43 protein-coding genes (1 of these 43 only partly in view) are annotated in these 41,888 nt (G+C 61.6%); 30 read left to right on the forward strand and 13 right to left on the reverse strand.

What is annotated here, in order from left to right; translation table 11 throughout:
• From MPC4_RS02115 to MPC4_RS02140, 6 genes are all read right to left on the reverse strand, one after another.
• Positions 1-318: the 5' portion of a 4Fe4S-binding leucine-rich repeat protein gene (locus MPC4_RS02115; RefSeq protein ID WP_174511043.1), read on the reverse strand. The gene continues 549 nt to the left of window position 1, outside the view; only the first 318 of its 867 coding nucleotides appear in the window; its start codon is at positions 316-318; its stop codon lies beyond the left edge, outside the window.
• A complete protein-coding gene (locus tag MPC4_RS02120) occupies positions 308-850 on the reverse strand; it encodes a tetratricopeptide repeat protein (protein ID WP_134489468.1) in 543 nt (180 codons plus the stop codon). Before MPC4_RS02120 ends, MPC4_RS02115 begins: the two co-directional genes overlap by 11 nt.
• A gap of 9 nt (positions 851-859) precedes the next feature.
• Positions 860-1,216, reverse strand: a complete 357-nt coding sequence (locus tag MPC4_RS02125; RefSeq protein WP_134489466.1) for a HesB/IscA family protein — start codon at positions 1,214-1,216, stop codon at positions 860-862.
• Positions 1,213-1,446 carry a 4Fe-4S dicluster domain-containing protein gene (locus tag MPC4_RS02130; RefSeq protein ID WP_134489464.1) on the reverse strand — a complete coding sequence of 78 codons (234 nt, stop codon included), beginning with the start codon at positions 1,444-1,446 and terminating at the stop codon, positions 1,213-1,215. The genes MPC4_RS02125 and MPC4_RS02130 overlap by 4 nt, the downstream gene beginning before the upstream one ends.
• A 41-nt stretch (positions 1,447-1,487) precedes the next feature.
• Positions 1,488-3,044 (reverse strand): nitrogenase cofactor biosynthesis protein NifB, encoded by a 1,557-nt coding sequence (gene nifB / locus MPC4_RS02135; protein WP_174511044.1) that lies wholly within the window; start codon positions 3,042-3,044, stop codon positions 1,488-1,490.
• A gap of 557 nt (positions 3,045-3,601) precedes the next feature.
• The gene (locus MPC4_RS02140; protein ID WP_174511045.1) at positions 3,602-4,447 is read right to left on the reverse strand and encodes a xanthine dehydrogenase; all 846 of its coding nucleotides are present in this window, start codon (positions 4,445-4,447) and stop codon (positions 3,602-3,604) included.
• Between the two features lie 68 nt (positions 4,448-4,515).
• Between MPC4_RS02140 and MPC4_RS02145 the strand changes: the two genes are divergently transcribed.
• Positions 4,516-4,755, forward strand: coding sequence for a hypothetical protein (locus tag MPC4_RS02145; RefSeq protein ID WP_174511046.1), 240 nt, complete (start codon positions 4,516-4,518; stop codon positions 4,753-4,755).
• Positions 4,755-6,503 carry a nif-specific transcriptional activator NifA gene (gene nifA, locus MPC4_RS02150; protein WP_174511047.1) on the forward strand — a complete coding sequence of 583 codons (1,749 nt, stop codon included), beginning with the start codon at positions 4,755-4,757 and terminating at the stop codon, positions 6,501-6,503. The genes MPC4_RS02145 and nifA overlap by 1 nt, the downstream gene beginning before the upstream one ends.
• 388 nt (positions 6,504-6,891) lie before the next feature.
• Here the strand turns inward: nifA and MPC4_RS02155 are convergent, their stop codons facing one another.
• From MPC4_RS02155 to mscL, 4 genes are all read right to left on the reverse strand, one after another.
• A complete protein-coding gene (locus tag MPC4_RS02155; RefSeq protein ID WP_174511097.1) occupies positions 6,892-7,482 on the reverse strand; it encodes a hypothetical protein in 591 nt (196 codons plus the stop codon).
• Positions 7,466-7,891 carry a group II truncated hemoglobin gene (locus MPC4_RS02160; RefSeq protein ID WP_174511048.1) on the reverse strand — a complete coding sequence of 142 codons (426 nt, stop codon included), beginning with the start codon at positions 7,889-7,891 and terminating at the stop codon, positions 7,466-7,468. The genes MPC4_RS02155 and MPC4_RS02160 overlap by 17 nt, the downstream gene beginning before the upstream one ends.
• 275 nt (positions 7,892-8,166) lie before the next feature.
• The gene (gene irr / locus MPC4_RS02165) at positions 8,167-8,649 is read right to left on the reverse strand and encodes a Fur family transcriptional regulator Irr (protein WP_174511049.1); all 483 of its coding nucleotides are present in this window, start codon (positions 8,647-8,649) and stop codon (positions 8,167-8,169) included.
• A 258-nt stretch (positions 8,650-8,907) separates the two neighbouring features.
• Positions 8,908-9,315, reverse strand: coding sequence for a large conductance mechanosensitive channel protein MscL (gene mscL / locus MPC4_RS02170; protein WP_174511050.1), 408 nt, complete (start codon positions 9,313-9,315; stop codon positions 8,908-8,910).
• A gap of 311 nt (positions 9,316-9,626) precedes the next feature.
• On the opposite strand from mscL, the gene MPC4_RS02175 reads away from it, so the two are divergent.
• The 16 genes from MPC4_RS02175 to MPC4_RS02250 all read left to right on the forward strand — a co-directional run bounded on the left by MPC4_RS02175 (position 9,627) and on the right by MPC4_RS02250 (position 25,812).
• Positions 9,627-9,842 (forward strand): hypothetical protein, encoded by a 216-nt coding sequence (locus MPC4_RS02175; protein WP_134489450.1) that lies wholly within the window; start codon positions 9,627-9,629, stop codon positions 9,840-9,842.
• A gap of 235 nt (positions 9,843-10,077) precedes the next feature.
• Positions 10,078-10,551 carry a formate dehydrogenase subunit gamma gene (locus MPC4_RS02180; protein ID WP_244605783.1) on the forward strand — a complete coding sequence of 158 codons (474 nt, stop codon included), beginning with the start codon at positions 10,078-10,080 and terminating at the stop codon, positions 10,549-10,551.
• On the forward strand, positions 10,548-12,098 hold the full coding sequence (locus MPC4_RS02185; RefSeq protein WP_174511051.1) for a formate dehydrogenase beta subunit: 1,551 nt from the start codon (positions 10,548-10,550) through the stop codon (positions 12,096-12,098). Before MPC4_RS02180 ends, MPC4_RS02185 begins: the two co-directional genes overlap by 4 nt.
• An 11-nt stretch (positions 12,099-12,109) precedes the next feature.
• Positions 12,110-14,956, forward strand: coding sequence for a formate dehydrogenase subunit alpha (gene fdhF / locus MPC4_RS02190; RefSeq protein WP_174511052.1), 2,847 nt, complete (start codon positions 12,110-12,112; stop codon positions 14,954-14,956).
• On the forward strand, positions 14,953-15,810 hold the full coding sequence (gene fdhD / locus MPC4_RS02195; protein ID WP_174511053.1) for a formate dehydrogenase accessory sulfurtransferase FdhD: 858 nt from the start codon (positions 14,953-14,955) through the stop codon (positions 15,808-15,810). Before fdhF ends, fdhD begins: the two co-directional genes overlap by 4 nt.
• On the forward strand, positions 15,800-16,042 hold the full coding sequence (locus tag MPC4_RS02200; RefSeq protein WP_134489441.1) for a formate dehydrogenase subunit delta: 243 nt from the start codon (positions 15,800-15,802) through the stop codon (positions 16,040-16,042). Before fdhD ends, MPC4_RS02200 begins: the two co-directional genes overlap by 11 nt.
• Before the next feature lie 359 nt (positions 16,043-16,401).
• Positions 16,402-18,069 (forward strand): cytochrome-c oxidase, cbb3-type subunit I, encoded by a 1,668-nt coding sequence (gene ccoN, locus MPC4_RS02205; RefSeq protein WP_134489439.1) that lies wholly within the window; start codon positions 16,402-16,404, stop codon positions 18,067-18,069.
• 12 nt (positions 18,070-18,081) lie between these two features.
• On the forward strand, positions 18,082-18,849 hold the full coding sequence (gene ccoO / locus MPC4_RS02210) for a cytochrome-c oxidase, cbb3-type subunit II (RefSeq protein ID WP_134489437.1): 768 nt from the start codon (positions 18,082-18,084) through the stop codon (positions 18,847-18,849).
• Positions 18,850-18,858: 9 nt separating this feature from the next.
• Positions 18,859-19,011, forward strand: a complete 153-nt coding sequence (locus tag MPC4_RS02215; RefSeq protein WP_174511054.1) for a cbb3-type cytochrome c oxidase subunit 3 — start codon at positions 18,859-18,861, stop codon at positions 19,009-19,011.
• Positions 19,012-19,015: 4 nt separating this feature from the next.
• Positions 19,016-19,900, forward strand: a complete 885-nt coding sequence (ccoP, locus tag MPC4_RS02220; RefSeq protein WP_134489433.1) for a cytochrome-c oxidase, cbb3-type subunit III — start codon at positions 19,016-19,018, stop codon at positions 19,898-19,900.
• 35 nt (positions 19,901-19,935) lie between these two features.
• Positions 19,936-21,384, forward strand: a complete 1,449-nt coding sequence (ccoG, locus tag MPC4_RS02225; protein WP_174511055.1) for a cytochrome c oxidase accessory protein CcoG — start codon at positions 19,936-19,938, stop codon at positions 21,382-21,384.
• 18 nt (positions 21,385-21,402) lie between these two features.
• The gene (locus tag MPC4_RS02230; protein ID WP_174511056.1) at positions 21,403-21,915 is read left to right on the forward strand and encodes a FixH family protein; all 513 of its coding nucleotides are present in this window, start codon (positions 21,403-21,405) and stop codon (positions 21,913-21,915) included.
• A gap of 113 nt (positions 21,916-22,028) precedes the next feature.
• The gene (locus MPC4_RS02235; RefSeq protein WP_174511057.1) at positions 22,029-24,287 is read left to right on the forward strand and encodes a heavy metal translocating P-type ATPase; all 2,259 of its coding nucleotides are present in this window, start codon (positions 22,029-22,031) and stop codon (positions 24,285-24,287) included.
• Positions 24,284-24,433, forward strand: coding sequence for a cbb3-type cytochrome oxidase assembly protein CcoS (gene ccoS / locus MPC4_RS02240; protein ID WP_134489425.1), 150 nt, complete (start codon positions 24,284-24,286; stop codon positions 24,431-24,433). Before MPC4_RS02235 ends, ccoS begins: the two co-directional genes overlap by 4 nt.
• Complete coding sequence (locus tag MPC4_RS02245; protein ID WP_174511058.1) at positions 24,430-25,533, forward strand: MFS transporter; 1,104 nt, start codon at positions 24,430-24,432, stop codon at positions 25,531-25,533. The genes ccoS and MPC4_RS02245 overlap by 4 nt, the downstream gene beginning before the upstream one ends.
• A gap of 90 nt (positions 25,534-25,623) precedes the next feature.
• Positions 25,624-25,812, forward strand: a complete 189-nt coding sequence (locus MPC4_RS02250; protein ID WP_174511059.1) for a hypothetical protein — start codon at positions 25,624-25,626, stop codon at positions 25,810-25,812.
• 107 nt (positions 25,813-25,919) lie between these two features.
• Here MPC4_RS02250 and MPC4_RS02255 read toward each other — a convergent pair whose 3' ends face one another.
• Entirely contained in the window at positions 25,920-26,801 is an 882-nt protein-coding gene (locus MPC4_RS02255) for a glycosyltransferase family 2 protein (RefSeq protein ID WP_174511060.1), read from the reverse strand.
• Between the two features lie 194 nt (positions 26,802-26,995).
• Here MPC4_RS02255 and uvrB point away from each other — a divergent pair, with 194 nt between their 5' ends.
• Complete coding sequence (gene uvrB, locus MPC4_RS02260; protein WP_174511061.1) at positions 26,996-29,620, forward strand: excinuclease ABC subunit UvrB; 2,625 nt, start codon at positions 26,996-26,998, stop codon at positions 29,618-29,620.
• 139 nt (positions 29,621-29,759) lie between these two features.
• On the opposite strand, the gene MPC4_RS02265 is transcribed toward uvrB, so the two are convergent.
• Positions 29,760-29,960, reverse strand: a complete 201-nt coding sequence (locus MPC4_RS02265) for a hypothetical protein (RefSeq protein ID WP_174511062.1) — start codon at positions 29,958-29,960, stop codon at positions 29,760-29,762.
• A 608-nt stretch (positions 29,961-30,568) separates the two neighbouring features.
• Here MPC4_RS02265 and MPC4_RS02270 point away from each other — a divergent pair.
• From MPC4_RS02270 to MPC4_RS02280, 3 genes are all read left to right on the forward strand, one after another.
• Positions 30,569-30,859 (forward strand): GIY-YIG nuclease family protein, encoded by a 291-nt coding sequence (locus MPC4_RS02270; protein WP_174511063.1) that lies wholly within the window; start codon positions 30,569-30,571, stop codon positions 30,857-30,859.
• Positions 30,860-30,908: 49 nt separating this feature from the next.
• Complete coding sequence (locus MPC4_RS02275) at positions 30,909-31,202, forward strand: hypothetical protein (protein ID WP_174511064.1); 294 nt, start codon at positions 30,909-30,911, stop codon at positions 31,200-31,202.
• A 152-nt stretch (positions 31,203-31,354) separates the two neighbouring features.
• Positions 31,355-32,161 carry a lytic murein transglycosylase gene (locus MPC4_RS02280; protein ID WP_174511065.1) on the forward strand — a complete coding sequence of 269 codons (807 nt, stop codon included), beginning with the start codon at positions 31,355-31,357 and terminating at the stop codon, positions 32,159-32,161.
• Between the two features lie 71 nt (positions 32,162-32,232).
• Here the strand turns inward: MPC4_RS02280 and MPC4_RS02285 are convergent, their stop codons facing one another.
• Positions 32,233-33,054: a lytic murein transglycosylase gene (locus MPC4_RS02285; protein WP_174511066.1), complete on the reverse strand. Its 822-nt coding sequence runs from the start codon at positions 33,052-33,054 to the stop codon at positions 32,233-32,235.
• A gap of 407 nt (positions 33,055-33,461) precedes the next feature.
• Between MPC4_RS02285 and MPC4_RS02290 the strand changes: the two genes are divergently transcribed.
• The 8 genes from MPC4_RS02290 to MPC4_RS02320 all read left to right on the forward strand — a co-directional run bounded on the left by MPC4_RS02290 (position 33,462) and on the right by MPC4_RS02320 (position 41,888).
• Complete coding sequence (locus MPC4_RS02290) at positions 33,462-33,938, forward strand: hypothetical protein (protein WP_174511067.1); 477 nt, start codon at positions 33,462-33,464, stop codon at positions 33,936-33,938.
• 376 nt (positions 33,939-34,314) lie between these two features.
• Positions 34,315-34,860 (forward strand): molybdopterin adenylyltransferase, encoded by a 546-nt coding sequence (mog, locus tag MPC4_RS02295; RefSeq protein ID WP_174511098.1) that lies wholly within the window; start codon positions 34,315-34,317, stop codon positions 34,858-34,860.
• A 4-nt stretch (positions 34,861-34,864) separates the two neighbouring features.
• Entirely contained in the window at positions 34,865-37,384 is a 2,520-nt protein-coding gene (locus MPC4_RS02300; protein WP_174511068.1) for a circularly permuted type 2 ATP-grasp protein, read from the forward strand.
• Complete coding sequence (locus MPC4_RS02305; protein WP_174511069.1) at positions 37,381-38,271, forward strand: transglutaminase family protein; 891 nt, start codon at positions 37,381-37,383, stop codon at positions 38,269-38,271. The genes MPC4_RS02300 and MPC4_RS02305 overlap by 4 nt, the downstream gene beginning before the upstream one ends.
• Before the next feature lie 161 nt (positions 38,272-38,432).
• Complete coding sequence (locus MPC4_RS02310; protein WP_174511070.1) at positions 38,433-38,633, forward strand: hypothetical protein; 201 nt, start codon at positions 38,433-38,435, stop codon at positions 38,631-38,633.
• 434 nt (positions 38,634-39,067) lie between these two features.
• A complete protein-coding gene (locus MPC4_RS21065) occupies positions 39,068-39,760 on the forward strand; it encodes a glutathione S-transferase family protein (protein WP_244628789.1) in 693 nt (230 codons plus the stop codon).
• The gene (gene queG / locus MPC4_RS02315) at positions 39,757-40,917 is read left to right on the forward strand and encodes a tRNA epoxyqueuosine(34) reductase QueG (protein ID WP_425312411.1); all 1,161 of its coding nucleotides are present in this window, start codon (positions 39,757-39,759) and stop codon (positions 40,915-40,917) included. Before MPC4_RS21065 ends, queG begins: the two co-directional genes overlap by 4 nt.
• Positions 40,918-41,012: 95 nt before the next feature.
• Positions 41,013-41,888, forward strand: a complete 876-nt coding sequence (locus MPC4_RS02320; protein ID WP_174511072.1) for an SDR family oxidoreductase — start codon at positions 41,013-41,015, stop codon at positions 41,886-41,888.

Consider the following 41,888-nt stretch of genomic DNA (forward strand, 5'->3'; position numbering starts at 1 on the left):
CAGATAGCGCATCGGCAGGCGCCGGGCGGCGCTCCAACGAACCGTTTCCTCCGGATCGTCCAAAAGGGGCGGCAGATGAAAAACGTCAGCGGCCTTGGCGGCGCAGGCGCGCACCTCGAAATAGGGGTGCTTCAGATAGGTTTGCGCGGGACCAGGGTTCCAGTCGAAAAATCGATCAATGCGCCTTGCATACCGGTCGTGGACGCAGGCCTTGAGGGGCTGGCAGCGCGCCTCCGCAAGGAGGTCGCGATGGGCGCAGATCGCGCAATCAACGGCCTCGCCGCGCCAGTCGATAGCCACGTCAATGTCAGTCATCATCTTCGACTCCCGAACGATCGGCGACGCTCAAAAGCAGCCCGGCATTGATCTTGTCGGAAGGATCAAGGTCAAGAAGCTTCATCACCGCGGCGCGTCCTTCGTCCAATGCGCCAATGCGCATCTGCAGGTAGGCGTAGCCCTTCAAGGTGAACATGAAGAAGCGTGGCAGAACCGCTGCGAAGGAGCCAAAATCGGCGTCCTCACGGTTGACGTCGCGCCAGTCGCTCGCGAGACCAAGTTCGTTCGACGCCATGACGAGACATTTGCCCGCGACCTCAAGGGCCTTCAGCATATGGCCCTTGTAAAAATAGAAGCGATAGAGACCGATCAACACGGCCGGATGATCCGGCGCGAGGTCGCAAGCCGCGAGGAGGTGCGTCTCTGCAACGTCGTCAAGGTGGTAAGCCTCGCCGGCTTCGCGCAGACGCCGCTCGGCGGCGGCCGGCAAGCCGGCCCCGAGCACGGACGCGGCAATGGCGTCGATCTCGAGTCCGGCTGATGGCTGCGCGCCGATATCATCAGTCGCGAACATGCTCTGCGCCTATTTCGCAGAGGAGAGCGCTGGTTCTGCAAAAGCGGTCGACTGACTGCTGCTGCAGGCGCAGGCGTCTTTCTTGGGATCGATGAAAGCGAACCCCGTCTTGGCCGGTGAATCGACGAAATCAATTGTGATTCCGTCGAGCAATAGCCGGCTCTCGGCGGGCAGAAAAAGCTTTACGCCATCCTGCGTGAATACCGCCTCGTTGCCTGCTGGGGCAGCCTGGACGCTGAACTCGGCGGAAAGGCCGGAGCATCCGCCGGGAGTGACCAACAACCGAAGGCCGCTTCCGGGCGCGCCGTCGAACATGACGAGGCGGCGGATGAACTTATGAGCGGCCGGCGTCAGGCTGATGTTCATGCCGCGCTCCCGGTGGGCTGGTAGCGCGGATGGGAATTGTCGATCACGCATGTGTCGTCGACCGGGCAGACGGCGACGCATTGCGGCGTGTCGAAATAGCCGATGCATTCCGTGCACTTCTTCGGATTGATGACAAAGGTGCCGCCCTTCTCCGTAATGGCGACGTTCGGGCATTCCGCCTCGCACGCCGAGCACGACGTGCATTGCGAGGCGACGATCTTGTAGGTCATAGCTGTCTCCTTTCTGACGATTGCTGCGGCGTCCGTCCCGGTCAGACCGGGACGAAAGCGCCTTGACGGATATCGGCGTCCCCGCGCTCGACATGCTGGACCTCGCCGCTGTTCACCTTCGCGAGATAGTCCTTGAAGTAGGAGATCGCAGACTGCTCGATGAATTCGAATGCGTATTGGTCGACCGGGTCGATGCCGGCGGCGCGCAGGGAGTCCTTCGGGCAGCCGCCGATCTTTGCGACGAACACGGCGGCGCAGTCGTTGATCGCGCGGATCACCGTCTCGAGCGCGTCCTCCTCGCCATAGCCGCCCTGGCAGTAAAGATCGACGCGGCGATGCCCGACGAACTTCGCGCCCTTGGTGCTGAGCTCATAGACCTGGAACTCCTTGGCGTGGCCGAAGTGCTCGTTGACGCGGCCGCTGCCCTTGGTCGCAACCGCGATCAGGATCTTGATGTCGCTCGCCGCGCCTGCGAGCGTCTCGAGCTCCGCGTTCTTGGCTTCGACCTTTGCGATGCGCTCTTCTTCGACCTTGGTCTGATAAGCCTTACGGGATTCGAGGTCGTAATTGACCTCCATTTCCATGATCTTGTCAGTGGTGAATTCGGCGCTGCGATCTTCGCCAAGAAGGCCGACGGCGTCGGCGCGGCATTGGCGGCAATGCCGCATCATGTTCATTTCGCCTTCGCAGCTATCCTGCAGGGCCTTCAGCTCCTGCGCCGAAGGACCGCGCTGGCCGTTGAGGCCGAACACCGTGCCATGCTCAGGCGCGGAGATCAGCGGCATGATGTTGTGCAGGAAGGCGCCGCGCGACTTCACAGCCCTGTTGACCTCGACGAGATGCTGATCGTTGACGCCCGGGATCATCACCGAGTTGACCTTGCAGAGAATGCCCCGCTCGGTGAGCATTTCGAGGCCTTGCAACTGACGGTCGGTGAGGATCTTGGCCGCCTCGATGCCGGTGACGCGCTTGTTTTTCCAGAAGATCCACGGATAGATTTTGGCGCCGACTTCGGGATCGGTCATATTGATGGTGATCGTCACGTGATCAACGTTGAAGCTCGCGATCGTATCGACGTGGTCGGGCAACGCCAGGCCGTTGGTGGACAAGCAGAGCTTGATGTCGGGCGCCGTTTTCGAGATGAGCTCGAACGTCTTGAATGTCTTCACAGGATTGGCCAGCGGATCGCCGGGACCCGCGATTCCAAGCACCGTCATTTGCGGGATCGTCGACGCGACCGCCAGCACCTTTTTGGCGGCTTGTTCGGGCGTCAGCTTTTCGCTGACGACTCCGGGGCGCGATTCATTGGCGCAGTCATATTTGCGGTTGCAATAGTTGCACTGAATGTTGCAGGCGGGCGCGACGGCGACATGCATGCGCGCGTAGTGATGGTGAGCCTCTTCGCTGTAGCAGGGATGGTTTTTGACCTTCTCCCACACTTCAGGAGCCATATCAGCGGGGCCGGCGGAGGTGCCGCAACTGGCTTTGCCGCTTCCGCCGCTGGTGCCGCATCCCTTATGTTCAGCAATCTTCTGCAACAGATCGCCGAGAACTTCTGTGCTCTCGCCATGTAGATTGGGTTGATAGGCTTCTTCCATATCGATTCCTCGCGGTAGGCTCTGCGCCAGACATCTCGGATCGCGGGCTCGAACTGCGTGACCTCTGTCGCGGGCGAGCAAAGCGTTGTGCGAGAGATAGTTGGCAACAAGCGTGCCATCACTATTCGAGGATGCAACAGCCTGATATTTAGAGAGGTTTTAGATTAGGGAGGGGGATGTCGCTATGCTGACACATGTCTGGAAACGGATAAGCGGCATGTCGGCAAATCGACATTCAAGCGGACGGCCGCACGGGTATGGCCGCACGGGTATGGCCGCACTTGCGATTTGCAGAAAGCGGACAGCCGGAAAGCAACAGTCGCGGGCGGAAAGCATGGATAAAGCGTGGCGATCATGCGTCAATGATCTGCGTCAAATTCGCTCGGGGTTTTGGATCTGGGGCGCCCGGCGGTTTTCTCCGACGCCTCATGTCCGCGTGGCCGCGAATGCGGTGGCGCCGTCGCCGGGCCTACGGGCTTGCTTCGGGCGCGGAGTGAGAAATCAGCGGCGGCGGATGATTATGCCGATGCACAATGGAAAATCTGGGGGGCGATGGCCTATGGCGATCTTTGGGAAATCGCGGAGTTGCTCTTTTCTCTGCGGTCAACGTAATCCTGAATGACGCGCATCACGGCGCTCGCCGTTGATCGTCCGGCTTTGTCCATTCCCGTCCAAATCGCCTGGCGCGTTCTCGGCTCGACCTCGGCCAGAATGTCGCCTTCCACAACTTCGCTTCCGTCGCGCGCGACGCCGACAAGAATGCCGTCGATCAATGCGCTGACGGGCGCGCCATGAACATGGCCGACGACAAATCCGCGGAATGCGCGGGAGCCGAGGTCGACGGCCGTTTGCCAAAGACCGCGGCTATCGGCGTAGACGAAGCGTTCCAATAGTCTGCGCGGCTCCCTCGCGTCCCCGCCGACGGGGATGGCGGCCCTCCGCGAAGGCGCCGACAGAGCGACGTCGCAGTTGACGCCGCTCGCGAAGCCGGGGCCGAGCCCGATCGCGAACCGCGCCAGATTCCTGAGATCAGGCCTCTGTGCGGGCCCTTGCAGTCTGGCGTCGATGATAAGATCAAGGCGGCGAAGGACTAAAAGATCCGAAAGTCCGAGCGGCGTTATAGCGACGACATTGGCGCGCGAGAGCGCTGAGAGCACTTCCAAACTCGTCTCGACGCGCTCGGCGGAAATTTCGTCGATCGCCGCGTGATCGCCGAACAGGGCGCCGTGGAACGACATCCCGCGTTTGAAAACGGGAGGGCTTGGATCATGCGAGAGGACGACCCCGCAGCCGTTACGGTGAAGATAGACGGCGATGGCCGAGGCGATTTCATTGGCCCCGAGAATCACGGCGAAGGGTTTTGGCGACAGGGCGTGCGTTAGAAAATGCGAATGGTCGCTCATGCCCAAGTCCTCCACCAGCCGCTTAGCAAACGATGGGCCAATGCCCTTTTGCGCGGCAGGCGGGCGTTTTGTCGCAGAGGAAGGACATCGATCTGATCGACGGCTATATGCAAATAGATGGAGCGCTTAAGGCGGAAGCCGTTGATTTCAGGCTGTCGCAAAACAGACAAACCTGCCGCCGCAAGTCTGCGCCTGCTTCGATGTGCAGACACGCTTTGGCTGAAATGTCAGCTTGTGTACAAAACGGCATGTATTTTGCTGTGCAACATCATAAGAATGTTTTTCATCCTGATCGAAGGCGAATGTGATGGGCGAACAGCCAATCTTCACGACCAATGTCGCCGCCGTCCGCGCGACCGACCCTGGTGAGACAACCCTTGTCGGCGTCTATGAAATTTCAAAGCTGCTCGCCTCCGTCAACCGATTGGAGGTCAATCTGGCGGGAGTGCTTGGATTGATGTCGAGTTTCCTCGACATGCGCCACGGACTGATCGCTCTGCTCGACAAGACGGGCAAGCCGGAGATCGTCGTTGGGTCCGGCTGGTCGGAAAACAACGCCAAAGTCTATTTCGACCGCTTGCCCGAACGCGCCATCGGGCAGATCGTCACGACAAAAATGCCTCTCGTCGTCGAAAGCGTCCATTCCTCGCCGTTATTTGCGGGCTCGGACCTCTCGGCGTGGGGACCGAAGGATGGTCAGCCGTTTTCTCTCATTGGCGTCCCGATCAAGGACGGCGAAGATGTCGTTGGCACACTGACGGTCGATCGCGTCTTTACCAGCCGCACCAATGTCCGCTTTGATCACGATGTCCGCTTTCTGACAATGATCGCCAATCTTGTCGGACAGACGCTTCGCCTGCAAAAACTCGTCGCGCGCGATCGCGAGCGGCTCATGCAGGAAAATGCGCGCCTCGAAAAAAGCAACCGTCCTCGGTCCTCTGAGGTGAAATTCAGCGGCATAGAGGGAATCGTCGGCGACAGCCCATCGGTGCGCGCCGTCGTCAAAAAAATCAGGATCGTCGCCAAGAGCAGATCGACGGTGCTGTTGCGCGGCGAATCAGGCACAGGCAAGGAAATGTTTGCCGCCGCGATCCACAATCTGTCGCCGCGGCAATCGAAGCCTTTCGTTAAGCTGAATTGCGCGGCGTTGCCGGAGAGCGTGCTGGAATCGGAGCTGTTCGGGCATGAGCGAGGCGCTTTCACGGGCGCCATAACCATGCGCAAGGGGCGCTTCGAGCTCGCCGACGGCGGCACGCTGTTCCTCGATGAAATCGGCGATATTTCAGCGCCCTTTCAGGCCAAGCTCCTCCGCGTGCTGCAGGAAGGCGAGTTCGAACGCGTCGGCGGCATGCGGCCGATCAAGGTCGATGTGCGGCTCGTTTGCGCGACCAACAGGAATCTTGAGGACGCCGTGAAGCGCGGCGAATTTCGCGCGGATCTTTATTATCGCATCAATGTGGTTCCGATTTTCCTGCCGCCACTTCGTGAGCGCGAGGGCGATCTGTTGCCGCTCGCCAATGAATTCCTGAGACGATTCAACACGGAACAAAAATCCGAGATGTCGCTGACGGCGTCGGCGCTCGCGGTGCTGTCACAGTGCAAGTTTCCGGGCAACATCCGTGAGCTGGAGAATTGTGTTCGCCGGACGGCGACCCTGGCGCAGAGCGACTTGATCGAAGACAGCGACTTCGCCTGCCGCAACGATGGCTGTCTGTCCGCCATTTTGTGGAAAGGCGCTGAAACGCCACAGCAGGTGGGCGTTATCCAGGCGCTGCGTCCCATGTCTCTGCCGGAGGAGGCGTCGATCGACTCCCACGTCGTCGAGGCGCCTGTAGCGGCGCCTTTGTCTGCGCCTCCCTCCGCGCCTCTCTCATCGCCCAGCGCGGAAAGCTGGACGGGGGGTGATTCTGATCATCGCTCAGATCGGGAGAAGATCATCGACGCGATGGAACGGGCAGGTTGGGTCAAGGCCAAAGCGGCGCGCATTCTTGGTTTGACGCCAAGGCAGATCGGCTACGCGCTGCGCAAACACAACATCCGGGTCAAAAAATTCTAAAGCTGCGGAGATCCGCTCATCCGAACGAGGACGGCGCAACAAAGTCCTCGCGCCAAAACGATGGCAAATCGCGTTTTGAGGCCGTCTTCGCCGAGGCGTTTTGTGCCGGAACGAATTGACGCCAGCTGAAGCGATTTCTGATTGATCGAATGATTCCATTCGATCGGAAAGCGCTCTGGAGCCGGATGACTGGGACGGAATCCCAACGCGATTCCGTCCGAAGTCTCAAATCCGTTTCTCATCAATACGTCAGTGCATGATGTGGTCTGAAAACCGGCGGGCGCAGTTGCGGCCTCGGCCCTTCGCCCGGAGGGAAACAAGTCAGGCCGAGGACGAAGCGAGGTTTCCGCTTTTTGGCGTCGCGCTCCAGGACGGAAGCGGCTGGGAACTAGACGGGTCTGTGCTCGTAGCGGTTGCGGATCGGTCCCATCCGCTCGACGCCTTGTGCGAAAGTTATCGGGTCAAACTTCGCATCAAACTTTAGCGCCGCCTCCGCCACAGCGTCGGTCTTTCCGCCGACGCTTAGCTTTTTGAGATCCGTCTTATCGAGATTGAGCAGTTCGAGCAGCTCGTTATAGACGGTCGATTCGTCAAGCGGCAGAACGTAGAACGGCACGTCGCCGATTTCGACCCGATATTTGCTCAGGAGGTCGATGTTGTTGCAGAAGGCGAAATATTTCCCCTCGGGCGTCAGCTTGCCATGGAGAACCTCGGCGAGAGCTTGCAAATGTTCAAAAGACAAGAGGTAGGCGGCCAGAAATGGAATGGTCGGCTTGCCGGCGTCGGCGACGGCGATGACCTGTTCGGTGGTCAGTTCCGGCGGGCGCTTTTCATCGGCGAATTGCTGCGCGAACTTCAAAGCGATTTCCCCGCGATAACCGAAGCGGCCGGGCTTGTCGGTCGGTCCCTTGAGGACGGCGTTGAGGAGCCGGCCTTCGGCGTCGAGCGATCCGAATGGCGTTTCAGCGATGCTTGTCATGTTCATTTTCCAAATCGTTGCGAAGCCAATCGGCTAGTTTGTGGAAGGCGCCCTTCAGTCGATCTCGGAGGTTTGCCTCCGTCACCACCTCATCAAGCGCCGCATTCATGCAGGCGAGCCATGCGTCCCGCTCGGCGGGACCGATTGGAATACGCATATGCCGCTGCCGCAGCCGCGGATGACCGCGTTGCTTCGAGTACTCCGCGGGGCCGCCGAGCCATTCGCCGAGGTAGAGTTTGAGGATATTTTTGGTCGGTTCGAGATCTGCCGCGTGCATGGCGCGGATGTCTCGCGCGTCCGCGCGCGAATCCATGTTTCGATAAAAGGCCTCGACGAGGCGATCGATGGCTGGGGCGCCTCCGATCACCTCGAAGTCTGAACTGGGCTTTTGTGCGACTTCGAGTTCCATGGCGAAAAAAGAGCAAAGCCTATGCCAACACTCCTGATACAGAGGAGTGTGACGCCTCGATATGACAGGTGATGCGAGATTTACAGCATGATCGGAGAGCGCGTTCTTTGAAGCAGATCAATTGCCATCGCTATTATTCTTTTCATGCGCGGTGTCACTGAAGTGCGCGCGTCAATTATATGCTTTTGATCCTGGTTCTGCTCGCTCAAGACTTTGGAACAATGTCGGAAATCGAACAAACCGACAATTGCAATTGTCATGACAATGGTCCGGCCTTACTTGGGCTGGTCGATTTTCCGCACGCGGACGATCAGATCGGCGCCGATGATTTCCATCCCGTCAGGTGGCGAGGGCAGGCCGAGGACGCCGATAGCCTCCGGGGGGATATCCACGAGATCGTCTTCATTCTCGACAAGGAAATGATAATGCGGCCCCGTATTGGTGTCATACCAGGTTCGCGACCCTTGCAACGCGATTTCACGCAGCAGCCCCACGGCGGTGAACTGATTCAAAGCGTTGTAGATCGTCGCAAGGGAGATCGGCGGGCGCGCCTGCTTTGCTTCCGCGTGCAGCTTTTCGGCGGTGACGTGGCGGTCTCCACTCGCGAACAAAAGCGCGCCCAGCGCCATGCGCTGACGCGTCGGCCGCAAGCCCGCGCCGCGCAGCTTGCTCCGAAGCTTTGCGTTGAATTCCCGAGCTTTGGGGTCGATGGCGGGGGCCGGTCGGAAAATGGGCCGGGGCGCGACTTGCGAATTCATGAGCGACAGCCTTGAAGTTGGCGATAGCAAGCGCATGGCTCGCGATGCATTGTCGGATTCCTGTCACAATATACGCGGAGCGACAGGCTTTTCGTTTCGTTCAGCACGCTTCATGCCAGGGATTTGCCACATCGGCGTTTCGCCTGGCGCAGCGCATTTTCTTTTTCATATCGCAATCCAGGCGCGCGGTGATCCATCCCGGCTTGTCCGAAAATTGACATTGTGTCTCGACGCCAGCAGTCGCCATTGCGTCGGGGGTCATTGCCTTTTCGCCAGGAGATCGCGGATTTCGCGCAGCAGGATCTCCTGTTTTGGCGGCTCGTCAGAGGCGGGCTTTGGTTTCGGCGTGACCTTGTTGACCGCTTTGACGATGAGAAACAGCACAAACGCCACGATGAGGAAGTTGATGAGAAGCGTAATGAAATTGCCATAGGCGAGGGTCGCTCCTGCCTGCCGCGCCAGAGCGAGGGTCGGCTCCGGCTCGCCCGAGAGCTGGATATAGAGATTGGAAAAATCGACGCCGCCCGTAATCCGGCCGACGATAGGCATAATGATGTCATTGACCAGCGACTGGACCAGTCCGCTGAAGGCCGCGCCGATGATGAAACCGATCGCGAGATCAATCAGATTGCCCCGGAGCGCGAATTCCTTAAACTCTTTCAGCATAGTCCCGTCTCGAATTGCTATGCCGCGCCAGATGACGAAGGGCGCGGCGATCTCTTCAACTAACGAAGGCGGCGCGGGCAAAGTTCATCAAATCGTCCGTGAGGGCGAGGTCAACGGCCGATTCACATGTGATGCGCCCTGGCCGTCCAAGCAAGAGGCGCTCGAACCCAGGCCCAAAGACAAATCATAGGGATGCAACGAAGACGCATTAGGCTATGATGGCTGGCGCCCCAAAGGGCGCCGTAATAAGAAAACCGACGTCTGGAAACGCTCGCGGTTCACTCACGGGCCGCGACTCGAGGAGAATTTCTATGAAGATAATGATTTTCAGCGCTTTTGCGGCCCTGATCGTCGCCGGAGCGATGATCGCCTCGGTTGAGGAAGCGGGAGCCGTTGTCTGCGCGCGCGGCGTTTATCGCGCCGGCTGCGCCGGGGTGCGCGGCGCCGCCGTCGTCAGGCGTCCTGTCGTCGTCGCGCCGCATCGCGCGGTCGTGGTTCGTCCTCGAGGCGCGGTCATTGTGCGGTAAGCGCCCTCTGACATAGAGAAATCTCTCCGCGATCCCGCTTGCTTACGCAAGCGCGATCGCGGCCGGGCCCCGAGGCGAGAATGCTCCGCTCAAGCATTGAGGCGAAGCTGCCTTTGGCGCTGGAAAATCCCCTTCATCTATAGATGGTCTCTATCGAGCGACAAAACTGCGGCATTGATCTTTCGGTCCCGTCACGCCACCTTCTGCTTACAAAGAACAGAAGATGGGTGGATGTATGGCTGAGGCGGCCCTTTGGAACGCAACCCGCGCCGCGGAGATCGTCAGCGAACACGTAGGTCTCGAGGGTCCATTGCTTCCGATTCTTCATGCCTTGCAGGAAGAATTCGGCCATGTCGGCGACGCCGCGGCCCCGCTGATCGCTGAAGCCCTGAACCTGAGCCGCGCCGAAGTGCATGGCGTCATCACCTTTTATCATGATTTTCGTCACGAGCCCGCCGCCAGACACGTTCTGAAGCTTTGCCGTGGCGAATCCTGCCAGAGCATGGGCAGCGAGGCGCTGGCGCGAAACTTTCTCGCTGGGCTCGGCATTGACTGGCATGAGTCGAGCGCTGATGGAAGCCTGACCGTCGAGCCTGTCTATTGCCTCGGTCTTTGCGCCTCTTCGCCGGCGGCGATGCTCGATGGAGAGCCGCTTGCGCGGCTCGATGATGATAGCCTGGCGGAAGCCGTGGATTCGGTGCGCCAATGACAAAAATCTTCATACCGAAAGACGTCGCGGCTCTCGCGGTCGGCGCGGACAGGATTGCCGCCAAGGTCGCGGCCGAGGCGCAGGCGCGCGGGCAGTCGGTCGAGATCGTCCGCACAGGCTCGCGGGGCATGTTCTTTTTGGAGCCGCTGATCGAGGTCGAGACCGAGCGCGGCCGCATCGGCTATGGTCCTGTCAAAGTCTCCGACGTCGCCGCGCTGTTCGACGCGGGGTTGATGTCGGGCGGGGACCATCCTCTGCGCATCGGCCGGACAGAGGATCATCCATTCTTCATCCGGCAGACGCGTCTGACTTTTGCGCGCTGCGGCGTCATCGATCCGGTGTCGCTTGCCGATTACGCCGCCCACGAGGGCTGGCGCGGGCTTGCCCGGGCGATCGAGATCGGACCGGCTTCGACCATCGCCGAGGTCACGAAGTCCGGCCTGCGCGGCCGCGGCGGCGCGGGCTTTCCCACCGGAATCAAATGGAAGACCGTCGCCGATGCGCCGGCGGACCGCCGCTATATCGTCTGTAACGCCGACGAGGGCGACAGCGGAACCTTCGCCGATCGCATGATCATGGAAGGCGATCCTTTCGCCCTGATCGAAGGGATGACGATCGCCGCCATCGCCGTCGGCGCCAGCAAGGGCTATGTCTATTGCCGCTCCGAATATCCGCACGCGGCGAAAACCTTTTCGCAGGCCCTCGATGTCGCGCGCGCTGGCGGGTATCTTGGCGCGGACATTCTCGGCTCCGGGCATGCCTTCGACATTGAGTTGCGCATGGGCGCCGGCGCCTATGTCTGCGGCGAGGAGACGGCGCTGCTCGAAAGCCTCGAGGGCAAGCGCGGCATCGTGCGCGCAAAGCCGCCGCTGCCGGCGCATAAGGGTCTGTTCGGCCGGCCGACGGTGGTCAATAACGTCCTGTCGCTCGTAGCTGTGCCGACAGTTCTGGACAAGGGCGCTGAATTCTACGCGGGGTTTGGCATGGGCCGCTCGCGCGGGACAATGCCGCTGCAGATCGCGGGAAATGTTCGCTACGGAGGCCTGTTCGAGACAGCTTTCGGCCTGACCCTTGGCGAGATCGTCGAGGAAATCGGCGGCGGAACGGCGTCCGGGCGGCCGGTGCGCGCGGTTCAATGCGGCGGCCCGCTTGGCGCTTATTTTCCCGTCTCGCTGTTCGACACGCCCTTCGACTATGAGGCCTTCGCCGCCCGCGACGGGCTCATCGGGCATGGTGGCCTCGTCGTTTTCGACGACACGGTCGATATGGCGCAGATGGCGCGTTTCGCGATGGAGTTCTGCGCGATTGAGAGCTGCGGCAAGTGCACGCCCTGCCGCATCGGCTCGACGCGCGGCGTCGAGGTCATCGACCGAATCGTCGGCGGCGTCAAGGGAGCTGAAAATATCGCTCTCCTTGAAGACCTTTGTCAGACCATGAAGTTCGGGTCGCTTTGCGCGCTCGGAGGCTTTGCGCCCTATCCGGTGCTGAGCGCGCTTCATCATTTCCCTGAAGATTTTGCGCCGCGCCATGCGCTTGCGGCCGAGTGAGGACGATCGCCATGTCCCTTATCAATGAGGTCGATTACGGCACCCCGGCCGCAAAATCGGAGAAAATGGTCACGCTGACGATCGACGGCGTCGAGGTGACGGCGCCCGAAGGCACGTCGATCATGCGCGCGGCGATGGAGATGGGCACCGAGATTCCCAAACTCTGCGCGACCGACATGCTTGAATCCTTCGGCTCCTGCCGCCTCTGCCTTGTCGAGATCAAGGGCCGCAACGGCACGCCGGCCTCGTGCACCACGCCGATCGCGCCGGGCATGGTCGTTCAAACCCAGACGCCGCGTCTCAAAGCTCTGCGCAAAGGCGTCATGGAGCTTTATATCTCGGACCATCCGCTCGATTGCCTGACCTGCGCCGCCAATGGCGACTGCGAATTGCAGACCCAGGCCGGCGCCGTCGGCCTGCGCGATGTCCGCTATGGTTACGAGGGGGCAAACCATCTTGATTCCGTCAAGGATCAGTCGAACCCCTATTTCACCTATGATCCGGCCAAATGCATCGTCTGCAATCGCTGCGTGCGAGCCTGCGAGGAAGTGCAGGGCACTTTCGCGCTGACCATAGACGGCCGTGGGTTCGAGAGCCGCGTCGCCGCGGGGCAGGATGAATCCTTCCTTGCGTCCGAGTGCGTGTCCTGCGGCGCCTGCGTGCAGGCCTGTCCGACGGCGACCTTGATGGAAAAGACGGTGATCGAATCCGGCTTGCCGGAGCATTCGGCCGTCACGACCTGCGCTTATTGCGGCGTGGGCTGCACCTTCAAGGCGGAAATGCGCGGCGAAGAGCTCGTCCGCATGCTTCCTTATAAGGATGGCAAGGCGAACCACGGCCATTCCTGCGTCAAGGGCCGCTTCGCATGGGGCTACGCCACGCATCGCGACCGCATTCTGAATCCGATGATCCGCGCCTCGATCGATGATCCGTGGCGCGAGGTTTCGTGGGAAGAGGCGATTAGCCACGCCGCCTCGGAGTTCAAGCGCATTCAGGCTCAACATGGCAGACGCGCCATTGGCGGGATCACCTCGTCGCGCTGCACCAATGAAGAGACCTATCTCGTTCAGAAGCTCATCCGGGGCGGCTTCGGCAATAATAATGTCGACACCTGCGCGCGGGTCTGTCATTCGCCGACCGGCTACGGGCTGAATACCGCTTTCGGCACGTCGGCTGGGACGCAGGATTTCGACTCAGTCGAATACACCGACGTCATGCTGATCATCGGCGCCAATCCGACCGACGCCCATCCGGTGTTCGGCTCCCGCATGAAGAAAAGGCTGCGCGAAGGGGCAAGGCTTATCGTCATCGATCCGCGGCGCATCGACCTTGTCCGCACGCCGCATGTCGAGGCTGACTACCATCTGGCTTTGAAGCCGGGCTCCAACGTCGCCGTGGTGACCGCGCTCGCTCATGTCATCGTCACCGAAGGACTGGTCAACGAGGCCTTCGTGCGGGAACGCTGCGACTGGTCGGAGTTCCAGGACTGGGCGGCCTTTGTTTCGGAGGCCCGCAACAGTCCGGAAGAAGTCGAGAAAGTGTCGGGCGTACCGGCCGGGCTCATTCGCGGCGCGGCGCGGCTTTACGCGACGGGCGGCAACGCCTCCATCTTTTATGGACTTGGCGTCACCGAGCACAGCCAGGGCTCGACGACGGTGCTCGCCATCGCCAATCTTGCGATGGCGACCGGAAATCTCGGCCGGGAAGGCGTCGGCGTCAATCCATTGCGCGGACAGAACAACGTCCAGGGCGCCTGCGACATGGGCTCCTTCCCGCATGAATTCGCTGGCTACCGGCATGTGTCGGACAATGCGACGCGTCTCGTCTATGAAAGCCTCTGGGGCGTCGAAATCGACCATGAGCCCGGCCTTCGAATCCCCAACATGCTCGACGCCGCCGTCGGGGGCGAATTCCGCGGCATTTATATCCAGGGCGAGGACATTCTTCAGTCGGACCCGGACACGCATCATGTCGCGGCTGGACTAAAGGCGATGGAATGCGTCGTCGTGCAGGATCTGTTTCTGAATGAGACGGCGAATTACGCTCACGTCTTCCTGCCGGGTTCGACATTCCTTGAAAAGGACGGCACCTTCACCAATGCGGAGCGGCGCATCCAGCGCATCCGCAAAGTGATGAGCCCGAAAAACGGCTACGGCGACTGGGAGATCACGATGCTGCTCTCCAACGCAATGGGCTTCGAAATGAATTATGCCCATCCGGGCGAGATCATGGATGAGGTCGCTCGGACAACGCCAAGCTTTGCCGGTGTTTCCTTTGAGAAACTCGATGAATTGGGCTCGATCCAATGGCCTTGCAACGAAGCTGCGCCGGAAGGGACCCCGGTCATGCACATTGGCGGGTTTTCACGCGGCAAGGGCAAGTTCGTCATTACTGAATACATCGCGACGGACGAGCGGACAGGGCCGCGCTTCCCGCTGTTGCTGACGACGGGACGCATCCTCAGTCATTATAATGTGGGGGCGCAGACGCGGCGCACGGAGAATGTCGCCTGGCATCCCGAAGATCTCCTCGAAATTCATCCCCATGACGCCGAATTACGAGGGATCAACGATGGCGAATGGGTGAAGCTGCACAGCCGCGCCGGCGAAACCACGTTGCGCGCTCTGATCACCGAACGCGTCGCGCCCGGAGTGGTCTATACGACTTTCCACCATCCGGTGACGCAGGCGAATGTGGTCACGACCGATTTCTCCGATTGGGCGACGAATTGTCCTGAATTCAAGGTGACGGCGGTTCAGGTCTCGCGCTCCAACGGGCCGAGCGACTGGCAGGAGAGCTATCGCAAGCAGGCCGAGCAGAGCCGTCGCATTCTCCAAACGGTAGACGCGGCCGAATGAGCAATCTCGATTGCGATTCCGTCTTTGAAGCTGAACCGCCGCCGCCGGCGGTCAGCGTCCGGTGCCTTGCACAGAAAGGCGGGCGTCTCGTCCCTTCCGTGCGTTCGGCCCCGGAGGAAACGGCGATCGCCTTCACTTTCAACGGCCTCACCCACGCCGTGATGATGGCGACCCCGTCGGATCTCGAGGATTTTGCGATCGGATTCGCGCTGACGGAGGGGTTGATCGACGATCCAGCGGATATTGCGAGCCTCGAGATCGTTGCTACGCGGCTTGGCGTCGAACTTCGCGCCTGGCTGGCTGACGACCGCGCGAAAACCTATTCAGCGCGTCGGCGCAGCATGGCCGGTCCGACCGGATGCGGGCTCTGTGGCATCGAGAGTCTCGAAGAAGCCGTGCGTTCCGCGCCGCCGGTCGCCGGCGGAGGGCCTTTCCAGTACGGCGACATCAGCACGGCGATGGACGCGCTGCCCCTCGGCCAAAGCCTTTATGCGCAGACCCATGCGGTTCATGCCGCGGCATTTTGGACGCCCGGCGAAGGGCTGCTCGCCCTGCGAGAGGATGTCGGACGCCATAATGCACTGGATAAGCTTGCCGGCGCGCTTCGCCGCGGCAAGCATTCCGCGAAGGACGGCCTCGTTCTTTTGACGAGCCGGGTTTCGATAGAACTGATCCAGAAAGCGGCGCGGATGGGAGCTCCGGCAATCGTCGCGGTCTCCGCGCCGACAGCGGCGGCGATTCGTCTCGCCGAGGCTTGCGGCATGACCTTGATCGCCGTCGCGCGGGCAGGGGAGTTCGAGATTTTCACCCATCCACGACGCATCACCGACCGAGCAATGCCCAATGTCGCCTGACAGACTGATATACATGGCCAATCAGATCGGGAAATATTTCTCGTCTCAAAGACATACGGATCCGGCAGCCGGCATCGCCGACCACCTCGCCAAGTTCTGGGATCCGAGCATGCGGGCGAAGATCATCGAGCACCTGGAGCACGGCGGCGCCGGACTTGACCTCGACGTCAAGAGCGCCGTTCGGCTGCTTGCCGCGCGGGATCCGTCGCGATCCGCCGATTCCGCCGCTTGATAAACAGGCCGCCGCGAACGGCGACATGGAACGACGCCATCCAGGAATCACTGGATGGAAGGCGGGCGCGTCTTCGGCGCTGATGTGTCGAAGGCGCCTCGGCTCTCCAGTGGGACACAGCGCCGCTGGCCCCTAAGACAGATGGCGTAGTACAACCGATCTGGCTATCGTAACGCCTCTGGCGGCAAGCAAATCCCGCCCGCGTTCCCGCATAGGCGACGTTTTGGCGCGGATCGCGTTTGATTTGCATCATTGCCTCTGCGCAAAACTTTCTCCTAAAGTGCGCTCCAGCTTGCCGGAGCGGTCTACGTCCGGCATGCGCCATTTGTTTTGTGCACGCTGCGAACGGGACGCTATCCATGTCACAAACGCTTTCTCCGGCCAAAAGCTTAACGTTCGGCGAGATTGGCCTGACGATCGCACTTGGCGTTTTGACGCTGTTGACGGCTTTTATCGCCCTCAAAGCGTGGACGCCCGCCTACGCCTTCCACATGGTGTTGCTTTGCTTCGCAAGCGTCCTTGGCATCTACGGCATCTTTCAACGCTACAAGCTCCGCGACGCCGCTCCGCCGCCGCAAACGATTGATGATCGTCCGAACTACAATTTCGGCCCTGTCAAATTCTCTACCGTCGCGGCCATTCTTTGGGGTGTTGCCGGCTTCTCCGTCGGGGTCTATATCGCGCTCGAGCTGGCGTTCCCCGGATTGAATATCGCTCAGTGGGTCAACTTCGGCCGGCTGCGGCCGCTGCATACCTCGGCGGTCATCTTCGCTTTTGGCGGCAACGTCCTGCTGGCGACGTCTCTTTATGTGGTGCAGCGCACCTCGCGCGCAAGGCTCGCCGGCGATCTTGCGCCATGGTTCGTCGTTCTCGGCTACAATGTATTCATCGTGATCGCTGGCACGGGCTATCTCCTCGGCATTACCCACTCAAAGGAATATGCCGAGCCCGAATGGTACGCCGACATTCTTCTCGTCGCCGTCTGGTTGACCTATTTCGCGGTTTTTCTCGGCACGATCATGAAGCGGGTCGAGCCGCATATCTATGTCGCCAACTGGTTTTATCTGGCGTTCATCATCACGATCGCCGTCTTGGTTCTCGGAAACAACGCGGCGATTCCGGTGTCGATCTACTCGCCGAAATCCTACATCGTCTGGTCAGGCGTGCAGGATGCGATGATCCAGTGGTGGTACGGGCATAACGCCGTCGGATTCTTCCTCACGGCAGCCTTTCTCGGCATTATGTATTATTTCGTTCCGAAGCGCGCAGAGCGCCCCGTCTATTCCTATCGGCTGTCCATCATTCATTTCTGGGCCCTGATCTTCCTCTATATCTGGGCCGGCCCGCATCATCTGCACTATACGGCCCTGCCGGATTGGGCGCAGACCCTCGGGATGACAATGTCGATCATCCTCTGGATGCCCTCATGGGGCGGCATGATCAACGGCATGTTGACGCTCTCGGGAGCCTGGGACAAGCTTAGAACCGATCCCGTGCTGCGCATGCTCGTCGTCTCCATCGCCTTTTACGGAATGTCGACATTCGAAGGCCCCTTGATGTCGATCAAGGTCGTCAACTCGCTGAGCCACTACACCGACTGGGGTATCGGCCATGTGCATTCGGGTAGTCTCGGCTGGGTCGGCTACGTCTCCTTCGGCGCTCTCTACTGCCTCGTTCCGTGGTTGTGGAATCGCAAGGGTCTCTACTCACTGAAGCTGGTCAACTGGCACTTCTGGATCTCGACAATCGGCATTGTCTTCTACATTTCGGCAATGTGGGTCGCGGGCATCATGCAGGGGTTGATGTGGCGGGCCTATACGTCGCTCGGCTTCCTTGAATATTCCTTCATCGAGACGACCGAAGCCCTGCATCCAATGTATGTGATTCGCGCGCTCGGCGGTTTCCTCTATCTCGTTGGCGCTATCATCATGGCCTACAACCTGTTCAAGACCATTGCTTCGCCGGATGCTCAAGCCGTGCCGGAATCAAGGCCATCGCCGCAACCCAGCCTTGCTCCGGCCGAGTAGGAGATCAACATCGTGTCTTCAACCCAACCAAGCCCCGCGCCAAGGCCCTCGTTATGGGATCGCCATGCGATCTTCGAGAAGAATTCGATCATCCTGGTCATAGGCATATTGATCGTGATTTCAATCGGCGGGCTCGTCGAAGTCGTTCCTCTTTTCTACCTGAAGAGCACCATCGAAAAGGTGGATGGCGTGCGTCCGAAGACGCCGCTTGAACTCGCTGGTTTCGACATCTATGTGCGCGAGGGTTGCTATCTCTGCCACTCGCAGATGATCCGCGCCCTGCGCGATGAGGTGGAGCGCTACGGCCACTATTCGCTCGCGGCCGAGAGCATGTATGATCATCCGTTCCAATGGGGCTCGAAACGCAACGGCCCGGATATAGCACGGATCGGCGGCAAATATTCGGACGATTGGCACCGGGATCATTTGCGCGACCCGCGGTCGGTCGTGCCCGCGTCGATTATGCCGTCCTACGGCTTTCTTGAGGAAACGCCGCTCGACGCTTCGCACATCGCCGAGAATATGAAAACGCTTGCGATGACGGGGGTGCCCTATACGCAAGAGATGATCGACAAGGCGCAAGACGATCTGAAGGCTCAGGGAACCGCTGATGATCCCAACGCCGCCGCCTTGCAGGCGCGCTATCCGAAGGCGGTGGCTCACGATCTCGGCGCCGACAAGCACCCTCTGACGGAGGCCGACGCGGTGATCGCCTATCTGCAGCAGCTTGGAACGCAGGTTGATTTCAAGATCTACGACGACAAAGCCAACATCCGGTGAGGCGCGATCATGTCCACATATGAGATTTTGCGGGAGTTCGCGGCCGGCTGGGGCACCATCTATTTCGCGCTGATTTTCTTCATCGCGCTGGTTTACGCTTTGCTGCCATCGAAGCGCGAAGCTTTCGATGAAGCTTCCCGTATTCCGCTGAGAGAGGATTGAGCCCGTGGCAGATCATGCACATGTCGGCGAAGTCGACGCCACGACCGGAAGGACGACGACTGGCCACGATTGGGATGGCATCAAGGAGCTCAACACGCCGTTGCCTCGGTGGTGGCTCTACACCCTCTACGCCTGTATCGTGTGGGCGATCGGGTATTGGATTTTATACCCTGCGTGGCCGTGGTTCGGCGGCGCGACGCCGGGCCTGCTCGGCTGGAGTTCGCGGGCGAGCGTCGCGGGCGAAGTCGCAGCCCTGCGGGACGCGCGGAGCGCCATGAACGACAAGCTCGCCGCGGCTTCGCTCCAGGACATCGAAAAGACGCCGGAGCTGCTGGCCTTCGCACGGGCGGAGGGCGGCGCGGCCTTTGCGCAGAACTGCTCGCCCTGTCATGGCGCCGGCGGCCAGGGCTCAAGGGGATATCCCAATCTCAACGCCGACCGTTGGCTTTGGGGCGGCACGCTGGAGCAGATCCAGACGACGATCACGCATGGCGCTCGCTGGGCCGCCGATCCTGACACGCACAGCACCATGATGCCGGCCTTTGGTCGCGACGGCCTTCTGAACAAGGCGGAGATGTCCGACGTCGCCGACTACGTCCGCACTCTCTCAGGTCACACGCCGGACCAGGGAGCCGATCTTGCCAAGGGCAAGCAATTGTTCATGGACAATTGCTCGCCGTGTCATGGCGAAGACGGTAAGGGCAATATCGAAATGGGAGCGGCGAATCTGACGACGCAAGTGTGGCTCTACGGCTCGACGAAAGCAGACATCCTGAACCGTATCCAAAACGGAGGGGGCGGCATTATGCCTGCTTGGCAGGGGCGGCTCGATCCGACAACGATCAAGGCGCTCACGGTGTTTGTGCACACACTGGGCGGCGGCAAATAGGCCGCCTCGCTTTTTCAAACAAATGAAGTCGCCAAATGACGCAAATTCATGCGAGCAATGATCTTCCTGAAGACATACCGCTCTATGCATCGGCTCCGAAGGTCTATCCGCAAAGCGTTCATGGCACATATAGGAGGATCAAATGGATTCTCCTCTTCATTACGCTAGGCATATACTACTTCCTGCCCTTCGTTCGCTGGGATCGTGGCCCCGATGCGCCGAATCAGGCAGTGCTGGTCGACTTCGCGCATCGGAAGTTCTATTTCTTCGCCATCGAGATCTGGCCCCAGGAGGTTTACTACGTCACGGGGTTGCTGATCCTCGCGGCGATGGTTCTATTCCTCATGAACGCCCTCGCGGGCCGCGTATGGTGCGGCTATCTCTGTCCGCAGACGGTCTGGACCGACCTGTTCTTCTGGACTGAGCGCCTGTTCGAGGGCGATCGCCGCGAACGCATGCATAATGACGCTGGGCCGTGGACGGCTCGACGGGTGCGGCAAAAGGTCCTCAAACATACGACCTGGCTGCTGATCGCCTGGTGGACCGGCGGCGCCTGGATTCTTTATTTCAATGATGCGCCGACGATTGTGCATCAACTGGCGACCTTCCAGGCCGCGCCGGCGGCTTTGATCTGGATCGTCCTTCTCACAAGCTCGACCTATGTCCTTGCCGGATTCATGCGCGAGCAGGTTTGTGTTTACATGTGTCCGTGGCCGCGCATTCAGGCGGCCTTGACCGATGAGAATGCGCTAAACGTAACCTACCGCTATGATCGCGGGGAGCCGCGCACCTCATTCAAGAAATCCAGCGTTCTGCGGGCGCATGGCGAAAAGGCCGGCGATTGCGTCGACTGCGGCCAGTGCGTCGCAGTCTGTCCAACCGGCGTCGACATCCGCAACGGGCCGAACCTCGGCTGTATCCAGTGCGGCCTCTGCATCGACGCCTGCGACAGCGTGATGAAGAAGATCGACCGGCCGCCGCGCCTCATAGCCTATGATACGGACGTCAACCTCGGCCGGCGGCTGGCGGGCAAGACGCCGGTGTACAACCTTGTGCGAAGCCGGACAGTCTTCTACGCGGCTGTGATCGCCCTCGTTGGCGGCGTCATGCTCGTCACTCTGATCGGCCGGCAGAACATGAGCGTGAACGTAATGCACGATCGCAACCCGATGTTCGTCAGGACTGCAGACGGTTCGATCCGCAACGCCTTGACCGCGCATATCGTCAATCGTGAATCGGCGACGCGCCGGTTTACGATCCAGGTCGAACGCCCGAGCGGCGCTGCGATAAGCGTGATTGGCGTCGGTGAGACGCAAGGCGCGCCGATCATCGAGGTCGGTCCCGATCAGGTTCGGGAGCTGCGCGTTCTCGTCACCGTGCCATCTAGCGCAAATCCGCCGCCGAGCCAGCAACTCGCATTCAAAATCACCGATGTTTCGACGGGTAGCGCCGTCACCGCGACGGATAATTTCTTCGCGCCGTGAGCTCAAGGGAGGCGATCAATGTCCAGCCAGGATCTTTTCTCCGACGCAGCTCCAGGACGACCGCTGACGGGCCGGAAGGTTCTCGCGATCACGGTCGGTTGTTTCGGCGTCGTTTTCGCCGTCAATGGGCTTATGGCCTATGACGCAATCTCGACGTTCCGCGGCGAAGTCGAAGCCAGCCCTTACGAGCATGGGCTTGCGTATGAAAAGGACATTTTAGCCGCGCAGGCTCAGGCCGCGCTGGGCTGGAACGTTTCGGAACATCTGGCGCGCGACAGCGCGGGCGAAGCGACGATCGAGGTTCGGGTGATTGATCGTTCAGGAACGGCCGTGTCGGGGCTCGGCGTCACGACCGGGTTCGATTCGCCGGCGGATAAGCGGTTCGATGCGGATGTGTCGTTGATCGAAGCTGAGCCCGGCGTCTATCGGGGGCGCCTTAATGCGACCCCAGGCCAATGGGACGTCATTCTTGAAGCCGCGCGTGACGGCGAACGCGTCTTCAAATCGAAGAATCGGGTCGCTCTACAATAGGCGCGGCCCAGAGAGAAAATGCACGCCTTTGTGTGGGCGGCGGTCAAAAAGAGACGCACTGTCGCGAAAAGGCGTAATCTTTTCGGATCGGGAGCATGCGATAAGAGAAAATCATGACCGAGGCGCTCGATCTTACCGCTTTTGTTCAATGTCTGGATGATGGCGCGATGCGGATGGACTTCGCGGTCGAGGGCATTGATGGGGCGGACTCGATCCACGTCATCGAAGCGGCGCTCTCAAAGCTGCCCGGCCTGACGAAAGCCCGCGTCAATTTAACCGAGCGCCGTCTGGCCGTGGAGTGGAGCTGGACGCGGTTCGACCCGGCCTTGGTCGTCGAAACGCTGGGGCCGCTCGGCTATCGCGCCCATCCGTTCGCGCCCCGCGCCGCTGAAGAGGATGTCGAAGCGGCGAAGGCGCGATGGCTTCTGCGCTGCCTCGCCGTCGCAGCCTTCGCGGCGATGAACGTCATGCTGCTGTCGGTCGCCGTTTGGGCCGGGAACGTCAGCGACATCACGCCCGAAACGCGCGACTTCTTTCATTGGCTGTCCGGCCTCATCGTCCTGCCGGCGGCGGCTTTCGCTGGCCAACCGTTTTTCCGCAGCGCAATCCGCGCCGTCCGGGCGCGATCGCTCAACATGGATGTGCCGATTTCGCTCGGCATTTTTCTGGCATTGACGATGTCGGTGTTTGAAACGGCGCGCCATTCCGAGCATGCCTATTTCGACAGCGCGATCATGCTGCTCGTCTTTCTTCTTGCCGGCCGCTACCTCGACCAGGCGATGCGCCGCAAGACGCGCTCCTACGCGGCCAATCTGTCGGCCCTGCGGACGCCGACCGCCTCCCGCATCGAGGCCAACGGCGAAATCGCCTATGTCCCCGCGGTCGCGCTCAAGGCGGGCGACATCGTGCTGGTCCGGCCGGGCGAGCGCGTTCCGGTTGACGGGCTGATCATCGAAGGCCGGTCGGAGGTCGACCAGAGTTTCGTCACCGGCGAGACAACTCCAGCGGCGGTTTCGACCGGCAGCGAAGCATATGCCGGCACATTGAATTTTGGCGGCGTTCTGCGCATTCGCGTGCGCGCGGCCGGGGCAGGGACGCTGCTTGATGAGATCGAACGGCTGATGGACGGAGCGGCGGCGCAAAAGACCCGCTATCTGCGCCTGGCCGATCGGGCGGCGCGGCTCTACGCGCCCGTCGTCCATTCGATGGCGGCGTTGACCGCGGTTTTCTGGCTGCTCGCCGGCGCATCGGCCCATGACGCAATCATCACAGCGATCGCTGTGCTCATCATCACATGTCCCTGCGCGCTGGCGCTCGCCGTGCCAGCCGTCCAGGTGGTCGCCGCCGGCGCTCTGTTCCGCTCAAAGGTGCTGCTGACCGCGGGGGATGCGATCGAACGCATCGCGGGCGTCGACATGATCGTATTCGACAAGACCGGGACCCTGACCTTGCCGGAACTTGGCGTCGACGGCGTCGATGAAGCGCCGGCAGCCGTGATTGAACTCGCCGCTCGGCTCGCGCTGGCGAGCCATCATCCGCTTTCACGGGCCTTGACGGTCCTCGCGACGGAGAAAACGCCAATTAACGGCGCGCAGGAGATTTCAGGCGCCGGCGTCAGGGCGGTGATCGACGGAGTGGAGGCGCGTCTCGGCTCGCCGGAGTTTTGCGACCTCGAGGCGGAAGCCGCGCGCGCCAGGCAATCGCATCCAGAATCATCCCTCATCGCCTTCCGGCGCGGCGCGGCGACCGCTGTCTTTCGCATCCGGCAAAAGCTTCGTCCAGACGCCGCCGCCGTCATGGCTTTACTGCGGGCGCGCGGCCTGCCGATCGTGATTCTCTCCGGAGACGCCGCGCCCGCGGTCAAGGCCTGCGCGCAAGCGCTCGGCGTCACCGAGTGGCGCGCGGACATGCGCCCCGGCGACAAGATCGCCTATTTGGCCGACCTCAAAGCGCAGGGCCGCAAGCCGATGATGGTTGGCGACGGCATGAACGACGCGCCGGCGCTCGCCGCAGCCCATGCCTCCCTGTCGCCGATCACCGCGTCCGGGCTTGCCCAGGCGGCCGCCGATGCGCTGTTCATCGGCGACCAGCTTGCGCCCGTCGCGGCGACGATCGAGATTTCGCGCCGCGCCACGGCGCTCATGCGTCAAAATCTCGGCTTCGCAGTGCTCTATAACCTCGTCGCGGTGCCGCTTGCGATGGCCGGCATGGTGACGCCATTGATCGCCGCCGCGGCGATGTCCGGCTCGTCGATCACAGTGACGCTCAATGCGCTGCGCGCCAGCGGCGCCGCCGCCAGGATGGCGGCGTCTCGCAATTCGCCGGTGGCGGCGGCGCCCCGCCGGCCGCGGCTCAACGAGGCCCTGCCATGACGATTTTGTTGTTTCTTGTGCCGTTGGCCTTGCTGCTCGGTTTTGTCGGCCTTAGCGGATTTTTATGGGCGCTCCGCAGCGGGCAGTATGAAGATCTCGATGGAGCAGCCGTGCGCGTTCTGTCCGACGATGATATCGCGCCGTGAGCGCCGTTCGCGGCCGGGCCGGATTGCTCGCCTGTTCCTGCGACTTCGATCTACCAGATGAAGCGCCGCGGGGCGCGGGATCGCCGTCGCTCGCGCTGATCGCGGCGGGGTTCAGCTTTTCCATATTGGCTCAGGCCCTCGCGTTCGCCGCTCTGCCGATTGCCGGGGCGATTCTCGCGCCGTCGCCCGCCGCGACGACTGCGCCTGTCGTGCTGATGCTGGCGGGAGCCGCGCTCTCGACCTTTCCAGCCTCGTTTCTCACCGGCCTTTTCGGGCGTCGTTCGGCCTTCGCGCTTGGCGCCAGCCTCGGAGTCGCCGGCGCCGCCATAGGCGCGTGGGGTGTTGCGTCGGGTCAGTTCGCGGGCCTTTGTCTCGGCGCTTTCTGGCTGGGGACGGCGCAGGGCTTTGGCCTTTTCTACCGGCACGCGGTGGGGTCGAGCCCCCGCGCGATCGCGCTCGTTCTCGGTTCTGCGAGCCTTGCCGCTTTTGCCGCGCCCGCCGTCGTCGGGATCGCGCAAGCTCTGGTTGGGCCGCTCGCCCCGGCGGGAGCGTTGATCGGCGCGGGTCTGGCGCAGGTCTGCGTCCTTATGCTGGCGGCGCCATTGCCGTCCGCGATCGAACTTGGCGAAGGCGAGCGGCGCTGGAGGCAAGATACGCCTGGCTTTATCGCCGTTACCGTGGCGGCGGCTCTCGCCTGGTTCGGCATGATGTTGCTGATGACCGGCGCGCCGCTGGCGATGGCCGGGTGCGGCCTGGGCCTTGGCGCCGCCTCGAGCGGGATCGCATGGCATGTTCTGGCGATGTATGCGCCCGCCGCCGTGATCGGAGCCTCCGGGTGGCGCCCACCCGCCGCGCCGACGACGTTTTTTGGGCTTGGTCTGCTGGCGATCGGATGCGTCTTGGTGCGTCTGCAAACCAGCGCCGGCGGTTTTGATCTCGCGCTGATCGTCGGCGGATGCGGCTGGTCGCTGGCGACGCTTGGCGCGACGCAGTGGATTCACGCGCGCGGCGAGCCGCCTCGCGCCCTGCTGGCGCTGCATGATTTTGCGCTCTTTGCAGGAGCGGTCGCCGGCGCGATGGCGGTGACCGTCTTCGCTTGAAGCCCGCTGCGCGATCAGGCGGAAAATCCTGCCCCGCTCCAGATCATGCTCTAAGATAAGCTTAGGCTCATTAGCGATTCGGACAATTCCATGCGCTTCAGACTCTCGCCGCCAGGCTTTCCTATTTTTCTTGTTTCGGTGGTCCTGGCGGCGCTGGCCATTGCAACGCTTTACTGGCGTGTCCCGATCGTCGGTCATTATGTCAGCACGCATCGATTCTGGGTGCTGGGCGCGGCCTATGCGGCCTTGTTGCTTGGCGTTGTCATGGAGGGCCTCTGAGGCCGGGGCCGTGGCGTTTTCAGACTCCGGATTTTGGCGGAGAAATCACGAGATCAGGAGGGCAAAGACACTCCCTATTCAGGGTTTTCGCGGGCGCGTGGCTGGGCTCAATCGAGATCGAGAATGCGTGTCGGATGCAGCCGCCCACGCACCAGATCCAAAAGCGCGAGCGCATTGCCATAGGCGCGGCCGCGCCGGTCGACCCAAGGCTCCGGCCGCAGCATCTTGCCTGAGTTCGCCAGGAAATTGCGGGCCATATGATCCAAAGCAAGATTGAAACGAAACGTGCCCTTGCGCCAAAGGTAAAGCGGATTGGCGATTTGCGAATAGCCGTACCGCACCCCTGATGTGCGGCCGCCCTTATGGCCGAGGTGAACACCCACCATCCGAGCGTTTTTGACGATGCGTCCGTATGGCTTGAGTTGTCTGCATAGGTCGACGTCTTCCAGCCAGGCGTAAAGCGGCAGCGCCTCATCGAAGCGAAGCCCATTTTCGTAAACCGGCGCGAGGCGCACGGCCATGTTGCAGCCGTAAGCCGTGTACGTATCGGTGACGGGCCGCTCAATCGTCGCATCTTCGAAGGAGGCCAGCGCACCGAGTCCTGCGGCGACGTTCAGGCCCGGTCCCGAGGCGCCGTCGGCGATGATGTGTCCCGTCGCGGCGACGATCTCGGGCTGCGCAGTGAAGCATTGCTCAAGTTCGGCCAGATAAGAAGGAAACGCCAGGAAATCATCGTCGAAGAAAACCAGCACATCGAACGCGTGCGCCAAGTCGATGATCGCATTTCGCTGATGGCACAATCCGCGCGGGCCTTTGGCGACGAATACCGGAAAGGGCAAGCTCACGGCTTCGGCGGCGTCATAATCCGTCCGGTCAGCCGGACAGACAAAGACGCAATCGGGCAGACGAGACTGGCGCGAAAGTTCGCGCAATGTCTCTCTCAAAATGGCTGGACGGCCGGAAGTTGCAATTCCGACTGCGATTTTCAAGGATCGCTCCACGGGGTCTCCTTATCAAACGCGTCATAACGCGAATACAAAGTCGAGATTTCGCGTTAGAGTTGCGTAAGATAAAGGCAAGCGTGGGGCGACCCTGCGCGCTGAGCGTCACGACGGGGAACCCGGCTAAAATTTGACCGCGGAGGCCGGTTTATCCGGTGCGCTTTTCACCCCATATTGGAGCCATGTCCAAGCCGCCTCACTCGCCCACTAAATCAGGGAAGCCGAAAACGCCGCGCTCGAAGGCCTCCAGGCCCGACGTGCAGCCGTTGGGCGAGCACCTCGCCGCTCTCCTCAATCCGGCGCTGAACCAGCGCCATTCGGGTTTTTCCGAAGCGCCCGCGGCCGCCTATGAGGCAGAGCCTGTTTCGCGGATCGACGCCAAGCTCAAGGCTTCGCTCGGTCTCGACGATCTGGAGCAGCGGGCGCCCTCGGCCGCTCTTTATCAGCCGGATGGCGTGAGCGGCGCCGCGGCGACGATCGATTCGCTGAAAGATCTGCTTGAACGCGGCGACCCCAATCTGCGCGAGAAAAAGCCGTGGACGCCGCACCGCCCGGCGCGCCCCGACAAATCGGAGGGCGGCGTCCCGTTCAAGATCGTCTCCGAGTATGAGCCGAAAGGCGATCAGCCGGCGGCGATCGAAGAGCTCGTCAAGGGCATCGCAGCGCATGAGCGCGATCAGGTGCTGCTCGGCGTCACAGGTTCAGGCAAGACTTTCACCATGGCGCAGGTGATTGAGCGGACCAATCGCCCGGCGCTGGTTCTTGCGCCTAACAAAACTCTGGCGGCCCAGCTCTACGGTGAGTTCAAGAGCTTCTTTCCAGATAACGCTGTCGAGTATTTCGTTTCCTATTACGATTATTACCAGCCGGAAGCCTATGTGCCGCGCTCGGACACTTATATTGAGAAAGAGAGTTCGATCAACGAACAGATCGACCGCATGCGGCACGCGGCGACGCGCGCGCTGCTTGAGCGCGACGACGTCATCATCGTCGCCTCCGTCTCCTGCATCTACGGCATAGGGTCGGTCGAGACCTATACGGCGATGACCTTTACCGTGAAGGCGGGCGAGCGAATCGATCAGCGCCAGCTCATCGCCGATCTCGTCGCGCTGCAATATAAGCGTTCAGCCGGCGATTTCTCGCGCGGCGTTTTTCGCGTGCGCGGGGATACAATCGAACTGTTCCCCGCCCACTATGAAGATCGCGCATGGCGCATCAATTTCTTCGGCGATTCGATCGAGACGATCGCCGAATTCGATCCTCTGACCGGCAAGAAAACGCAGGATCTCGAATTCGTCAAAGTCTACGCCAATTCGCATTATGTGACGCCGCGGCCGACTCTTTTGCAGTCGATCAAGGGCATTAAATCCGAGCTGAAGCAGCGCCTTGGCGAGCTCAACGGCGCCGGCCGCCTGCTCGAAGCGCAAAGGCTCGAACAGCGCACGATATTCGATCTTGAAATGCTGGAGGCGACGGGCTCCTGCGCCGGCATCGAGAATTATTCGCGCTATCTCACCGGCCGGCGTCCCGGCGAGCCGCCGCCGACCCTGTTTGAATATCTGCCCGACAACGCTCTCGTATTCGCGGATGAATCCCACGTCACCGTGCCGCAGATCGGCGCCATGTATCGGGGCGACTTCCGGCGCAAGGCGACGCTCGCCGAATATGGCTTCCGGCTGCCCTCCTGCCTCGACAACAGGCCCTTGCGCTTCGAGGAATGGGAGGCGATGCGGCCCCAGACCGTGCATGTCTCGGCGACGCCGGGGACATGGGAGATGGAGCGCACGGGCGGCGTCTTCGTCGAGCAGGTTATTCGTCCGACCGGCCTCATCGACCCGCCGGTGGAGATCCGCCCGGCGCGCACGCAGGTCGATGATCTGCTCGGCGAGGTGCGGGAGGTCGCGCTGAGGGGCTATCGCAGCCTCATCACCGTTCTGACCAAAAGAATGGCCGAGGACCTCACCGAATATCTGCACGAACATGGCGTGCGCGTGCGCTACATGCATTCCGACATCGACACGATCGAGCGCATCGAGATCATTCGCGATCTGCGCCTTGGCGCCTTCGACGCGCTGGTCGGCATCAATCTTTTGCGCGAAGGTCTGGACATTCCAGAATGCAGCCTCGTCGCCATTCTCGACGCCGACAAGGAAGGGTTTTTGCGCAGCGAAACCTCGCTGGTGCAGACCATCGGCCGCGCGGCGCGCAATGTCGACGGCAAGGTCATTCTCTACGCCGATCATATGACCGGCTCGATGAACCGCGCCATCGCCGAAACCAACCGGCGGCGCGACAAGCAGATGGCTTATAACGCCGAACATGGCATCACGCCTGAATCGATCAAGCGCGGCATTCAGGACATCCTCGGCTCCGTCTATGAGCAGGATCATGTCACTGTCGACGCGGGATTTGCCGGGGCGCAGAATCTGGTCGGCCATAATTTCAAGGCGACCATCGCGGATCTTGAAAAGCGCATGCGCGCCGCGGCCGCTGATCTCGATTTCGAGACGGCCGCTCGCTTGCGCGATGAGTTAAAGAGGCTGCAGGCGGTCGAACTCGCCGTCTCCGACGATCCTATGGCGAGCCAGCGCGACGTCGAGTCCGAGGCCGGGTCCTATAAAGGCCAGCGCAAATATGGCGGCGCCGCGAACCTGCCGGCGAGCCGCCCGCACAAGCCGACCGACGACGAAATGGGGCCGCATAATTTCGGCGGCGGCGAGGCCAAGCCGAGGGCGGGCGCACGGCCGACGCCCCGCAGCGCGGCGGGGAAGGGCGGCACGCGGGCGTTCAAGGGGAAATCAAGGTGAGTGGGCGAAGCTGAATTGTTTTGAAGGGAAGCTTACGTTCGAAATTGGACCTTATACGAGTGGGCGTCGCTCATCCCCCACAGGATGAGCGACGTTTGTTTTTCAGTAGAGTTAAGAACATCCCCATTCAGCCGCGTTCCTAGTAGCAAGTCACGCCGGCGGCGCACCTGCGGACGGCGGCGCGGGCGGCGGGATGGCGGACAACCCCAACGCCACGAGCGCCAACCCCAACGCCACCATGGCCAACCCCAACGCCACGACCGCCGCGAGCGGCAGCCTCATCGGACACGCTGAAGGCCAGCAGCAGCGCAGCCGCAACGATAACCAACAACCGTTTCATGCAAACCTCCCTTGGGTGGTTACAGCGAACAGCATAAGCTTATCCTCTATGCGCCGAATTAGAATTCGAGCACGTCAATTTGCGTGAAAGCATGCAAGCATAATGATAAAAGTAAAATGATCTGGCTCAACGGGCGGAGTTTATTTCTGCTTGGGGGTCGAACGCTTGAGCCGTACCGTTTTGCACCTGATCCCCTCTTGCTTGGTCGAGAGGAAACCCAGTTTTTCGAGCGGTGCAGAAGTCAAGAATTTTGCTCGACAAAGCCGATCCCATAAAATCGGTCACTTAAACCGAGCAGAAATCAGGTGCGAATGTATAGCGCGACAGAGCAAAACCCCTCATGCTGGGGGGGCACGAGAGCGTATAAGGGCAAGTCGAGGAGTTAGTAGGGCCGAGCCTTGCCATGACGATACCGGTTGGCTAGGCCCCATTCCTCTGCGTCATGCCCGGACTTGATCCGGGCATCCAACCGCCAGCGCCGGGAGTCTGGATGGCCGGGTCAAGCCCGGCCATGACAATCGGACGCGCGCTCGCAACGCTCGTCATGCCCGGACTCGACCCAGGGACGGGCATGACGCGAGGCGGAAAAGCGATTAACCTCCTCAACGATGAAGGGCGGCTATGTTTACATCATGTCCAACAGACGCGACGGCGCGCTCTACATCGGCGTGACGAGCGACCTCTCGCGCCGCGCCTTTGAGCATCGACAAGGCGTCGTCGACGGCTTCACCAAGCGCTATGGCTTGAAACGGCTGATCTATTATGAACGGTACGAAGACATCCGTGATGCGTTGCAGCGGGAGAAAAACCTCAAGCACTGGCCGCGCTTGTGGAAGCTCGCGCTCGTTCATGACCTCAACCCCGACTGGGACGACCTTTACGAGCGGCTGAACGCGTAGCGCCGCAAGGCGGAGTCTGGATGGCTGGGTCGCGCACGGGGGCATATCTATGTGGAAAGCAATATTCGCAGTTGCGGTTTTTATCGCGGCCGCCGTGGCGCCATTTCCGGCCGCGCAGGCCGCCCAGCAGCTGATCCCGGCGCCATATCCCGAAGGCGTCGGGAGCACAGGACAGCTTGGCGGCGGCGCGCCCCCTGTGAGCCGGCATCAGCATCTCATTCCAGATCCCGTGCCTCAGAGCCTTGGCCCCAACGCCCTCGGCAATCCGGAGCCAGTCCGCGGCCGCAGGCATCAGCATCTGCGGCGGACGCCCTATTGGCGGCAGTACCATCATTTTCAATAAAGACGCGCAAGCCGGGGAGTTGCGAAGCGGCGTCCTTAGCCGGCGCAACGCTTTGACAGGAAGAGCGGCGACCTTAAAGTGCGCACACGCCAGTTCGATGGGGATGGCGAGCCGGCGATTCGCCCGATGCAACGGGCGTGGAGGGGGGCTTAATGACGAAGGGCGGTCAATTCAGGACAATCGCGGTCGCAGCCTTGATGGCGCTCGCATGGATGCCCGGAAAAGCGGGCGCCGCGCAGTGCGGCAATTCAGCGGCCGGCTTCGATGCGTGGAAGAGACAGTTCGCCGAAGAGGCGAAAGCAAGGGGCGTCGGCCCCGCCGGGGTCTCCGCGGTTCTTGGCACGAATTATTCAGCCGCGACGATTGGGGCCGACCGTGGCCAGCATGGCTTCCATGTGTCGCTCGACCAGTTTCTCGCCAAGCGCGGCGGCTCGGCCATCGCCTCGCGCGGGCGCGCGCTCAAGCAGTCCAACGCGGCGCTCTTTGCGTCAATTCAGCAGCGCTACGGCGTCCCGCCGGGGCCGCTCATCGCCATCTGGGGTTTCGAGACAGGCTTTGGCGCCGTCCACGGCAATCAGCATGCGCTCTCCTCGGTGGCGACGCTCGCCTATGACTGCCGCCGCAGCGCCTATTTCACCGATCAGCTCTACGCGGCGCTCACCCTGATCGATCGAGGCTCCCTGTCGGCGAACGCGCGCGGCTCGATGCATGGCGAGATCGGCCAGACGCAATTCCTGCCCAAGACCATTTTGGAATATGGCACAGGCGGCAGCCTCGAGACCGCAGCTGGCGCGCTCAGCTCGACGGCGAATTTCCTCAAGGCCCATGGCTGGAGCGCGGGCGCCGGATACCAGCCGGGCGAAGCCAATTTCGCGGCGATCCAGGCCTGGAATGCGGCCACGGTCTATCAGCAGGCCATCGCGATTGTCGGCAAACAGATCGACGGAGGCGGGCGCTGAAGGGACGCCGCGATCCCGGCGATCGGCGTCTGTCTGGGTCCGAAGAGTCTGCAGCTTTCCGGCGTCATGCTCTACATGGTCGCGGCCAGTTTCGTGGCGAACAGCGCGATTGTCCGCGAATAGACGTCTGCCGCGTTCCATTGCTGGATGACGGCGAAATTCGGCTGGCCCGGCTCCCAGCCGGCGCCAGGCAGCCAGCCATAGCCCTTCAAATAATTGGCCGTCGAAGCGAGCACGTCCGGCACGTCATGGATCAGATCGCGGCGTCCGTTGCCATCGAAGTCGACTGCGAATTTCAGATAGGACGAAGGCATGAACTGCGTTTGGCCGAGTTCGCCGGCCCAGGCGCCGCGCATGGCGGACGGCGCGAGGTCGCCGCGCTGGATGAGGCGCAAAGCGTCGATCAGCTCGGCCTGAAATTTGTCCGTCCGGCGGCAGTCAAAGGCGAGCGTCGCCAGCGCGGGCAAGGTCGGCGTTGAGCCGTTGACCGCGCCGAAATCGGTCTCAAGTCCCCAGATCGCGACAATGACGGGACCCGGGACCCCATAGGCCTGTTCGATGCGGCTGAAAACCGAAGCATATTGCTTCAGCAGATTCGCGCCTTTGTGCAAACGATAGGAATTGACCATGCGGTCGGAGAATTGCTCGAAGCTTTGATGAAAGACGCGTTGGCCGTGGTCTCTCGAAATGATGCTCGGATCAAAGGCGACGTCGTCGAGAGCGCTGATCGCGTCCGCAGAAACGCCTTGCGCCGCGGCTTCTTTCTTGATGCTGGCGATAAAAGCTTCGAATCCTGCCGGGTCGCGGCAGGTGGCGGCCGCAGCGGGGAGGGCGCATGGGCCAAATGCCGACAGACAAAGAGTCGCGACGAAAAGGCGCATCATCGATCGCATGCAGTCAGCTCCGTTTAGGGAACGAGGTGGGGCCGGCCAGAGAGTTCGCGCAAAATCACGCATCTGTTCTGTTAAGCCTAGCCGAAGCGGCAGACAATTGCCGTATCGGGACTTCAGCGAGAAAAATCATCTCCTCGCCTTTTCGATCACGGCGCGGCGCGCCCCTGTGTAAAGGCTTGAGCCAAGGCTTGCCATGCCGCCGCGATGGGATCAGTTTGAAGGCGCCGAGGGAACCCTTCGTCGGGCATTGACGCCCGGCCCGTCGCGCCGCCTGTTTCGGCTTTCAGGAAAAGTCGGAAGGTGTTCCGTTCCTTTGATTTTGGCGCATCGGCCTTGTGCGAATCGGTCGCCGCTTCGCCTTGTCTCACAATGCCCCGGGAGATTGAGAAGTCATGAAGAGTTTGATCATGAAACGTGTGGCCCTGGCGGCTCTTGCAATGGTTGCGCTCGCGCCCGGCGCTCTCGGCGATGACGTGCCGTTCGCCCGCCCGCCTCTCGAAAAGTCGCTCGACACTTATCTGATCAGCCTCGGCGACATCATGAGCGCCGCGCAGTTGCGGCATATCAAGCTCTGGCAGGCGATCAAGGCGAAGAATTGGGGCCTCGTCAATTTTGAAGCGACGCTGCTTGAAGACGGCTTCGCGGCCGCCGCGATGCTGTATCGCAACATACCGATCGAATTTGTCACCGAGGCCGCAAAGCCGCTCGAAGCGCTAAAGGACGGTGCGGCGGCGAAGGACCCCGTTAAACTGGCGAAAAGCTTTACCGAGCTGACGGCAGCGTGCAACGCCTGCCACGAGGCGGGGGAGGTCGGCTTCGTCAAGATTCAAACGCCGACGTCATCGCCATTCACCAATCAGAATTTTGCGCCGGAGCGAAAGTAGACATGCATCAAAGGGCTTTAGCCGTTCGCGACCAATTCGTGCCTTTGCGCGCCGTGGTTTCAATCGGGGCCAGCGTCAGGCGGCGGCGTTGAACAAAATATCGTCATCCTGCGCGAAAAATGACCTTTGCCGAGATCTGACCAATATTGAAGCCTGTCGAGGCGCCAATCCGCACGGAATGGGTCCTTGGCCAACAGTCTTGCTCAAGTCGAACGAAAGTGACCCGTAGTAAAATTGTTTTCGCGCCGATGCTCGGGGACAAGGGCGGCGCCCGCCTTTTTTCCAGAACCATCGCCCCGCTTTGCGCTATAAGACCCTCTTGCCGGCGTCAACGCCGGCCAATGTCGAAGAAGGGTCGAGAATGGCGGACGCGGAAATGGGGGACGACGGCAAGCGCGCGGCCAAAATCGGCGTGGTCACGATCTCCGACCGCGCCAGCGTCGGCCAATATGAGGATCAAAGCGGGCCGGCGATCATCGCCTATCTGACGCGGATTCTGACGAGCCCTTTTGAGACCATCAAGCGGATCATTCCCGACGGGTTCGAGTCGGTGCGGGACGCATTGATCGACCTTGCGGACAAAGCCCGTTGCGACCTGATCCTGACGACGGGAGGCACGGGGCCCGCTCCGCGCGATCTGACGCCCGAGGCGACCGAGGCCGCTGCGTCTCGCGTGCTGCCAGGTTTCGGCGAACTGATGCGGCAGGAAAGCCTGAAGCAGGTTCCAACAGCAATCCTGTCGCGCCAGATCGCCGCGCATCGAGGGCCTTGCCTCATCATAAATCTGCCAGGAAAACCAGCCTCCATTGAAACTTGCCTCAATGCGGTGTTTCCGGCGGTGCCTTATTGTCTCGATCTCATCGGCGCCGCGAGGCTCGAGACTGACCCGGCGATCCTCAAATCGTTCAGGCCAAAGCAATAGATCCATGAACATCAGCGACGCGCTCCCGACCAGTAAGGAATCGACCGCCTCGGAGCGGCTGGCCGCGCTCATCGCGGATTACAAGCCGCTGCCCGGCATCCCTGACGAGTTCATCGGCCCCGATGGCCGCCCGCGCGATTATTGGCTGCGCTATCTCAACTCGTTGACGGATCTTGGCGCGGACGACATCGGCCGCCGCTTCGCGACGGCGGATCGGCATATTCACGATTCCGGCGTCTCCTATCGCAGCTATGGCGATACGCGCGAGCGCACCTGGCCTCTCTCGCATCTGCCCCTGCTGATCGAAGCGAATGAGTGGCGCGAAATCGCGGCGGGAATCGAACAGCGCGCCGAACTGATGGAGCGCGTCGTCGCCGATATCTATGGCGAAGGCGCTCTGATCGCCGCCGGCGATCTTCCCGCTGCGGCTGTCACAGGCTCCGCCGATTTCCTGCATCCGCTGCATGGCGTGACGCCGCCCGGCGGGCGTTTTCTGCATTTCTACGCAGCCGACCTCGGGCGCGGCCCTGACGGACGCTGGTGGGTCGTCGGCGATCGCGCCCAGGCGCCCTCGGGCGCCGGCTACGCGCTCGCCAACCGGCTCGTGCTGTCGCGCGCCTTCCCGGCGCTCTACCGCGACATGAACGTCGAGCGCCTCGCGCCCTTCTTCCAGGCGTTCCGCTACGGGTTGACCTCGCTCGCCGAGCGATCCGATCCCCGCATCTGCCTCTGGACGCCCGGCCCGCTGAACGAAACCTATTTCGAGCAGGCCTATCTTGCGCGCTATCTCGGCTTCATTCTGGTCGAGGGCGGCGACCTCACCGTGCGCGACGGCAAAGTCCACGTGCGCACCATCGCCGGACTGAAGCGCGCCGATGTGATCTGGCGCCGCATCGACGGTGATTTCGCCGATCCGCTTGAACTCAACAGCCAATCGCGTCTCGGCGTCGCGGGTCTGGTCGAGGCCGTGCGCGAGGGCGGGGTTGTGCTCGCCAATGCGCTCGGCTCTGGCGTGCTCGAGGCGCCCGCGATGATGAGCTTCATGCCGAAGCTTTGCCGCAAACTGCTCGGCGAGGAGTTGCGCCTGCCGAACATCGCAACCTGGTGGTGCGGTCAGCAGAAGGAGCGCGCATCGGTCATCGCTGACTTCGACGATCTGGCGATTGGCGGCGCCTTCGGCAATCCGGTTCTACGCTTTCCGCAGAACCAGCCGGTCATCGCCGGGCTTCTCAACGCGGATGAAAAGGCGCGGCTGATCGACGCCATCGGCGAGAGGGGGATCGACTATGTCGGGCAGGAGGTCGTTAATCTGTCGACGACGCCGGTCTGGAACGACGACCGGCTGACGCCGCGCCCCTTCGTCCTGCGCGTCTATGCGGCGCGGACGGAGAATGGCTGGACCATCATGCCGGGCGGCTTCTGCCGCATCTCCGATCGCGCCGACGCGCGCGCCGTGTCGATGGGGGGAGGGGTGCAGTCGGCGGACGTCTGGGTGCTCGCCGACAAGCCCGTCGAAATGATTACCCTGCTGCCGAGCAACGAGACGGCGCGGATCCGCCGCCTGATGGGCAATCTGCCGAGCCGCGCCGCGGATAATCTGTTCTGGCTCGGGCGCTATCTCGAAAGGGTCGAGGCGACTTTGCGTCTGATCCGCTGTCTTGCCGGCCGGATGATCAATACCGACGCCGAAACAGGGACGACGGCATGGACTGTCTCGAAGGTGATCGGCCTCCTCGTCGCCTGGCACGCGGCGCCGAAATCGGCGGCCTCTAATCCGCTGGCGCTCTGTGCGGTAGCCCTGCACAGCGAGGAGAACTACGGCTCGGCGCTTTCGCTTGTGCGAGACGCGCGCCGCGCCGCCTCGGTCATAAGGGAACGGCTCTCAGCCGATACCTGGCGGTTGATCGGCGAGCTTGACCAGATGCTCGGCGTCGATCAGAAGCCGCTTTTGAGCGAGGCCGAGGCCTATGACCGGGCTGATCTCGCGCTGCGCGCCATCGCGGCGCTTTCGGGGCTTGCGCAGGAAAATATGAATCGCGGCGCTGGCTGGCGTCTCTTCGACATCGGCCGGCGCGTCGAGCGCGCCATCAACTCCTGCCGCTTCGCGCGCCAGTTCGCCGGCCCCACCGCTCCTTCGGACGATCTCGAAGTCCTGCTCGACCTCGCCGATTCCCAGATCACCTATCGGTCGCGCTATCTGATGGGCGTCGGCCTTTCGACGGTTCGCGACATGGTCATGCTCGACCCATTTAATCCGCGCTCCGTCGCCTTTCAGCTGGAGCGGCTGGATGACCATCTGCAAAATCTGCCCGTGCTCAGCGACGATGGAATGCCCGAGAAGCCGCGCCGTCAGATCGTCAAGCTCGTCGCCGAAGTCACGACAGCCGTCGCGGCGGAGCTCGACACCGACAAGATCCTGAGCTTCGAAAAACGCCTGCTCGATCTGGCGGAAGCGGTCGCCGCACGCTATTTCCTGCAGGGTCCGCATAGTGCGCGGGCGGACCGTTGGAGCGGCCTTGCGTGATCTACGACATTCACCACGTTACGACTTACGAATATGGGACGCCGGTCCGGTACGCGCATTGCTCCTTGCGGCTGTCGCCGATGGATCTGCCCGGTCAGACGGTGCTGTCCAGCCATCTGAGTATTGATCCGCAACCATCGCAGATTGTCGAACGCGTCTGCTTTTTCGGCAATCGCGTATCGTCCATGACGATCGACACCGAGCACAGCGACCTGATCGTCGAGGTCGATACGAGCATCGACATCCATCGCGATCCGCCGCCGGAGCCAGCTTCGACGCGGCCCTTTGAGGAAGTCCGCGAGGAGGCTTTCGACAGCGAATCGCTCGACAAGGCCTCGCCCGCTCATTTCCTGCATCCGAGCCGGTTCGTGCCGCGTTTTGCGCCCGCCGTCGAATATGCGCGACCAAGCTTCACGCCCCGCCGCCCGGTTCTCGAGGGCGCCGTCGATCTGATGCGGCGCATCCGCGCGGATTTCAAATATGACACCAAAGCGACCGTGGTCTCGACGCCGATCTCGGAAGCTTTCGAGAAACGGCGCGGCGTCTGCCAGGATTTCGCGCATATCATGATCGCGGCGCTGCGCGGGCTCGGCCTGCCCGCCGCCTATGTCAGCGGCTACATCCGCACGATTCCGCCGCCGGGCAAGAAGCGCCTCGAAGGCGCGGACGCCATGCACGCCTGGGTGACGCTCTGGTGCGGCGCGGATGTCGGCTGGGTCGATCTTGATCCGACCAACTCCATGATGATCGGCAATGACCACATCACTTTGGCGCGCGGACGCGATTACGCCGACATTTCCCCTGTCGCTGGTATTATCCTCGGCACGCGCGAGCAGGACGTCGACGTTTCGGTCGACGTCATCCCGCGCGAGGAAGTCGAGGCCTGAGCGTTATTTCCGAAGCGTTGGAGCCGGCTTTCGGATAGGCATGATGCGAACTCAAAGAATCCCGTTATTGCGGCTGTGCTGCTTGCGCGTCGTCAATGCTGAGGTCCTCATAAAGTGATTAAGGACAATCCAGTTTTCGCTCGAGTTCACGAGGATCGATAATGGTCGAAGCACTCAGGCGCAACCCGCTTACCCCTTGGTACATAGGGCTCGTTTTCCTGCTGATCGTCGATGCAGTATTTTTCTATTATGTCACGACTCGTAGTTGCGAGATTCCGAATCCAATTATTTTTGGGATTATGGTGATTATACCAGGACTTTATCTCGTCCTGATGTATCTCGCGTTCCGAAGCCGGGATTGATGTTCGTTGGCTTCGTGGGCCCCGGCCAAGATCAACTGACACAGGCTGGGCGAAGAGACTTTCCGAATATGCTCGCAGCTGGTCCTGATTGCGTCCGTCTGCGCCGTCATGAAGCGGACGTCCGTTCGATAAATGAATGTCGTGGATTTGCCGAAAGCGGCGCACCCGTGCAAATCTCAAGAATTCGGTGCGAACTTAGATTAAGAGGCGGCCGACGCTCGAGCCGTCTCGCCCTCTACCGGGTTGCGCGATTGGCGCATGCGCCGGCTTGACCCATTCGGCGCCCGGCCCGAGCGCCCCTCGCTTTGGCGTCGCGAGCTTAACGAATTATTCACCGCAACTTGGGAAGCCTTCCTCAAGCCGCATCGCAGCTGGGGGTCCTTCGAACGCCTTTCGCCGCAGTCCGCCCGATCCTCACTCGAACACGAAGCTGAATGATAACGCTCTATCATCATCCGCTCTGCGCCCATTCGCGTTTCGTCAGGCTCCTCCTCGGGGAATATGGGATCGAACCCCAACTCATCGAGGAAAACGTCCATGAGCGCAGGCGTGATTTCCTGATCCTCGATCCGGCTGGTCAGACGCCGGTGCTGGTCGAGCATCCGTCAACTGTCGTGCCCGGCCCGTCGACCATCGCGGAATATTTCGACGAAACCCGCGGTCTCGCTCTCGGCAAGCACAGGCTGCTGCCGGAAGATCCGCTTTCGCGCATCGAAGTGCGCCGGCTGATGGATTGGTTCGGTCAGAAATTCTTCCGCGAAGTCACCGATTGGCTCGTGACGGAAAAGGTCTATAAGCGCTTCATGCCGCGCGAGCGGGGCGGAGGCGCGCCGGACATGGAGCTGGTGCGCGCGGCGCGCTCCAACATCCGCACCCATATGCGCTATGTCAGCTATTTGGCCGGCAGCCGGAAGTGGCTCGCGGGAGATCGTCTTTCATACGCCGATCTCGCCGCCGCCGCCCAATTGTCCTGCGTCGATTTTCTGGGCGATGTGCCATGGGAAGAATACGAAACGGCAAAGCTCTGGTATTCCAGGGTGAAGTCGCGCCCGGCCTTCCGCTCCCTGCTTGCCGATCGCCTGCCGGGCCTCAGCCCCGCGCCGGTCTACGCGGACCTCGACTTCTGAGCGCGGCGTTTTCGGCGCGGCTGCAAACGAAAGCGCGAGAGCTGGGGTTCGATATCTGCAAAATCACCCATCCGTCCGCCGTCGAGGGCGCGGGCGAGCGCTTTGGCGCATGGCTCGCCACGGGCGCGGCCGGCGACATGGACTGGCTCGAGGAGACGCGAGAGCGCCGCTCAGATCCGCGCAGCCTTTGGCCGGAGGCCGCGAGCATTGTGATGCTGGCGGCCAATTACGGGCCGCCCGGCGATCCGCTGGCGGCCCTTGCGGACAAACGCGCCGGCAATATTTCGGTCTACGCCCGCCATCGCGATTATCATGACGTCATCAAGGGGCGCCTGAAGCAGCTCGCCTCATGGCTTGCGAGTGCGGCCGAGGGGCAAGGCTTCGAGGCGCCGCAGTTCAAGGTGTTCGTCGACACCGCGCCCGTCATGGAAAAGCCGCTGGCGCAGGCGGCGGGGCTTGGCTGGCAGGGCAAGCACACAAATCTTGTCTCGCGCGATTTCGGCTCCTGGCTCTTCCTCGGCTCGATCTTCACGAACCTGCCGCTGACTGAGGATGGGCCGGAGCGCGACCATTGCGGCCAATGCCGGGCCTGCCTCGATATTTGTCCGACGCAAGCCTTTCCCCGGCCTTACGCGCTCGACGCGCGCCGCTGCATCTCCTACCTCACCATCGAGCACAAGGGCCATATCGCGGAAGAGTTTCGCGCCGCCATCGGCAACCGCATCTATGGCTGCGACGATTGTCTCGCCGTCTGCCCGTGGAATAAATTCGCCAAAACGGCGCGGGACATCAAGCTTTTGCCGCGTGAGGATTTATTGGCTCCTGCGCTGAGCGATCTGCTTCGCCTCGACGACGCCGCTTTTCGCGCGTTGTTTGCGGGTGGGCCTGTCAAGCGAATCGGGTTTTCGCGTTTTTCTCGCAATGTTCTGATCGCGGCCGGCAATTCGGGGGATTTTTCGCTCGCGGAACTCGTGGCGGAGAAGCTTGGAGATGTTTCGCCGCTCGTGCGGGCGATGGCGGTTTGGGCTCTGGCGCGTCTTGCGCCGGAAAGGATCGCCGGCCTTGCCCGGGCCTGGCTCCCGCGTGAGACGGACGCGGACGTGCGGCGGGAATGGGCTGCGGCGATGGCGCGTTCGGAAGAAAATGCGCCGGACTGACAGATCAGCGTTTTTTGCGCCGGCCGGGCGGGAAAGATGCGAAAGAATGAAGCGTTTCAAAACCCCGGCGGTCACGGGGAAGAAGGTCGGATTAAATGAAGCTTTTTGCCTTCGGTCTTGGCTATTGCGCGCAGGATTTCATCGCGCGTTTCGGCGATCTCTTCGATTCCATCGCGGGGACCGTGCGCAGCGCCGACAAAGCCGCGGAGCTGGCGAGCGATCACATCGAGACCTTTGTCTTCGGGCCTGACCGGGAGGACCCGAAACTCGCGGAAAAAATGCTCGCCGCCGACGTGCTCCTGATCTCGATCCCGCCCGGCGTTTCCGTCGATCCGGTGCTGGCGCGCTTTGGCCATCGCATCGCGAGCCTGCGCGCGCCGCAGACGATCATCTATCTCTCGACGATCGGCGTCTATGGCGACCGGCAGGGCGAATGGGTCGATGAAACGCAGATCCCGACGCCGCTCTCGCCGCGCTCCGTGACGCGGCTGCAGGCGGAGAAATCATGGGCGGCGATCGGCAAAAGCAAGGACAAGAAGGTGCATATTCTGCGCCTTGCCGGCATTTACGGGCCGGGCCGCAATGCGCTGATCAATCTGAAAGACGGCAAGGCGCATCGCATCGTAAAAGCCGATCAGGTGTTCAACCGCGTCCATGTCGAGGACATCAGCCGGGCGATCGCCGCCGCCATCGCCTATGACGGGCGCGGAGCCGTGTGGAACGTCGCCGATGACGCCCCGGCGCCGCCGCAGGATGTCGTCGCCTACGCCGCCATGCTGATGGGCGTCGAGCCGCCGCCCGAACAGCCGATCGAGGCGGCGGAAGATATTTCGCCGATGACGCGCAGCTTTTACGCCGAAAACAAGCGCGCCTCGAACCGCAAGCTCAAGGAGGAGCTGGGGGTTGATCTCGCCTATCCGACCTATCGCGTGGGTCTTGAGGCGCTTTGGGAGGCGGGGGAGGGGCGGTAG

The sequence above is a fragment of the Methylocella tundrae genome (genome assembly GCF_901905185.1).
GTDB classification, from domain to species: Bacteria; Pseudomonadota; Alphaproteobacteria; order Rhizobiales; family Beijerinckiaceae; genus Methylocapsa; species Methylocapsa tundrae.

What these genes read in the sequence shown, in the direction of transcription:
- irr (WP_174511049.1), bottom strand. Translation starts at nt 8,649, where the DNA reads ATGAATTCGCAAGTCGCGCCCCGGCCCATTTTCCGACCGGCCCCCGCC.
- MPC4_RS02290 (WP_174511067.1), top strand. Translation starts at nt 33,462, where the DNA reads ATGAAACGTGTGGCCCTGGCGGCTCTTGCAATGGTTGCGCTCGCGCCC.
- MPC4_RS02215 (WP_174511054.1), top strand. Translation starts at nt 18,859, where the DNA reads ATGTCCACATATGAGATTTTGCGGGAGTTCGCGGCCGGCTGGGGCACC.
- mscL (WP_174511050.1), bottom strand. Translation starts at nt 9,315, where the DNA reads ATGCTGAAAGAGTTTAAGGAATTCGCGCTCCGGGGCAATCTGATTGAT.
- ccoN (WP_134489439.1), top strand. Translation starts at nt 16,402, where the DNA reads ATGTCACAAACGCTTTCTCCGGCCAAAAGCTTAACGTTCGGCGAGATT.
- MPC4_RS02200 (WP_134489441.1), top strand. Translation starts at nt 15,800, where the DNA reads ATGTCGCCTGACAGACTGATATACATGGCCAATCAGATCGGGAAATAT.
- nifB (WP_174511044.1), bottom strand. Translation starts at nt 3,044, where the DNA reads ATGGAAGAAGCCTATCAACCCAATCTACATGGCGAGAGCACAGAAGTT.
- MPC4_RS02300 (WP_174511068.1), top strand. Translation starts at nt 34,865, where the DNA reads ATGAACATCAGCGACGCGCTCCCGACCAGTAAGGAATCGACCGCCTCG.
- MPC4_RS02310 (WP_174511070.1), top strand. Translation starts at nt 38,433, where the DNA reads ATGGTCGAAGCACTCAGGCGCAACCCGCTTACCCCTTGGTACATAGGG.
- MPC4_RS02230 (WP_174511056.1), top strand. Translation starts at nt 21,403, where the DNA reads ATGTCCAGCCAGGATCTTTTCTCCGACGCAGCTCCAGGACGACCGCTG.
- MPC4_RS02180 (WP_244605783.1), top strand. Translation starts at nt 10,078, where the DNA reads ATGGCTGAGGCGGCCCTTTGGAACGCAACCCGCGCCGCGGAGATCGTC.
- MPC4_RS02125 (WP_134489466.1), bottom strand. Translation starts at nt 1,216, where the DNA reads ATGAACATCAGCCTGACGCCGGCCGCTCATAAGTTCATCCGCCGCCTC.
- MPC4_RS02235 (WP_174511057.1), top strand. Translation starts at nt 22,029, where the DNA reads ATGACCGAGGCGCTCGATCTTACCGCTTTTGTTCAATGTCTGGATGAT.
- uvrB (WP_174511061.1), top strand. Translation starts at nt 26,996, where the DNA reads ATGTCCAAGCCGCCTCACTCGCCCACTAAATCAGGGAAGCCGAAAACG.
- fdhF (WP_174511052.1), top strand. Translation starts at nt 12,110, where the DNA reads ATGTCCCTTATCAATGAGGTCGATTACGGCACCCCGGCCGCAAAATCG.
- MPC4_RS02140 (WP_174511045.1), bottom strand. Translation starts at nt 4,447, where the DNA reads ATGAGCGACCATTCGCATTTTCTAACGCACGCCCTGTCGCCAAAACCC.
- MPC4_RS02120 (WP_134489468.1), bottom strand. Translation starts at nt 850, where the DNA reads ATGTTCGCGACTGATGATATCGGCGCGCAGCCATCAGCCGGACTCGAG.
- fdhD (WP_174511053.1), top strand. Translation starts at nt 14,953, where the DNA reads ATGAGCAATCTCGATTGCGATTCCGTCTTTGAAGCTGAACCGCCGCCG.
- MPC4_RS02175 (WP_134489450.1), top strand. Translation starts at nt 9,627, where the DNA reads ATGAAGATAATGATTTTCAGCGCTTTTGCGGCCCTGATCGTCGCCGGA.
- mog (WP_174511098.1), top strand. Translation starts at nt 34,315, where the DNA reads ATGGGGGACGACGGCAAGCGCGCGGCCAAAATCGGCGTGGTCACGATC.
- MPC4_RS02280 (WP_174511065.1), top strand. Translation starts at nt 31,355, where the DNA reads ATGACGAAGGGCGGTCAATTCAGGACAATCGCGGTCGCAGCCTTGATG.
- nifA (WP_174511047.1), top strand. Translation starts at nt 4,755, where the DNA reads ATGGGCGAACAGCCAATCTTCACGACCAATGTCGCCGCCGTCCGCGCG.
- MPC4_RS02250 (WP_174511059.1), top strand. Translation starts at nt 25,624, where the DNA reads ATGCGCTTCAGACTCTCGCCGCCAGGCTTTCCTATTTTTCTTGTTTCG.
- MPC4_RS02320 (WP_174511072.1), top strand. Translation starts at nt 41,013, where the DNA reads ATGAAGCTTTTTGCCTTCGGTCTTGGCTATTGCGCGCAGGATTTCATC.
- MPC4_RS02270 (WP_174511063.1), top strand. Translation starts at nt 30,569, where the DNA reads ATGAAGGGCGGCTATGTTTACATCATGTCCAACAGACGCGACGGCGCG.
- MPC4_RS02265 (WP_174511062.1), bottom strand. Translation starts at nt 29,960, where the DNA reads ATGAAACGGTTGTTGGTTATCGTTGCGGCTGCGCTGCTGCTGGCCTTC.
- MPC4_RS02285 (WP_174511066.1), bottom strand. Translation starts at nt 33,054, where the DNA reads ATGCGATCGATGATGCGCCTTTTCGTCGCGACTCTTTGTCTGTCGGCA.
- MPC4_RS02155 (WP_174511097.1), bottom strand. Translation starts at nt 7,482, where the DNA reads ATGACAAGCATCGCTGAAACGCCATTCGGATCGCTCGACGCCGAAGGC.
- MPC4_RS21065 (WP_244628789.1), top strand. Translation starts at nt 39,068, where the DNA reads ATGATAACGCTCTATCATCATCCGCTCTGCGCCCATTCGCGTTTCGTC.
- ccoG (WP_174511055.1), top strand. Translation starts at nt 19,936, where the DNA reads ATGACGCAAATTCATGCGAGCAATGATCTTCCTGAAGACATACCGCTC.
- MPC4_RS02275 (WP_174511064.1), top strand. Translation starts at nt 30,909, where the DNA reads ATGTGGAAAGCAATATTCGCAGTTGCGGTTTTTATCGCGGCCGCCGTG.
- ccoS (WP_134489425.1), top strand. Translation starts at nt 24,284, where the DNA reads ATGACGATTTTGTTGTTTCTTGTGCCGTTGGCCTTGCTGCTCGGTTTT.
- MPC4_RS02130 (WP_134489464.1), bottom strand. Translation starts at nt 1,446, where the DNA reads ATGACCTACAAGATCGTCGCCTCGCAATGCACGTCGTGCTCGGCGTGC.
- MPC4_RS02185 (WP_174511051.1), top strand. Translation starts at nt 10,548, where the DNA reads ATGACAAAAATCTTCATACCGAAAGACGTCGCGGCTCTCGCGGTCGGC.
- MPC4_RS02160 (WP_174511048.1), bottom strand. Translation starts at nt 7,891, where the DNA reads ATGGAACTCGAAGTCGCACAAAAGCCCAGTTCAGACTTCGAGGTGATC.